59 protein-coding genes (2 of these 59 running past the window's edge) are annotated in these 54,676 nt (G+C 56.0%); 31 read left to right on the top strand and 28 right to left on the bottom strand.

Annotated elements, in window-relative coordinates:
- From AC2FIS_RS03135 to AC2FIS_RS03125, 3 genes are all read right to left on the bottom strand, one after another.
- Nucleotides 1-366, bottom strand: partial view of a LuxR family transcriptional regulator gene (locus AC2FIS_RS03135; RefSeq protein WP_496771924.1) — the 5' portion only. 390 nt of this gene lie to the left of the window's left edge; 366 of the gene's 756 nt are visible here — the first part of the coding sequence; its start codon is at nucleotides 364-366; the stop codon falls past the left edge of the window.
- Nucleotides 363-812 carry a type II 3-dehydroquinate dehydratase gene (aroQ, locus tag AC2FIS_RS03130; protein WP_496771923.1) on the bottom strand — a complete coding sequence of 150 codons (450 nt, stop codon included), beginning with the start codon at nucleotides 810-812 and terminating at the stop codon, nucleotides 363-365. Before aroQ ends, AC2FIS_RS03135 begins: the two co-directional genes overlap by 4 nt.
- 126 nt (nucleotides 813-938) lie before the next feature.
- Nucleotides 939-1,940, bottom strand: a complete 1,002-nt coding sequence (locus AC2FIS_RS03125; RefSeq protein ID WP_496771922.1) for an NADPH:quinone oxidoreductase family protein — start codon at nucleotides 1,938-1,940, stop codon at nucleotides 939-941.
- Between the two features lie 134 nt (nucleotides 1,941-2,074).
- Between AC2FIS_RS03125 and AC2FIS_RS03120 the strand changes: the two genes are divergently transcribed.
- Nucleotides 2,075-2,893, top strand: coding sequence for an SDR family oxidoreductase (locus tag AC2FIS_RS03120; protein WP_496771921.1), 819 nt, complete (start codon nucleotides 2,075-2,077; stop codon nucleotides 2,891-2,893).
- 23 nt (nucleotides 2,894-2,916) lie between these two features.
- On the top strand, nucleotides 2,917-3,942 hold the full coding sequence (locus AC2FIS_RS03115; protein WP_496771920.1) for a phosphotransferase family protein: 1,026 nt from the start codon (nucleotides 2,917-2,919) through the stop codon (nucleotides 3,940-3,942).
- An 8-nt stretch (nucleotides 3,943-3,950) separates the two neighbouring features.
- On the opposite strand, the gene AC2FIS_RS03110 is transcribed toward AC2FIS_RS03115, so the two are convergent.
- Nucleotides 3,951-4,559, bottom strand: coding sequence for a 2-hydroxychromene-2-carboxylate isomerase (locus AC2FIS_RS03110; RefSeq protein ID WP_496771919.1), 609 nt, complete (start codon nucleotides 4,557-4,559; stop codon nucleotides 3,951-3,953).
- A 196-nt stretch (nucleotides 4,560-4,755) separates the two neighbouring features.
- Between AC2FIS_RS03110 and AC2FIS_RS03105 the strand changes: the two genes are divergently transcribed.
- Nucleotides 4,756-5,985: a serine hydrolase domain-containing protein gene (locus AC2FIS_RS03105; protein ID WP_496771918.1), complete on the top strand. Its 1,230-nt coding sequence runs from the start codon at nucleotides 4,756-4,758 to the stop codon at nucleotides 5,983-5,985.
- A gap of 49 nt (nucleotides 5,986-6,034) precedes the next feature.
- Entirely contained in the window at nucleotides 6,035-6,904 is an 870-nt protein-coding gene (locus AC2FIS_RS03100) for an acyl-CoA thioesterase (protein ID WP_496771917.1), read from the top strand.
- On the opposite strand, the gene AC2FIS_RS03095 is transcribed toward AC2FIS_RS03100, so the two are convergent.
- The 12 genes from AC2FIS_RS03095 to AC2FIS_RS03040 all read right to left on the bottom strand — a co-directional run bounded on the left by AC2FIS_RS03095 (nucleotide 6,901) and on the right by AC2FIS_RS03040 (nucleotide 18,667).
- Complete coding sequence (locus AC2FIS_RS03095; RefSeq protein ID WP_496771916.1) at nucleotides 6,901-7,668, bottom strand: SDR family oxidoreductase; 768 nt, start codon at nucleotides 7,666-7,668, stop codon at nucleotides 6,901-6,903. The genes AC2FIS_RS03100 and AC2FIS_RS03095 overlap by 4 nt on opposite strands.
- Before the next feature lie 120 nt (nucleotides 7,669-7,788).
- Entirely contained in the window at nucleotides 7,789-9,018 is a 1,230-nt protein-coding gene (locus tag AC2FIS_RS03090) for an acyl-CoA dehydrogenase (protein WP_282168311.1), read from the bottom strand.
- 125 nt (nucleotides 9,019-9,143) lie between these two features.
- On the bottom strand, nucleotides 9,144-9,833 hold the full coding sequence (phoB, locus tag AC2FIS_RS03085; RefSeq protein ID WP_058277939.1) for a phosphate regulon transcriptional regulator PhoB: 690 nt from the start codon (nucleotides 9,831-9,833) through the stop codon (nucleotides 9,144-9,146).
- 12 nt (nucleotides 9,834-9,845) lie between these two features.
- On the bottom strand, nucleotides 9,846-10,547 hold the full coding sequence (gene phoU, locus AC2FIS_RS03080) for a phosphate signaling complex protein PhoU (protein ID WP_058271623.1): 702 nt from the start codon (nucleotides 10,545-10,547) through the stop codon (nucleotides 9,846-9,848).
- 16 nt (nucleotides 10,548-10,563) lie between these two features.
- Complete coding sequence (pstB, locus tag AC2FIS_RS03075) at nucleotides 10,564-11,361, bottom strand: phosphate ABC transporter ATP-binding protein PstB (protein WP_058271912.1); 798 nt, start codon at nucleotides 11,359-11,361, stop codon at nucleotides 10,564-10,566.
- Between the two features lie 12 nt (nucleotides 11,362-11,373).
- Nucleotides 11,374-12,735, bottom strand: coding sequence for a phosphate ABC transporter permease PstA (gene pstA / locus AC2FIS_RS03070; RefSeq protein WP_496771915.1), 1,362 nt, complete (start codon nucleotides 12,733-12,735; stop codon nucleotides 11,374-11,376).
- Complete coding sequence (pstC, locus tag AC2FIS_RS03065; RefSeq protein ID WP_496771914.1) at nucleotides 12,732-14,204, bottom strand: phosphate ABC transporter permease subunit PstC; 1,473 nt, start codon at nucleotides 14,202-14,204, stop codon at nucleotides 12,732-12,734. The genes pstA and pstC overlap by 4 nt, the downstream gene beginning before the upstream one ends.
- Nucleotides 14,205-14,286: 82 nt before the next feature.
- Nucleotides 14,287-15,327, bottom strand: a complete 1,041-nt coding sequence (locus AC2FIS_RS03060; protein WP_496721814.1) for a substrate-binding domain-containing protein — start codon at nucleotides 15,325-15,327, stop codon at nucleotides 14,287-14,289.
- Nucleotides 15,328-15,495: 168 nt separating this feature from the next.
- Nucleotides 15,496-16,566 (bottom strand): ATP-binding protein, encoded by a 1,071-nt coding sequence (locus AC2FIS_RS03055; protein WP_496771913.1) that lies wholly within the window; start codon nucleotides 16,564-16,566, stop codon nucleotides 15,496-15,498.
- 31 nt (nucleotides 16,567-16,597) lie between these two features.
- A complete protein-coding gene (locus AC2FIS_RS03050; RefSeq protein ID WP_496754046.1) occupies nucleotides 16,598-17,122 on the bottom strand; it encodes a gamma carbonic anhydrase family protein in 525 nt (174 codons plus the stop codon).
- On the bottom strand, nucleotides 17,119-17,760 hold the full coding sequence (gmk, locus tag AC2FIS_RS03045) for a guanylate kinase (RefSeq protein WP_496771912.1): 642 nt from the start codon (nucleotides 17,758-17,760) through the stop codon (nucleotides 17,119-17,121). The genes AC2FIS_RS03050 and gmk overlap by 4 nt, the downstream gene beginning before the upstream one ends.
- 16 nt (nucleotides 17,761-17,776) lie before the next feature.
- Nucleotides 17,777-18,667, bottom strand: coding sequence for a YicC/YloC family endoribonuclease (locus AC2FIS_RS03040; protein WP_496771911.1), 891 nt, complete (start codon nucleotides 18,665-18,667; stop codon nucleotides 17,777-17,779).
- A gap of 244 nt (nucleotides 18,668-18,911) precedes the next feature.
- Between AC2FIS_RS03040 and AC2FIS_RS03035 the strand changes: the two genes are divergently transcribed.
- On the top strand, nucleotides 18,912-19,586 hold the full coding sequence (locus tag AC2FIS_RS03035; protein ID WP_108859075.1) for a PAS domain-containing protein: 675 nt from the start codon (nucleotides 18,912-18,914) through the stop codon (nucleotides 19,584-19,586).
- 61 nt (nucleotides 19,587-19,647) lie between these two features.
- On the opposite strand, the gene AC2FIS_RS03030 is transcribed toward AC2FIS_RS03035, so the two are convergent.
- Nucleotides 19,648-21,018, bottom strand: a complete 1,371-nt coding sequence (locus tag AC2FIS_RS03030; protein ID WP_496771910.1) for a class II 3-deoxy-7-phosphoheptulonate synthase — start codon at nucleotides 21,016-21,018, stop codon at nucleotides 19,648-19,650.
- A 169-nt stretch (nucleotides 21,019-21,187) separates the two neighbouring features.
- Here AC2FIS_RS03030 and AC2FIS_RS03025 point away from each other — a divergent pair, with 169 nt between their 5' ends.
- Nucleotides 21,188-22,192, top strand: a complete 1,005-nt coding sequence (locus AC2FIS_RS03025; RefSeq protein ID WP_496771909.1) for a GlxA family transcriptional regulator — start codon at nucleotides 21,188-21,190, stop codon at nucleotides 22,190-22,192.
- A gap of 7 nt (nucleotides 22,193-22,199) precedes the next feature.
- Here the strand turns inward: AC2FIS_RS03025 and AC2FIS_RS03020 are convergent, their stop codons facing one another.
- A complete protein-coding gene (locus AC2FIS_RS03020) occupies nucleotides 22,200-23,294 on the bottom strand; it encodes a PQQ-dependent sugar dehydrogenase (RefSeq protein WP_496771908.1) in 1,095 nt (364 codons plus the stop codon).
- A gap of 153 nt (nucleotides 23,295-23,447) precedes the next feature.
- Here AC2FIS_RS03020 and AC2FIS_RS03015 point away from each other — a divergent pair, with 153 nt between their 5' ends.
- From AC2FIS_RS03015 to AC2FIS_RS02975, 9 genes are all read left to right on the top strand, one after another.
- On the top strand, nucleotides 23,448-24,629 hold the full coding sequence (locus AC2FIS_RS03015; protein WP_496771907.1) for an ABC transporter substrate-binding protein: 1,182 nt from the start codon (nucleotides 23,448-23,450) through the stop codon (nucleotides 24,627-24,629).
- Nucleotides 24,630-24,759: 130 nt separating this feature from the next.
- Nucleotides 24,760-25,548: an ABC transporter ATP-binding protein gene (locus AC2FIS_RS03010; protein ID WP_496771906.1), complete on the top strand. Its 789-nt coding sequence runs from the start codon at nucleotides 24,760-24,762 to the stop codon at nucleotides 25,546-25,548.
- 99 nt (nucleotides 25,549-25,647) lie between these two features.
- Complete coding sequence (locus AC2FIS_RS03005) at nucleotides 25,648-26,361, top strand: ABC transporter ATP-binding protein (RefSeq protein WP_496771905.1); 714 nt, start codon at nucleotides 25,648-25,650, stop codon at nucleotides 26,359-26,361.
- Entirely contained in the window at nucleotides 26,354-26,797 is a 444-nt protein-coding gene (locus AC2FIS_RS03000; protein ID WP_496771904.1) for a hypothetical protein, read from the top strand. The genes AC2FIS_RS03005 and AC2FIS_RS03000 overlap by 8 nt, the downstream gene beginning before the upstream one ends.
- Before the next feature lie 248 nt (nucleotides 26,798-27,045).
- Nucleotides 27,046-27,369 carry a hypothetical protein gene (locus AC2FIS_RS02995; protein WP_058271611.1) on the top strand — a complete coding sequence of 108 codons (324 nt, stop codon included), beginning with the start codon at nucleotides 27,046-27,048 and terminating at the stop codon, nucleotides 27,367-27,369.
- Between the two features lie 222 nt (nucleotides 27,370-27,591).
- The gene (locus AC2FIS_RS02990; protein WP_496771903.1) at nucleotides 27,592-27,945 is read left to right on the top strand and encodes a hypothetical protein; all 354 of its coding nucleotides are present in this window, start codon (nucleotides 27,592-27,594) and stop codon (nucleotides 27,943-27,945) included.
- Between the two features lie 116 nt (nucleotides 27,946-28,061).
- Nucleotides 28,062-29,072, top strand: coding sequence for a branched-chain amino acid ABC transporter permease (locus AC2FIS_RS02985; RefSeq protein ID WP_058271609.1), 1,011 nt, complete (start codon nucleotides 28,062-28,064; stop codon nucleotides 29,070-29,072).
- Entirely contained in the window at nucleotides 29,069-30,382 is a 1,314-nt protein-coding gene (locus AC2FIS_RS02980) for a branched-chain amino acid ABC transporter permease (protein WP_496771902.1), read from the top strand. The genes AC2FIS_RS02985 and AC2FIS_RS02980 overlap by 4 nt, the downstream gene beginning before the upstream one ends.
- 185 nt (nucleotides 30,383-30,567) lie before the next feature.
- Nucleotides 30,568-30,819 carry a hypothetical protein gene (locus AC2FIS_RS02975; protein WP_282118418.1) on the top strand — a complete coding sequence of 84 codons (252 nt, stop codon included), beginning with the start codon at nucleotides 30,568-30,570 and terminating at the stop codon, nucleotides 30,817-30,819.
- A gap of 42 nt (nucleotides 30,820-30,861) precedes the next feature.
- Here AC2FIS_RS02975 and AC2FIS_RS02970 read toward each other — a convergent pair whose 3' ends face one another.
- On the bottom strand, nucleotides 30,862-32,403 hold the full coding sequence (locus AC2FIS_RS02970; RefSeq protein ID WP_496771901.1) for a helicase HerA-like domain-containing protein: 1,542 nt from the start codon (nucleotides 32,401-32,403) through the stop codon (nucleotides 30,862-30,864).
- A 432-nt stretch (nucleotides 32,404-32,835) separates the two neighbouring features.
- Between AC2FIS_RS02970 and AC2FIS_RS02965 the strand changes: the two genes are divergently transcribed.
- Nucleotides 32,836-33,444 carry an invasion associated locus B family protein gene (locus AC2FIS_RS02965; RefSeq protein WP_496771900.1) on the top strand — a complete coding sequence of 203 codons (609 nt, stop codon included), beginning with the start codon at nucleotides 32,836-32,838 and terminating at the stop codon, nucleotides 33,442-33,444.
- Between the two features lie 62 nt (nucleotides 33,445-33,506).
- On the opposite strand, the gene AC2FIS_RS02960 is transcribed toward AC2FIS_RS02965, so the two are convergent.
- The 4 genes from AC2FIS_RS02960 to AC2FIS_RS02945 are packed head-to-tail and all read right to left on the bottom strand — an operon-like array spanning nucleotide 33,507 to nucleotide 37,747.
- Complete coding sequence (locus AC2FIS_RS02960; RefSeq protein ID WP_113790629.1) at nucleotides 33,507-34,715, bottom strand: beta-ketoacyl-[acyl-carrier-protein] synthase family protein; 1,209 nt, start codon at nucleotides 34,713-34,715, stop codon at nucleotides 33,507-33,509.
- 9 nt (nucleotides 34,716-34,724) lie between these two features.
- On the bottom strand, nucleotides 34,725-34,982 hold the full coding sequence (locus AC2FIS_RS02955) for an acyl carrier protein (protein WP_058271604.1): 258 nt from the start codon (nucleotides 34,980-34,982) through the stop codon (nucleotides 34,725-34,727).
- A gap of 32 nt (nucleotides 34,983-35,014) precedes the next feature.
- A complete protein-coding gene (gene lpxD / locus AC2FIS_RS02950) occupies nucleotides 35,015-36,106 on the bottom strand; it encodes a UDP-3-O-(3-hydroxymyristoyl)glucosamine N-acyltransferase (protein ID WP_496771899.1) in 1,092 nt (363 codons plus the stop codon).
- Between the two features lie 36 nt (nucleotides 36,107-36,142).
- Nucleotides 36,143-37,747: a L,D-transpeptidase family protein gene (locus AC2FIS_RS02945; RefSeq protein ID WP_496771898.1), complete on the bottom strand. Its 1,605-nt coding sequence runs from the start codon at nucleotides 37,745-37,747 to the stop codon at nucleotides 36,143-36,145.
- A gap of 354 nt (nucleotides 37,748-38,101) precedes the next feature.
- Here AC2FIS_RS02945 and mepK point away from each other — a divergent pair, with 354 nt between their 5' ends.
- Both mepK and AC2FIS_RS02935 read left to right on the top strand, forming a co-directional pair.
- A complete protein-coding gene (gene mepK, locus AC2FIS_RS02940) occupies nucleotides 38,102-38,671 on the top strand; it encodes a peptidoglycan L,D-endopeptidase MepK (protein WP_113790634.1) in 570 nt (189 codons plus the stop codon).
- A gap of 285 nt (nucleotides 38,672-38,956) precedes the next feature.
- Nucleotides 38,957-39,133, top strand: coding sequence for a hypothetical protein (locus AC2FIS_RS02935; RefSeq protein WP_496771897.1), 177 nt, complete (start codon nucleotides 38,957-38,959; stop codon nucleotides 39,131-39,133).
- Between the two features lie 93 nt (nucleotides 39,134-39,226).
- Here the strand turns inward: AC2FIS_RS02935 and AC2FIS_RS02930 are convergent, their stop codons facing one another.
- Complete coding sequence (locus tag AC2FIS_RS02930) at nucleotides 39,227-39,562, bottom strand: winged helix-turn-helix transcriptional regulator (protein ID WP_496771896.1); 336 nt, start codon at nucleotides 39,560-39,562, stop codon at nucleotides 39,227-39,229.
- 74 nt (nucleotides 39,563-39,636) lie between these two features.
- Here AC2FIS_RS02930 and AC2FIS_RS02925 point away from each other — a divergent pair, with 74 nt between their 5' ends.
- The 10 genes from AC2FIS_RS02925 (at nucleotide 39,637) to AC2FIS_RS02880 (ending at nucleotide 50,474) form a co-directional block, all read left to right on the top strand.
- Nucleotides 39,637-40,731 (top strand): NAD(P)/FAD-dependent oxidoreductase, encoded by a 1,095-nt coding sequence (locus AC2FIS_RS02925; RefSeq protein ID WP_496771895.1) that lies wholly within the window; start codon nucleotides 39,637-39,639, stop codon nucleotides 40,729-40,731.
- A gap of 129 nt (nucleotides 40,732-40,860) precedes the next feature.
- Nucleotides 40,861-41,571 (top strand): globin domain-containing protein, encoded by a 711-nt coding sequence (locus AC2FIS_RS02920; RefSeq protein ID WP_496771894.1) that lies wholly within the window; start codon nucleotides 40,861-40,863, stop codon nucleotides 41,569-41,571.
- A 530-nt stretch (nucleotides 41,572-42,101) separates the two neighbouring features.
- Nucleotides 42,102-42,596: a hypothetical protein gene (locus AC2FIS_RS02915; protein ID WP_109311528.1), complete on the top strand. Its 495-nt coding sequence runs from the start codon at nucleotides 42,102-42,104 to the stop codon at nucleotides 42,594-42,596.
- 183 nt (nucleotides 42,597-42,779) lie between these two features.
- A complete protein-coding gene (locus tag AC2FIS_RS02910; protein ID WP_496771893.1) occupies nucleotides 42,780-43,808 on the top strand; it encodes an alcohol dehydrogenase catalytic domain-containing protein in 1,029 nt (342 codons plus the stop codon).
- Nucleotides 43,809-43,883: 75 nt separating this feature from the next.
- Nucleotides 43,884-44,759, top strand: coding sequence for a branched-chain amino acid ABC transporter permease (locus tag AC2FIS_RS02905; RefSeq protein ID WP_058277918.1), 876 nt, complete (start codon nucleotides 43,884-43,886; stop codon nucleotides 44,757-44,759).
- 3 nt (nucleotides 44,760-44,762) lie between these two features.
- Nucleotides 44,763-45,860: a branched-chain amino acid ABC transporter permease gene (locus AC2FIS_RS02900; protein ID WP_496771892.1), complete on the top strand. Its 1,098-nt coding sequence runs from the start codon at nucleotides 44,763-44,765 to the stop codon at nucleotides 45,858-45,860.
- Nucleotides 45,857-46,621 (top strand): ABC transporter ATP-binding protein, encoded by a 765-nt coding sequence (locus AC2FIS_RS02895; protein WP_496771891.1) that lies wholly within the window; start codon nucleotides 45,857-45,859, stop codon nucleotides 46,619-46,621. The genes AC2FIS_RS02900 and AC2FIS_RS02895 overlap by 4 nt, the downstream gene beginning before the upstream one ends.
- Complete coding sequence (locus AC2FIS_RS02890; RefSeq protein ID WP_496771890.1) at nucleotides 46,618-47,391, top strand: ABC transporter ATP-binding protein; 774 nt, start codon at nucleotides 46,618-46,620, stop codon at nucleotides 47,389-47,391. Before AC2FIS_RS02895 ends, AC2FIS_RS02890 begins: the two co-directional genes overlap by 4 nt.
- A gap of 5 nt (nucleotides 47,392-47,396) precedes the next feature.
- Nucleotides 47,397-49,283, top strand: coding sequence for an AMP-dependent synthetase/ligase (locus AC2FIS_RS02885; protein ID WP_496771889.1), 1,887 nt, complete (start codon nucleotides 47,397-47,399; stop codon nucleotides 49,281-49,283).
- 30 nt (nucleotides 49,284-49,313) lie between these two features.
- A complete protein-coding gene (locus AC2FIS_RS02880; RefSeq protein WP_496771888.1) occupies nucleotides 49,314-50,474 on the top strand; it encodes an ABC transporter substrate-binding protein in 1,161 nt (386 codons plus the stop codon).
- A gap of 74 nt (nucleotides 50,475-50,548) precedes the next feature.
- Here AC2FIS_RS02880 and rpsI read toward each other — a convergent pair whose 3' ends face one another.
- Entirely contained in the window at nucleotides 50,549-51,034 is a 486-nt protein-coding gene (gene rpsI, locus AC2FIS_RS02875) for a 30S ribosomal protein S9 (protein WP_109311665.1), read from the bottom strand.
- A gap of 5 nt (nucleotides 51,035-51,039) precedes the next feature.
- Entirely contained in the window at nucleotides 51,040-51,498 is a 459-nt protein-coding gene (gene rplM / locus AC2FIS_RS02870) for a 50S ribosomal protein L13 (RefSeq protein WP_281994631.1), read from the bottom strand.
- Between the two features lie 243 nt (nucleotides 51,499-51,741).
- Here rplM and AC2FIS_RS02865 point away from each other — a divergent pair, with 243 nt between their 5' ends.
- A complete protein-coding gene (locus AC2FIS_RS02865) occupies nucleotides 51,742-52,104 on the top strand; it encodes a nuclear transport factor 2 family protein (protein WP_496771887.1) in 363 nt (120 codons plus the stop codon).
- Nucleotides 52,105-52,107: 3 nt separating this feature from the next.
- On the opposite strand, the gene AC2FIS_RS02860 is transcribed toward AC2FIS_RS02865, so the two are convergent.
- The gene (locus AC2FIS_RS02860) at nucleotides 52,108-53,511 is read right to left on the bottom strand and encodes an aminotransferase-like domain-containing protein (protein WP_496771886.1); all 1,404 of its coding nucleotides are present in this window, start codon (nucleotides 53,509-53,511) and stop codon (nucleotides 52,108-52,110) included.
- A gap of 99 nt (nucleotides 53,512-53,610) precedes the next feature.
- Between AC2FIS_RS02860 and AC2FIS_RS02855 the strand changes: the two genes are divergently transcribed.
- Nucleotides 53,611-53,838, top strand: coding sequence for a DUF1127 domain-containing protein (locus AC2FIS_RS02855; protein WP_058271589.1), 228 nt, complete (start codon nucleotides 53,611-53,613; stop codon nucleotides 53,836-53,838).
- Nucleotides 53,839-53,896: 58 nt separating this feature from the next.
- Here the strand turns inward: AC2FIS_RS02855 and AC2FIS_RS02850 are convergent, their stop codons facing one another.
- Nucleotides 53,897-54,340 carry a PaaI family thioesterase gene (locus tag AC2FIS_RS02850; protein WP_496771885.1) on the bottom strand — a complete coding sequence of 148 codons (444 nt, stop codon included), beginning with the start codon at nucleotides 54,338-54,340 and terminating at the stop codon, nucleotides 53,897-53,899.
- Between the two features lie 58 nt (nucleotides 54,341-54,398).
- Between AC2FIS_RS02850 and AC2FIS_RS02845 the strand changes: the two genes are divergently transcribed.
- Nucleotides 54,399-54,676, top strand: partial view of an enoyl-CoA hydratase gene (locus AC2FIS_RS02845; RefSeq protein ID WP_282168336.1) — the 5' end (the start) only. 508 nt of this gene lie beyond the right edge of the window; only the first 278 of its 786 coding nucleotides appear in the window; the start codon lies at nucleotides 54,399-54,401; its stop codon lies off the right edge, out of view.

Raw genomic sequence — 54,676 nt, 5'->3', positions numbered from 1 at the left:
CGCCACAACGCCTTTTGACCGGTTGAACTCGTAAACCTGGCGTTCCTGGGCGGTCATCGTGCCGTCGGAATTCATATCCTGAATCATTCTCCAACTGGCCGCGCCTTCATTGTGCAGCGCCCATTTCAGCATTGGAGCATGAAAGTACAGCCCGTCGCGCACGAAACCATCGATGTACTCTTTGCCGTGGTTTGTAAGGATGGTGAAGTCTTCGGGGTCACCCAAAGACGTCTCGGTCCTGTAACGCGTATAGCCGTATAGCAGACGGTTGAAACCGAAAATTGCCATCTGGCGGCAATGAGCGTCCCAAAGCTCTTCCAGAGTTTTGACGTAGCTGAGGAAATTCAGATACTCGCCCAGCTTCATACGGACCCCTCGTTTTGCAAATGTGCCGACAGCGCATCCAACGCCATCACATAGCTCTGAAGCCCAAAGCCACAGATCTGTCCCAGCGCAACCGGTGCCACATAGGACTTGTCTCGGAAGGGTTCGCGCGCGTGTATGTTCGACAGGTGAACCTCAACAACCGGCAGTTCGACCGAAGCGATCGCATCCATCAAAGCGACCGATGTGTGTGTATACGCCCCGGCGTTCAGTACGATCCCGTCCTGATTGCCTTTGGCCGCGTGGATCGCGTCGATCAGCACACCTTCGTGATTGGATTGCAGGTGTGATATGTCCAACCCGATTGACGCGCCGTGGCTCACACAGGTTTCTTCGACCATTTTCAGCGTTGTACGGCCATAAACCTCGGGTTGTCGTGTGCCCAGCAAGTTCAGGTTCGGACCGTTCAAAATCAGAACTTTATGCATTCATTCTCCGTCCCATTACTGGTTGATAAACGTGATTAGGCATGGATGTCCACCAACCTGCGCACTCATCAGGCGAGTGTCGCGCATCGGACACCATCAAATCTTGAACTGAGCGTCGAATACCAGTCAGGTTTCGGGCATCGTTATCACAACTTTACCAAGAACGGTGCGGTCGTTCAGTAAAGTCAGTGCCTCGCTTGCATCCGCTAATGGAAACCGCCGACTGATTTGCGGCATTATCTGAGATTTGGCGTATAAGTCGAACAAGTCCCTTATATTTTCGGAGTTTCCTTTGGGGTCACGATAAACCGAAGCCCCCCAGAACACGCCAACGACCTGGCAGCCCTTCAACAATGGTAGATTGAGTGGGATTTTGGGAATACCGGCCGGAAACCCGACAACAAGGAAGCGGCCATTCCACGCCATGCTGCGCAGCGCTGGTTCGGCATAATCTCCACCAACGGCATCATAGACGACGTCCACGCCATTTGCGCCCGCTATAGCCTTGATTTCACCAGAGAATTCCTTTTGCGCATCGCGGTGCATCTTGCGGGAATATACGATTGTGTCGTCCGCCCCGATTTGACGGCAAAAATCCGCCTTTTCCTGAGAAGATACGGCCGCTATGACACGCGCCCCCATCGCCTTGCCCAGCTCAATGGCCGCGCTACCGACACCACCTGCGGCACCCAGCACCAAAAGCGTTTCACCGGGCTGCAACGCGGCTCGATCCTTCAGCGCGTGGTAGGACGTGCCGTAAGTGAAAATGAAACATGCGGCATCTTCGAACGGCATCGACGTTGGAAATTTGACCGCCGAGGCTGCTTTGACCGTCAATTGCGTCGCAAAACCGCCATATCCGGTCAGCGCCAGAACCCTGTCCCCAACCTCGAATCCGGTTACGCCTTCGCCAACGCCCAATACCTCACCTGCGATTTCCCCACCCGGGGCAAATGGTCTGGGTGGCTTAATCTGATACAGGTCCTGGATCATCAACGTATCGGGGAAATTGACGCCGGCTGCTTTGACCCCGACCAGCAACTCTCCCTTTCCTGGCACCGGGTCGGGCAGGGTCGTAAGTTCCAAAGTATCCGGTCCGCCCGGCGCGACGCTGAGTAACGCTTGCATAATGACTGTCTTGTCCTTGTTATTCGGTTGAGAGGAACTTTGGCGCAGCGGTGAATGTTGTCAAGAATTCCGCTGGGTGCAAATCTCGCCGAAAATCGCCACCTGTGCCACAATTCAAAACCGAGGAGCAGACCATGACCCCTGAAACCCTATTTTCGCTGCAGGGAAAAACCGCACTGGTGACAGGTGGTGCCACCGGCATTGGCCGGATGGCTGCGGAATCGCTTGTAAGGGCAGGGGCACGCGTGCTGATCGCATCGCGTAAGGGGGAAGCCTGTGAAGCTGTCGCGGCCGAGCTGAATGCTCTGGACGCGCCCGGCAGCGCCGAAGGTTTCAGCGGCGATGTCGGGACGGAAGAAGGTGTTCTGGCCATGGTCGATGAGGTCAAGAATCGCACGGATAGCCTTGATATCCTGATGAATAATGCTGGCATCTCTTGGGGTTCGCCGCTGGGACAGTTTCCCCATCACGCGTGGGAAAAGGTCAATTCCGTCAACGTCGCTGGTCTGTTCGAACTGACGCAGCGCTTGCTGCCGATGTTGATGAAGTCCGGAACACCTGACGATCCGGCGCGCGTCGTGAACGTTGGATCGGTAATGGGTGAGGTACCGATGGGCGACGGCGCTTACAGCTATTCTGCATCCAAAGCTGCCGTGCTGCACTTGACCAAGATTCTGGCCAAGGAATTGTCGCCCTATCACGTCACTGTGAACGCGCTTGCGCCGGGGCCATTTGTGTCACGGATGACAGCCTTTGCGACGGCAGACGAAGGGACGCGCGAAAAGGTTGGCAAGACGGTACCGCTGGGCCGTGTGGGTCGCGACGAAGATATCGCCGGGTGTATGTTGTTCCTGTGCGGGCGTGGCGGCAGCTATGTGACCGGAGCCGTCATCCCGGTTTCTGGGGGCCTAAACGTGGTGACTGCCGGCAACCTCTTCGCCGAAGCACTATAAGACCGGGGGCATAACTGTTGGAAATGCAAGATAAATCACAACTCGACCTGACGGCTCTTGATGCATATCTAAGCGCAAATCTGGACGGCTATCAGGGCCCGCTGGACGCAACAAAATTCGCCATTGGTCAATCCAACCCAACTTTCGAACTGCGCACACCGTCCAAGACTTATGTGCTGCGTCGTAAGCCGCCGGGCGTTTTGCTGAAATCAGCCCATGCTGTGGAACGCGAGTTTCGCGTTCAAAGTGCACTGGTCGACAGCGCGGTGCCGGTCCCCCGGATGATGCATTTATGTGAGGATGACAACGTCATCGGTTCGGCGTTTTACGTCATGGAGCGGCTGCAGGGGCGTGTATTCTTTGAGCCGACGGTGGATGAGGCTGACAACGCAACTCGCAGTGGTGTTTTCGACGAAATGAACCGCGTTCTGGCCGATTTGCATGAGGTCGATGTGGACGCGGTAGGCCTGTCCGACTATGGCCCGCCGGGCAACTACTTTGAGCGCCAAATTGCCCGATGGACCAAACAATATCGCGCATCCGAGACCACGACCGTCCCCGAGATGGATTCGCTTATCTCCGCGCTTGAAGGGTCTGTTCCGGACGATGACGGGCAGCGAACTTTGGTGCATGGTGATTACCGCATCGACAATCTGATGTTCGAACAGAACGGTTCGCTATGCATTGGCGTTCTGGATTGGGAGTTGTCGACGATCGGGCACCCATACGCGGATCTGGCAGCGGTCATCATGCAGTGGCAACTGCCCCCTGGAAATGAGGGGCGCGGATTGGCAGGCGTCGACCGTCAAGCCCTGGGAATACCGTCGGATCAAGAGTTTATCGGGCGATATTGCCAGCGTCGCGGTTTGCCTGGGATTGAGAATTTCGGGTTCTACCTGGCGTTCAATTTCTTCCGAATGGCCGGAATTCTACAGGGGGTGTATAAGCGCGCTTTGGACGGGAACGCATCTGATCCCAAACGCGCGCAGGTGTTTGGGGCTTATGTATCGGTGTTTGCAAAACACGGGCTTGCCGCGCTGGATTCGTAGTTCGGGTGTCAGCCCGGCGCTTTGGAAAGCTCTAGCTTCAGATTGCCCAGGCTATTCTTGCCAAAAAACATCTCGGTGCCCACAAACATTGTGGGCACTCCGAATACGCCTCGTTTTACGGCGGCCTTGGATTGCTCTTTGAGCCGCTGCTTTACCTCAGCACCCGTCATGGCCTCGCGGATCTTGCGCGCGGGAAGATTGTTTTCCTGCATGATATCCATCAGCACACCCAGTTCATCAACTTTCTGGCCATGGACCCAAATCGCATCAAATATCGCGTTTATGTATTTGGATTCCCAGGATTTACCGGAGGCAAATACAGCACCGCGCATGGCAAATTTTGTGTTCACCGGGAAATGCGGACTCATATGAAAGCTCAATCCGCGTCTGCGAGCAAAGCGATGAAGATCATGGGTCAAATAGGCTGTTTTCTGGCGGTTTTCCGAAAATGCCTCGAACGGGTTCTGATTATGCGTCGCCTTGAATATCGTGGGCAGTAACACGGGCACATAGCTTACCCGCATGCCATTTCGGTCCGCCAGTTTGGGCAAGACCTTATGGGCTAGAAATGCGTTTGGGCTGCAAAAATCGAAAATGAAATCTATGGTCTGTGTCATTGTCTAAACTCCGATACGACGATCTGTGAAATGAACTCTGAACCACCAGACGAATCTGTAACGCGTCCAGTGTACAGGCGGGAAGGCCGGCGCGCACTGGCCGTTGGTCACGATGTGGGAAATCAGGAATTCCTCTATTAATTCAGTGCGTCACCGGCCAAGATCAACAAAACCGCCGAGGAGGTTCGAGAAACCCATGCGCAACCAGACCACCCTTGATCCCGCCCGCCTGAATCGCATACGGGACTGGATGCAGCGCTATGTCGATGAGCGCAAATACGCGGGCAGTTCATTACTATTGACCCACCACGGGTCCGAGGCGTTTTTTCACGCCTGTGGCCTCAGAAATGTCGAGAAGGACCTGCCGTTTCAGCGCGATACGCTCGTTCGGATCTATTCTATGACGAAACCCATCACCTCGGTCGCGGTGATGATGCTGGCCGAGCGTGGGTTGTTCCACCTCGACGCGCCACTCTCTGAATTCCTGCCTGAATTTGCTTCCGTGCTGGCTCTTGTGCCCGGGGCGGAGAGGCTGGATCAAACCGAAGATGCTCCATCCCCGACACTGCATCAGCTTCTGACCCATACAAGCGGATTCAGTTATCCGTTCAATCCCGGTGTTCTCCCGGCAGCAATGGATGCACGGAAGCTAATTTTTAGCCCAAATCAAGGGCCTTTGAAGGACAGGATCAGCGCACTGGCACAACTGCCATTGGCATTCCAGCCCGGAACCCGTTGGGAATATTCAGTTTCCACTGATGTGTTGGGCCGCGTGGTCGAGGTTGTGTCCGGCAAATCCTTGGATCAGTTCTTCGAGCAAGAGATCTTTGAGCCGCTTGGGCTGGCCGAGACCGGATTTTCTGTACCCAAAGGGGCAGGGGATCGGTTCGCGTCTCTCTATACGCCGCTGGCCGGGGACGCGATGGCGCTGAATTCAGCCGAGACCGGCGAGGACACCCTGCGATTGACAGACGAGGCAGGCGCATCCCCTTTTGAAATGGCGACGACCTTTTCGGGCGGTGGCGGTTTGGTCAGCACGATCGACGACTACGTCAAATTCACCGAGATGATGCGAAATCGGGGGCAGGGCAACGGCCACCGCTTGCTGGGTTCAAAGACAGTCGATTTCATGCTGCAAAACCACTTGCCGGGCGATATCGCCTCGATGGGCCCGCAAAGCTTTGCCGAGCAACCGATGGAAGGCATGGGATTTGGTCTGGCCGGGTCTGTCATCATCAACCCTGGCAGAACCCGAACACCTGGGTCATTAGGTGATTTTAGTTGGGGCGGTATGGCTTCGACATTCTTCTGGATTGACCGCAGCGACGATCTGTCGGCCGTATTCTTCACCCAATTGTCGCCGTCCAGTTCTTACCCGTCCCGATCCGAGCTAAAGGCGCTGGTAATGGGCGCGTTGGTTGATTGACCCGGATGGCGCTGATACGCCTTTTTCATAGCCAACCGGAGAGTCGCCAATGACCGAAGCAGAACGTGTCCTTCTTGACCTTTTGAACCTCGAGAGGCTCGAAGTTGGCCTGTTCCGAGGCACCGGGTCAGGCGGTGAGACTCCTACGCGTATCTTTGGCGGGCAGGTGGTGTCGCAGGCTCTGGCGGCGGCGTACCGTACTGTGGATGATCGGCTGTGCCATTCGCTGCATGCGTATTTTATTCGCCCGGGAGATCCATCTATTCCTGTTATTTATCAAGTTGATAGAGCCCGGGATGGAGGTTCATTTACCACACGGCGCGTGGTCGCGATCCAGCATGGCAAACAGATCTTGAACGTATCGGCCTCGTTCCACATTCAGGATGAAGGCTGGGATCATCACCATGAGATGCCCCAGATGGAGGACCCGGAAAGTTATCCGTCGCGCACTGAACTGCGCAAGAAATACGTGGATTTGGTACCCAAACACATGCGTGGTGAGCTGACACGCGAACGGCCGATCGAGGTCCGTGAGGCCAGCCATCTTGATCCGTTCCATCCTGAAAAATCGGACGATCGAAATCAGGTCTGGTTCCGCATGCCCGGCGCAGCGGGGGCGGATTCTGCCACACAGCAATTGCTGCTGACTTACGCGTCAGACATGTATCTGATGGGATCAGGTATGCGACCGCATGGCCTCAGCTGGTTTACGGGGCAGGTCAATGGGGCCAGCCTGGATCACGCCATGTGGTTCCACGCGCCGATCCATTTTGAAAACTGGCATCTGTATTCGATGGATTCGCCCTGGAGCGGGCGAGGGCGTAACTTCAACCGAGGATCGATCTATGCACAAGACGGCACTTTGGTTGCGTCGGTCACGCAGGAAGGCCTGATGCGCAAAGCCCAGAAGAAATTTTAATCATCGTCCGTAAACTGTTGATTTAACTTGTTCATGCCCCTGAGCCAGCTGTCGTAATCGCTGGATTTGTGCCGAATGTAGTCCAACACTTTCGAATGCGGAAGCACCAGAAACTGTTCGAGCTCAATGGCTTCGACACAGGCCTGGGCCACGTCTTCAGGCTCTAGCATACCATCGATTGACGCTACCGAATCCTCAAAGCCGCGTGTCATTTCGGACCGAACCGCTTGCGGACATAGAACGGACACGCGCAAGCCTTTGTGGCTGTATGTCAGCGACAGCCATTCTGCAAAGCCCACGGCGGCGTGTTTAGAAACACCGTATGGCGCAGCGCCAGGCTGGTTCAAAAGTCCGGCCGCCGAGGCCGTTGTAATGATGTAGCCACCGCCGCGCGCGATCATACGCGGAACCAGATGACGTGCGGTCCAGACATGCGACATGACGTTGATCTTCCAGATCCGGTCCCAGTCTTCGTCCGGAACGTCCAGGCCACCAAGGGTCAGGATACCAGCATTTGCACAGAACAGGTCAATCGGGCCAAACTCATCTTCGACGTGATCGATCAACGCTTTGATACTGGCTTCGTCTGAAACATCGCATGTAACCGCGCGTCCGTTGATATCCGTGGCCACGGTATGCGCGGCTTTGGTGTCTATGTCTGCGCATACGACCGTTGCACCTTCGCGCGCGAACCGGGTTGCCAGACCTTTACCGATACCGTTGGCTGCACCGGTGACCACCACAGTCTTGCCATTCAAGTTCATCAGGGGCTCCGAATTGGACGATTTGAAAGGCATCGTAAGGCATTGGCAATTTTGGGAAAACCGGAAATTGCCAATGCTGTGATTTTACCATAATACCGATTATGCGGTATTTAGAATATCCTAGTAGAAGGCCTGAAGTCCGGTCTGTGCCCGTCCCAAAATCAACGCATGAACGTCGTGCGTGCCCTCATAGGTGTTCACAGTTTCCAGATTGACCATGTGGCGGATAACCTGGAATTCCAGTGAGATGCCATTGCCACCGTGCATGTCGCGGGCCATCCGTGCGATGTCCAACGCTTTGCCGCAGTTGTTTCGCTTAACGATCGAGATCATTTCGGGCGCTGCTTCGGCCTGATCCATCAAACGGCCTACGCGCAGGCTGGCTTGCAGGCCCAGGGCGATCTCGGTTTGCATATCAGCCAGTTTGCGTTGGAACAGTTGCGTCTGCGCCAGCGGCTTGTTGAATTGTTTGCGGTCCAGACCATATTGACGAGCACCGTGCCAACAGCTTTCAGCGGCGCCCATGACGCCCCAGCTGATCCCGTAGCGCGCACGGTTCAAACAGCCAAACGGACCTTTCAAACCCTGAACATGCGGCAGCAAGGCGCCCTCGTCCACTTCGACGCCGTCTAGAACGATCTCACCCGTAATCGATGCCCGCAGGCTCATCTTGTTCTGAATTTTGGGCGCGCTCAAACCTTTGAGACCCTTGTCCAAAACAAAGCCACGGATCTTGCCGTCATGAGCATCGGACTTGGCCCACACCACAAAGACGTCTGCGATGGGTGAATTTGAGATCCACATCTTGCTGCCGGTCAGCCGATAACCACTGTCGATCTTTTCAGCGCGGGTTTTCATGCCGGCCGGGTCCGAGCCGGCATCAGGTTCTGTCAGACCAAAGCAACCGATCCATTCGCCACTGGCCAGTTTTGGAAGGTACTTCCGGCGCTGTTCTTCGCTGCCATAGGCATAGATCGGGTACATCACCAATGAGCTTTGTACCGACATCATCGAGCGATAGCCGGAATCCACACGCTCAACCTCGCGCGCGACCAGGCCGTAAGACACATAGCCGCCACCAAGACCGCCATATTCTTCGGGGATCGTGGTGCCCAAAAGGCCCATTTCACCCATTTCGCGGAAGATTTCCGGGTCCGTTTCCTCGTTCTGGAAGGCTTCCAGAACCCGTGGTTGCAGCTTTTCCTGACAATATGCCTGCGCACTCGCGGCGATCATGCGCTCATCTTCTGTTAGCTGATCCGCCAGACGAAATGGATCGTCCCACGAGAACGCCCCCATGTCAGGTGCATCTTTGGCGCGCAATGTCGGTTTGGTGTTCGGGGCGTTCATTTTGGTTCTCCGCTAGTCGGCTTTGTCGCAAAATACCCTGCCGTAACCGCAAATAACAGCTACAGTTTTGCAACGAACCATGAGTAAACCGCATAGAATAGGGCAGTGCGCCCTGCCCCGTGTTTTTACCCCAGCGCATACCCTGCGCCGCGAACCGTACGCACGGGATCTTCACCACCATGCTGTGTCAGCGCCTTGCGCAAGCGGCCGATGTGAACGTCAACCGTTCTGGTATCGACGTAGATATCGCGCCCCCAGACCCGGTCCAACAACTGTTCGCGGCTCCAGACACGACCCGGTTTTTCCATGAACGTGCTCAACAGACGAAACTCGGTCGGGCCCAGTTTCAGCGGCTTGCTGTTGCGGCTGACCTTATGTGTCTCGGAATCCAGAATGATATCCGCAAATTCAAGCTTGATACCGACCGTCGCCGGGCGAACACGGCGCAACTGTGTGCGCACGCGCGCCATAAGCTCGACAACCGAATACGGCTTGACCACATAGTCATCCGCCCCGGTTTCCAGCCCGCGCACCTTGTCGACCTCTTCCGACCGGGCTGAAAGCATGATGATGGGGATCGATCGTGTATCCGGGCGCGTTTTAAGGCGGCGGCACACTTCGATCCCGCTGAGGTTGGGCATCATCCAGTCCAGAACGATGATGTCAGGGTTGTCTTCATCAACTAGCAGCAATGCCTCGTCGCCATTGGCTGCTTTGGATACACGAAACCCTTCTGCTTCGAGGTTGTAAGCCAGCACTTCACGCTGGGCCAGTTCATCCTCAACAACCAGTACCGTAGGCTGATCAGCGGACATAATCGTTGCCTCCTAGGCGGTTTGCGAGGTGGTATCGGCTTTGGGACGTGCTTCCGACGGCCGTTCCCCAGTCACCAGATAAACCACCTGTTCAGCGATGGCTGTAACGTGATCGCCCATCCGTTCAATGTTCTTTGCGATGAAATGCAGGTGCATGCACGACGAGATGTTGCGGGGATCTTCAGCCATGAAGGTCAGAAACTCGCGGAATAGGCCGTTATACATCTGGTCTACTTCTTCATCCCGCTGGATCACGTCAGCGGCCAATTCGGCGTCACGTTGAATATAAGCGTCCAACGCGTCGCGCAGCATCCGCTCAACCTCGCGCGCCATACGGCGCAGGGCCGCGGCACTGCCGTTGATCTCGCCGGCGTCGACAAGAACCGTGGTACGTTTGGCAATGTTTTTGGAATAGTCGCCGATACGTTCCAGGTTGGCCGAGACCTTCAGAACAGACAGAACCAGACGCAGGTCGCTCGCTGTGGGTGCCCGCAGCGCAATCACCCGCGCGGTTTCTTCGTTGATCAGATCCTCAAGCGCATCAATGGCTTTGTCGCCCTGACGCACCTCTTGGGCCAATTCGACATCCCGGGTTTCAAGCGAGCGCGCGGCGTTCATGATCGCGGCCTCGACCAGACCGCCCATCTTCATGATATGGGCCTGAACCGCTTCAAGGTCGCGGTCGAATGCGGATGCAATATGTTGTTCGGTCATGTTCAAATACCTGTCCTCAGCCGATACGGCCGGTGATGTAGCTTTCCGTGCGGGGGTCTTCGGGGTTGGTAAATATCTGGCCGGTTTCGCCGAATTCAACCAGATTACCCAAATGGAAGAACGCCGTTTTCTGGCTGACCCGCGCGGCCTGTTGCATTGAGTGTGTCACGATTACCACCGAATAGCGCGAGCGCAGTTCGTCAATCAGTTCCTCGACCTGGGCTGTGGCAATCGGGTCCAACGCCGAGCAAGGCTCATCCATTAGCAAAACCTCAGGTTCCGTTGCCACGGCACGGGCAATGCACAGTCGCTGCTGCTGACCACCGGACAGGCCTGTACCGGGGGCGTCCAGGCGGTCTTTGACTTCATCCCAGATCGCAGCGCGACGCAGAGATTTCTCAACGATATCATCCAGTTCTGATTTGTTCTTTGCGAGGCCATGGATGCGCGGGCCATAGGCCACGTTGTCATAGATCGATTTGGGGAACGGGTTGGGTTTTTGAAACACCATTCCGACCTTGGCACGCAGCTGCACCGGGTCGACGCGCTTGTCGTAAATGTCTTCGCCGTCCAGCAGGATATCGCCCTCGACCCGGCAGATGTCGATGGTGTCGTTCATCCGGTTGAGGCAGCGCAGAAATGTGGACTTGCCGCAGCCCGATGGGCCGATAAAGGCCGTTACGGTCTTGTCCTCGATTTGGACATCCACGTCTTTGATGGCGTGCGTGTCGCCGTAATAAACCTGAACGTTGTTGGCGGCGATCTTGATGGCTTTGGAGTCCACGGTTCTCTCCACTCGTGTCATATCATTCATAATAGCCCCCATTTACCAGCGGCGTTCAAAGCGGCGGCGCAGAAGTACCGCAATGGTGTTCATTGTAACGAGGAAGATCAACAGGATGATGATGCCCCCCCATGCACGTTCATAAAAGGCCGGGTCGGCGCGCTTGGACCATTCATAGATCTGCGCCGGCATGGCCGAGTTGGGCGACAGGAAACCCGCAACAATTCCGTCGGGCGGGTTTGAGGCGATAAAGCCCACCATACCGATCAGCAGCAGCGGTGCGGTTTCCCCCAACGCCTGCGCCAGACCAATGATGGTACCGGTCAGAATACCGGGTGCGGCCAGCGGCAGAACATGGTGGAACACCGCCTGCATTTTCGAGGCCCCTACCCCAAGCGCCGCATCACGGATCGACGGCGGAACCGCCTTCAACGATGCGCGGGTCGAGATGATGATCGTCGGCAGCGTCATCAGTGTCAGCACCAGACCACCCACCAGCGGGGCTGACGTCGGGAGGTGCATGTAGTTGATGAACACAGCCAGACCCAAAATACCGAACACGATCGATGGCACCGCGGCCAGGTTCGAGATGTTGACCTCGATGATGTCGGTCAGCCGGTTCTGTGGCGCGAATTCTTCAAGATAAATCGAAGCCGCCACACCGATGGGCAAGGCAAGCGCCAGAACCACCAACATCATGAACAATGAACCCAACATGGAGACACCGATCCCAGCCGCTTCGGGCCGTTGGTCAGAGGCATCTGCACCGAGAATGAAATCGGGGTTAAACGCCTTATACAGCACGCCCGCATCGCGCAGCTGATCAACGAAATCCAACTGCTCGACCGAAATGCTCTTGTCGTTGGCAATCGACTCGCGGGTCACGCGGCCTTTCATGTATCCATCGACACGGCTGTTGACCAAAAAGCGGAAGCTGACGGTATTGCCGATCTCATCTGGGTTGGCGATCACATAGTTCCGCAACTCGGCCTGTGCTGCTTTAGACAGGATCTTACCCATTGCCTTGGGTTTCAGGTCTGTTTGGATGCCCAGCTTTTCGACTTCGCTTTCCAACGCAGACGCGATGAGAGGGGCATAGCCAAAGGTCGAAACCTTCTTGATATCCTCGATATTGCGGTTGCCCTTCTTGTCCAGCTTGTCAGCCTTCAGTTCGACATTCAGTTCAAGAAAGCTTTGCTGAAATGCGCCGGTTCCGGCAGTGACGATATTGGTCACCAGCACAATCAGCATCAGCAAGCCGATCCCAATGGCGGCGATGCCGTACATTTTGAACCGGCTTTCAGCCGCATTGCGCCGTTTCGTGCGCGCATCCTTTTCGAACAGCGAACCACCCTTGGGCTTCGCGGTCGGAGCAGCGTCAGGCGTTTGGGAAATATCGGTCATTCGTACTGCTCCCGGTATTTGCGTACGATGTAGAGGGCGAAGATGTTCAGCCCCAGTGTGATGATGAACAAGGTCAGACCCAGCGCAAAGGCCACCAGCGTTTCGGGGCTGGCAAAATCGGTATCGCCGGTCAGCTGGCTGACAATCCGCGTGGTGATGGTTGTCATCGCCTCGAACGGGTTGCCCGAGAATTTGGCGATCGCACCGGCGGCCATCACAACGATCATCGTTTCACCAATGGCGCGGCTTGCGGCAAGAAGGATCGCGCCGACAATACCGGGCAGCGCGGCCGGTAGGACCACGTTGCGCACGGTTTCCGAATGCGTCGCACCCAGACCCAGCGAGCCGTCGCGCATGGTTTGTGGCACCGCGTTGATAATGTCGTCCGACAGTGACGAGACAAACGGGATCAGCATGATCCCCATAACCAACCCGGCAGTCAGAACCGCATTTGAGCTGGCCATCCAACCCACACCCAGCATGCCACCGTCGCCGAACATCGACACCAACGCCGGACCCACAGTCAGCAGAGCAAACAGACCGTAAACGATGGTCGGAATACCGGCGAGGATTTCCAGCAGTGGTTTGGCAATGGACCGCGTCACACCCGAGGCATACTCGGACAGATAGATCGCGGCAAACAGCCCAATCGGGACCGCCACAAGCAGCGCGATCACTGAAATGTACAGCGTGCCCCACAACAACGGCAGGATCGACAGCTCACTGCCACCGCGGAAGTTCGGTGCCCATGTGCTGCCGAAGAAGAAGTCCTTCCACGAATGCAGCTGAAAGAAGTTCATCGTCTCAAACAGCATCGACAGAACAATGCCGATGGTTGTCAGGATCGCGATTGACGCGGCCAGCAATAGCAGGGCCAGAACCCCCTGCTCTACCACGTTTCGGGCCCTAAATTCCTTGTGCGTACGCACATAGGCAAAAGCAGCACCAAGCAGCGCCAACGCCAACACCACGACCTGCATCGCAACGGTCCCTGTGGACGTCATGCTGCGGAACTTCTGTGCTGCGATCAAAATCGGCTGCGTGACGTCCTGCGTCAGAACCTGGCCTGCGTCTTTCAGCGTTTTAGTCAGCGCTTCAATATCCGCATTGCCGTTTCGGGCTTGAGTTTCGGTCATCGCACCGCTGGCGACAGCGCCGTCCAGGCCGTAGGCGACACGGCGCACTTCGCTCATGATCAGGCCGCGATCCGACCCTTCGGGCACTGCCTGATCGGGAATAAGGCCGGATACCGTGCTGTTTACGATCATCGGTTGGGCAAGAAGCCAGACGATCAACACCCCAACTGCGGGGACCAGAGCCGTCAACGCAACGTTGTAACCGTAGTAAGACGGTAAAGAATGCAAATCGCGGACGTTACCACCCGCACTTGCCAAAGCGCGGGACCGACCCGCAAAAAATCCGATCACTGCCAGCGCAAGCAGGATAAGCAACAGCCAGGATAACGCCATGAGAACTCCGTGGGGATGGCAGAGATGGAGTCAAAAAGAACCGGGGCGTGGAAAACCGCCCCGGTTCCGTTCGTATGTGTGATTAGGAACCGCTGCCCAGCGTGGTTTCGTTGGCAACCGCTTCCTGTACATTGACCAGTTCAGGGTCGGATACCAGGCCGTATTCTGCCAGCGGACCGTCAGGACCTGCGATCTCGTCAGCGACGAAGAACTCAGCGTATTCTTTCAGGCCGGGGATCACGCCGATATGGGCTTTCTTCACGTAGAAGAACAGCGGACGCGAAACCGGATATTCGCCGGTTGCAATCGACTCGGTCGAAGGAACAACGTCAGACATGGTTGCGACTTGCAGCTTGTCGGTGTTGTTCTCGTAGAACGCCAGACCAAAGACGCCGATGCCGTCTTTGTTGCTGTCGATGCGCGCCAGAGTTTCAGTGTAGTCACCGTCAATGTCGACCGAAACGCCGTCTGTACGCAGAGCGATACAGGCTTTCTCGGCAGCTTTCTTGTCGTCGCCATTGGCCGCCTTGTAGACGTCGAAGTCGCCCAGATGCTCACAACCCGCCAGGATCACTTTGTCCTCGAACACTTCACGTGTGCCGTGCTTGGTGCCCGGGATGAAGGCTGCGATAGGCTGCGCCGGGAACGCGGGGTTCACGTCGGCCCAGGTTTTGTTCGGGTTGTTGACCAGCTCACCGTCGACAACGATCTGTGCGGACAGGGCTTTGTACCAGTCTTCCGGCGTGAACTCGAACGAGTTGCCGTTGATGTCGGATGCGAAGACGATGCCGTCATAACCGATCTGAACTTCGATGATGTCGGTCACGCCGTTTTCAGCGCAGGCTTTGATTTCTTTTTCACGGATCTGGCGCGATGCGTTCGCAACGTCGATGGTGTTTTCGCCAACACCTTCACAGAAACGTTTCAGACCTGCCGAGGAACCACCCGATTCAACAACCGGTGTCGGGAAGTCAAAATTCTCACCGAAGGCTTCTGCTACAATCGAGGCGTATGGCAACACGGTTGAAGAACCCGCAACCTGAACCTGATCACGAGCGGCGGCCGCGGTGGCCGATACAGCAGCAATGGTAAGCGCCGAAGCCGACAGTTTTACAAAGGACATTTCAGTCTCCCTGAAAAGATAAATTGTGATCACCCCATGATGATCTGCGCGAACTCCTAAAAGCCGTGCGTAAGCCTTTTGTGACAAGTACGTAACGGTTTTATGACACGTAACGATTTTCTTAAGTTTTCTTAACTGGTCGGCGCGGAATACCGCGCGCGTCTGAAATCAACCTGCGTCAGAGGTAGAATATTGGCGCGGCAAAATCACTGTAAATACAGAGCCTTTGCCCAGGTCGCTTTCGACCCGCAACCGCCCCCTGTGGCGGTTTACAATATGTTTTACAATCGCAAGGCCCAGCCCCGTACCGCCCAGCTCGCGGGATCTGTGACTATCGGCGCGATAGAATCGCTCAGTCAGGCGCGGCAGATGCACAGCATCAATTCCCGGGCCCTTGTCTGCGATCTGTACCCGAACCGCAGGGCCGCGCATGGCGGTGTCGCGCTCGGATGCCTGAATGCGCACATCAACACTACCGCCGCTGCCACCATATTTGATGGCGTTCTCGATCAGGTTCGTGAACACTTGGCGCAGTTGGTCGCTGTCTCCCGTCACCGAGATTGGCCCCGAAGACGTATCCAGTGTCAGGTCCACATTTGCAGCCTCGGCCAGAGGACGCAGCGTTGTCAGCGTAGATTGCAGCAGGCCCGTCAGATCAAGCTGCTCCCTGGGGCGAACCCGCTCTTCGCTCTCGACCCGGTTCAAAGATAGCAGATCGCCGACCAGCCGGTTCATCCGATTGGCTTCGTCGGTCATGATCTGCAGAAACCGCTCACGGGCGGCTGCATCGTCTCGCGCTGGACCACGCAAAGTTTCTATGAATCCCATCAGAGCGGTCAGAGGCGTACGCAGTTCGTGGCTGACATTTGCCACGAAGTCGCGTCTCATTTGTCCGGCCTGTTCCAGATGCGTGACGTCCTGGAAAACGACCATCACGGCACCACCATCCACCGCGCCCACACCGTTCATGTAACGGCATTGCACTTCGAAAGTGGTGTCTTGAGCACCATCATTGGACAAATGACGCGTTTTGGACGAGCCCTTGCTGCGCAGGCTCTGCTCTATCGCGTCGATAACTTGTGGTTGCCGAAGGATCGTCGCGAAATGACGGCCTTCAATGTTTTGACCCAGCATTGTTCTGGCTTCGGTGTTGGCCGTTATGATGCGCTCGGTCTGATCAACCATAAGCGTGGGCATCGGAATGGCCGACACAATTTCAGCAAGCAGGTCGTTTGGCATTTCCGTCACTCTTGATGCGTTTGGAATCAACCTAGGACACAGGTTTCAAAGTTTTGCGAAACTGGCGCATGTTCTGCTGATAATGCAGCGCACTGAAGGTGATTTTTTGCGCCGCAGCCTCATCCAGTTCCCGCACAACTTTGCCCGGCGACCCCATGACCAGAGAGTTATCGGGTATCTCCTTGCCTTCCGTAATCAGGGCGCCGGCACCGATCAGGCAGTTTTTTCCAATCTTCGCCCCATTCAGGACAATCGCGCCCATCCCGATCAGCGTGTTTTCCCCGATCGTGCAGCCATGCAGCATGACCTTGTGTCCGATGGTGCAGTTCTTACCAATGGTCAGCGGATACCCGGCGTCGATATGCATGACGCAGTTTTCCTGGACGTTGCTGCCCTCGCCCACCCTGATCTCTTCGTGGTCGGCGCGGATGGTGCAGCCGAACCAGACCGAGGCACCCTGTTCCAGAACGACTTTCCCAATCAGGTTTGCGTCCGGCGCAACCCAGGTGTCTTCATGGATTTGCGGCACGTGGTCACCCAAAGCGTAAATGGTCATGCCAAGCCCTCAAATTCGTTTTGCAGCGTGCGGACATGGTTCTGTAGGCTGGGCTGCTGGATGCGGCGCATGCGTTCGGCGCTGACGATGGTTTTCAGCTTCTCTTCGGTAGCATCCAGATCGTCATTGATCAGAACATAGTCATAATAGCCCCAGTGGCTGATCTCATCCCAACTTTTCAGCATTCGTTTTGCGATCACGTCTTCACTGTCCTGACCGCGGCTTTCCAGCCTGCGGCGCAGCTCGGGGATAGACGGCGGCAGGATAAAGATAGACAAAGCGTGCTTGCCCAAATCCGAATTGCGGATTTGAACCTCGCCCTGCCAGTCCACGTCAAACAGAACGTCTTTGCCATTGTTAATGGACTCGCGCACCGGACCCGCAGGTGAGCCATAGAAATTCCCGAACACGTGCGCATGTTCCAGCATTTGCCCCTCAGACACTTGCTGCCGGAACCCATCCTCACTCAGGAAGTAATACTCGCGCCCTTCTTGCTCCCCCGAACGTGGCGCGCGGGTGGTGGCCGAGACCGAAAACTCCAGCTCAGAATCCCACTGCATCAGCCGTTTCGCCAAGGTCGATTTACCGGCCCCCGAAGGCGAGGACAGAATAATTAATAGGCCGCGTCGATCCGCCATTTGGGCGCTCCTGTGGTTATTCTACGTTCTGCACTTGCTCGCGCATCTGATCTATTACGGCCTTCAACTCAAGACCCACAGCAGTCAGATCCGCGCTTTGCGCCTTTGAGCACAGAGTATTAGCCTCACGGTTGAACTCCTGCATTAGGAAATCCAGCTTGCGCCCGACCGCCGCATCCTGCGCCAGCAGATCGCGGGCTGCCACGACATGTGCTTTCAGGCGATCAATCTCTTCGGTGATGTCCGCCTTGACGGCAATCAGCGCCAGTTCCTGAGCAACGCGGTCCGGATCAGCCCCCTGCGCGTTGTCCATTACCCGCGCCAGATTATCCCGCAGCGCCTCGGCCATCTTGTCCTTGCGCTGCTCTGCCAGCTCTGCCGCCTGGACCGTCAATGAAGCAACCTGGCCTAGTTGATCATCCAGAACAGTTGCCAGCGCCCGCCCCTCAGACTGGCGCATTTCTATGAATTCACTCAAAAGGTCACTGAACTCTGTCGTCAATTGGCCAACCAACGGGCCTGGGTCATCCCCATCACTGCCCGCATCCAACATACCCTTGAGCGAGACCAGATCAGCGGCCGTCGAGGGCCCAAGGGTTACGTCCCGCGCAATGGCCATTTCCTGCGTTCGCACCACAGCCTCAAGAACGGCAACCATCGCAGCTTCGTTCAGGACCAGGTCTGCCTGCGTCTCATCTCGGCTGAGGCGCAAGGACAATGTCACATTGCCCCGGCTTAGTTTTTTTGACAGGGCGGCGCGCAACGCAGCCTCAAGCCCGGTCAACCAATCAGGAACACGCAGGCGCATGTCCAGCCCCTTGCCGTTCACGCTGCGCAACTCCCACGTCCAGCTATGCGGCCCAAACGCCCCTTTGCCCGAGGCGAAACCCGTCATGGATTTAATCATGCCTGCCCTTTCCATAGCTGCCTGTTTTCAGTTTGCTGGGCGCACCTAATGCGAACTGCGCGCACAGGGCAAGAGTTTGCTGACTCTGCCTTTGTCCGCCAGTCGTTAACCATTCGTTAAAGTTTTACTCCAAAATTGAATCAACCTGCGTCAGTCTTACACCTGCGAACACCGGTCTCGGATAGAGGCCCCAGTAGTTCGCATTTTAAGAAAATGACGGTCGATAGGCGCCAGGGTGATAATGATGAAGACCTTTTTCGGGAACGGTTTCGGGTCAAGTTTTGGAAAGATCGTCGCTATGGATCGTTTTGACAGCGGGCGCAGCCTTTCGCCCATCCGGCAGGCCGAGGCGTATTGGACGGCACTTTTGACAGGTGACGGGGTCCCCATGCGGTCGCACATCGACCCGCGCGGGCTTGAGAACATTTTGGAATACACTTTCGTTCTGGAACGCATCGCCCCCGGGCTTACCCGGTTCCGTCTGGCCGGGAGGCATCTGAACCAACTGGCCGGGATGGAAGTGCGCGGCATGCCGCTGACCTCTTTCTTTGAGCCCGGCGCGCGAGACCAGATCAAAACCGTGTCGGAGCAGGTATTTGCACAGCCAGCTATTGCCAATCTGACCCTGGGTTCATCGGGCCGGTTGGGGCGTGTTCAATTACATGCCCGCATGCTTCTATTGCCGCTGAAAAGTGATCTGGGTGATGTCAGCCGCATTCTGGGCGTAATGGTCAGCGACGGCGTAATCGGTGCAACACCCCGACGGTTCACAATCTCTGAAACCAGCTTGCGCCCGGTGTCGGATGTGCAGGTTCCTCAACAACCGTCGGAAACGGTTGAGGCGGGCTTCGCTGAAGATCAGCAAAGGTTTGATCGTCCCGGCGCCCATCTGAGGCTGGTTGTGTCGCGCGACGACTAAGTCGCAAACAAAAAAAAGGCGGGCCCTTGCAGCCCGCCTTTTCCGTTGATTTTCAATAACCTTAACCGGCTGCGCGGTTCTTGCGGTCGCGGCGCAGGTTGGTCAGTTCTTCTGCGACCAGGAATGCCAGTTCCAAGGACTGCGATGCGTTCAGGCGTGGATCGCACGCTGTGTGGTAACGATCTGACAGGTCCTCTTCGGTCACCGCGCGCACGCCACCAGTGCATTCGGTGACGTCCAGACCGGTCATCTCGAAATGCACACCGCCGGGAACCGTGCCTTCGGCCTGATGAACGCCAAAGAAGTCACGTACCTCACGCAGGACCGAGTCGAACGGACGGGTTTTGTACCCGGTTGCCGACTTGATGGTATTGCCATGCATCGGGTCGCAAACCCAGGTGACGTTGGCACCCTCTTCCTTCACGGCCTTGACCAGACGCGGCAGGTGCTCACCTACGTTGCCAGCTCCAAATCGGGCGATCAGGGTCAGACGGCCCTCTTCGTTTTGCGGGTTCAGCTTGGCCATCAGAACCTTGAGGTCCTCGGCTGTCGTGGTCGGGCCACATTTCAGACCAATCGGGTTCAATACACCGCTGCAGAATTCGACATGCGCACCGTCTGGCTGACGCGTGCGATCGCCGATCCAGATCATGTGGCCGGACCCTGCCAACCAGTTGCCAGACGTCGAATCGAGACGGGTCAGCGATTCTTCATATTCAAGCAACAGGCCTTCATGACTTGTGTAGAATTCCACGGTCGAAAACTCATGCGAAGTCTCCGCTGTGAATCCAGCCGCATTCATAAAATCTATCGTGTCCTGAATACGGTCGGCGAGTTCCGAGTATTTCTGAACGTCCTGTTCATCCGTGAAACCCAGTGTCCACGAATGCACCATGCTCATATCGGCGAATCCGCCGGTCGAAAATGCGCGCAACAGGTTCAGAGTAGCGGCAGCCTGCGTGTAGGCCTGCAGCATTTTTCCAGGATTCGGGATGCGGGCTTCGGGGGTGAATGCCAGTTCGTTGATGATGTCACCGCGATAGCTGGGCAGCTCAACACCTCCCAAAACCTCAGTCGGCGCGCTGCGCGGCTTGGCAAACTGGCCCGCCATGCGGCCCACTTTGACCACGGGCACTTTGGCACCATAGGTCAGTACCATCGCCATCTGCAGCATCACCTTAAAGGTGTCACGAATTGCATCCGCGCTGAATTGTTCAAAGCTTTCAGCACAATCCCCGCCCTGCAACAGGAAAGCCTCGCCGCGACCGGCCGCACCCAGATGTTGCTTGAGACGCCGTGCTTCGCCGGCAAAGACCAATGGGGGATACTGCGAAAGCTGAGCCTCGACTTTGGCCAACGCGGCCGCATCGATATAGTCTGGCATCTGAACCCGGGGCTTGTTGCGCCAGTTCGTTTTTTGCCATTCGGTCATAGCTTTGATCTCCGCTGAAGTAGTCAGGTCGTCTCTATACAAAATGCATTGAAGACTGACCATATCCCTTTTGCGCCTCTTGACGGGGGAAACAACCTTTGATCATGGTGGCTGGCAACAACGACGCCGGACGCGACGTAACAACGCGCCGAATCAAGGACACCAAGCCATGCAAGAGCAACGCCAAGTTGTCACAGTGGAAGGCGCTGAGGCCAATCCTCGGCATTTCGTATTTGTCCTTTTGGACAAGTTTTCCCTGCTGTCTTTTGCCTCGGCACTGGACAGCCTGCGGATTGCCAACCGCATGGCAGACAAAGAACTCTACACATGGACCCTGGCTGGTGAAGGTGGTGATACGGTCAGCTGTTCTGCCGGAACCACCTTTAGCGTTGAAACCGACTTGGTCGAACTGCAACGCGATGACGTGGTCTTGATCTGCGGCGGCGTCGACGTGCAACTGGCGACAACAAAGAAAGTGCTGAACTGGGTCCGCCGTGAAGCGCGGCGCGGTTTGCGCATCGGCGGTCTGTGTACAGCAGCCTTTACGTTGGCCAAAGCCGGGTTGCTGGACGGCAAACGCGCCACGATCCACTGGGAGAATTCGGACAGTTTTATCGAAGAGTTCGACGTGGTCGAGCTTACCAAATCGGTTTTCCAGATCGACGGTAATCGGATGACGACTGCGGGCGGCACGTCTTCTATTGACCTGATGCTCAAGATCATTGCGGATGATTATGGTGAGGATCTTGCGAACGCCGTGGCGGATCAGATGATCTATTCCTCGATCCGCACCGACCAGGATACGCAGCGCCTGTCGACGCCAACCCGAATTGGTGTGCGTCATCCAAAGTTGAGCCAGGTCATCCTGATGATGGAAAAGAACATCGAAGAGCCGATCTCACCCTCGATTCTGGCCAAGGATGTCGGCATGTCCACGCGCCAGCTGGAACGCCTGTTCCGTCGTTACCTCAGCCGCTCGCCCAAGCGATACTATATGGAACTGCGCCTACACAAAGCGCGCAACCTGCTGATGCAGACAGATATGAGCGTGATCAACGTGGCTCTGGCTTGCGGCTTTGCCTCGCCAAGCCATTTCTCAAAATGCTACCGGGCCCATTACAACACTACGCCTTACCGTGAGCGTGGTGCTCAAAGCGGGCGGCTTTCGGTCTGATCCGCGCCTATTTGGGGGTCATGCGATAGATGGCTCCCTGTCCCACCGAAATGAACCAGATCGCCCCATCCGGGGCTTCGACGATGTCCCGAACACGCTCGGTTTCCGGCCCTTTGATCTGTTCGACCTCGCGCAGCGGTGTTCCTTCAAGGCGCAAGATGTAGTCAAACTTGAGCGAACCGACAAAGATATCGCCCCGCCACTCTGGCCATAGCTTGCCGGAATAGACCAGCAAACCGGACGGGGCGATGGACGGATCCCAATAGAGTTCAGGCTGTTCCATACCGGGTTTCGAAGTGCCCTCACCGATCTTCTGCCCCGAATAATGGACGCCATAGGATATCACCGGCCAGCCGAAATTCCGCCCCGGTTGGATCAGGTTCACTTCATCCCCGCCCTGCGCGCCATGCTCTGAAATCCACAAGCGTCCTTGCCTGTCCAACCCAGCGCCCTGCGGGTTGCGATGACCAAATGACCAAATCTCGGGTCGAATACCGGCTTGCCCGACAAAAGGATTGTCGGCGGGCACCGAACCATCCCGATTGATACGAATGACGGTCCCCATGTGGTTTGACCTGTCCTGCGCTGACGGGCGGTCGCCGCGATCGCCTATTGTCACGAACAGCGTTCCGTCCTGCGCCTCGACCACGCGCGAGCCAAAGTGTCGGCTGGTCGAACCTCCGGGAACCGCTTCGAAAACGATCCGCACGTTGTCCAAACGGCCCCCGTTTTCCGACAGGCGCGCCACGGCCACGGCCGTTCCCGCCCCGCCGCTTTGGGGCTTGGAGAAGGTGAGAAACACTTCGCGGGTCTGTGCAAAATCCCGTGCCACGGTGATATCGAGCAACCCGCCCTGCCCGTTCGCAGCCACCTTGGGCACCCCGGCAATGCGTTTGACCTCGCCTTGCGAGACAAACAAAAGCTCGCCGTCCCGTTCGGTCACCAATGTGCCGCCCCCGGGCAGTAATCCGATGGCCCAAGGTGCATCCAACCCGGTGACCATCGCCGTGACCTGAACCGTCCCGGCTGAGGTTTGAAGGGTATCGGCGCTGATGGGGCCGGCAAAAACCGACAGAACCAGAATCGCGGCAGCCCTAATCATGAGAATCTCCAACTCTGGCAAAACGTGACAAACTCATCAAAACAAATAGGTTTATTCTTGGTAAAAACACATTTGCGTTAGGACTTTTCTTTTCCAGACAGCTTGCCTAGGGTCTTGCCCAGAACGAATACGTTCCAATTAGGGAGTAACCATATGAAAAAGCTGCTTACTGCAACTGCAGCATCCGCTTTGCTGGCCGGTCCGGCCCTGGCCGAAGACGTCACTTTGGGCGTTCTGTTCGGCTTTACCGGCCCGATTGAATCGCTGGCACCGGCAATGGGTTCAGGCGCCGAAATGGCGATGGCCGAAGTCACCGAATCCGGCAAACTGCTGGACGGCTCAAAAGTCACCGCTTCGCGCGCTGACACCGGCTGTATCGACAACGGTCTGGCGACATCGAACGGCGAACGCATGATCGCGGACGGCGTTGCCGGTATTGTCGGCGGCGACTGCTCGGGCGTGACCGGCGCGATCCTGCAAAACGTTGCGATCCCGAATGGCATGGTCATGATCTCGCCGTCGGCGACGTCTCCGGGCCTTTCGACCATGGAAGACAATGGTCTGTTCTTCCGCACCGCCCCGTCGGATGCGCGTGAAGGTCAGATCATGGCCGATATCCTGAAAGACCGGGGTATCAACTCGATCGCTCTGACCTATACCAACAACGATTTTGGTAAAGGTCTGGCCGACGCGATCCAGTCGTCGTTCGAAGCTGCCGGTGGCGAAATCACCATCGTAGCCGCCCACGAAGATGGCAAGGCTGACTATTCGGCTGAAGTTGGCGCGCTGGCCTCGGCTGGCGGGGACATTCTGGTCGTTGCCGGCTATCTGGACCAGGGCGGTCTGGGCATCATCCAGTCCTCGCTGGACAGCGGCGCGTTTGACACGTTCGGTCTGCCAGGTGGCATGATCGGCGACTCGCTGCCTGAAAACGTGGGCCCGGATCTGAACGGTTCGTTCGGTCAGATCGCAGGTTCCGGCGGCGAAGGGGCTGAAAAGTACTTTGCCATGGCCGAAGCCGCGGGATTTGACGGATCTTCGCCCTACTCGCCTGAATCCTATGATGCAGCCGCGCTGTTCATGCTGGCGATGCAGGCGGCAGGCTCGACCAACCCAGCTGAATACGGCGCCAAGATCATGGACGTCGCCAACGCTCCGGGTGAGAAAATCTATCCCGGTGAGCTGGCCAAAGGTCTGGAACTGCTGGCCGCAGGTCAGGAGATCGACTATGTCGGCGCATCGGGCGTTGAGCTGATCGGCCCCGGTGAAAGCGCGGGTTCGTATCGCGAAATCGAGGTAATCGACGGGAAGAACGAGACCGTCAAGTTCCGTTGATCTTGCCTCAATCGTCATAAAATCAAGCAGCCCGGGCCTTGTGTCCGGGCTGTTTCAATGAAAAAAGGCCGCACCTCTTCTTTGAAGGACGGGGAAGCAGAAACACCGACAACGGTGGCTGGGGGAAAACATGATCGTCGTCGAGGACGTGCACAAGCATTTCGGCGGGTTTCACGCGGTGGATGGGGCGTCGCTGGAAATCCAAAAGGGTTCGATTACCGGCCTGATCGGGCCAAACGGGGCGGGAAAGACCACCCTGTTCAACGTGATCGCGGGCGTTTTGCCGCCGACCAGCGGCAGGGTGTACATGGACGGCGAAGAAATCACCGGCCTGCCTCCGCATGACCTGTTTCACAAAGGTTTGCTGCGCACCTTCCAGATCGCGCATGAGTTCTCTTCGATGTCCTGCCGCGAGAATCTGATGATGGTGCCCGGCGCGCAATCAGGTGAATCGCTGTGGAACACCTGGTTTGGTCGCAAGCGCATCGCCGACGAAGAACGTGCCTTAAAGGCTAAAGCGGATGAGGTTCTGGAGTTTCTGACCATCGAACATCTGGCCGACCACAAGGCGGGTCAGGTCTCGGGCGGTCAGAAGAAACTGATGGAACTCGGCCGCACCATGATGGTTGACGCAAAGATCGTGTTTCTGGACGAGGTCGGCGCAGGTGTGAACCGCACCCTGCTGATGACCATCGCCGACACGATCCTGCGCCTGAACAGAGAACGCGGTTATACTTTTGTCGTTATCGAACACGACATGGATTTCATCGGCAAGATCTGTGACCCGGTCATCTGTATGGCCGAGGGGAAAGTGCTGGCCGAGGGTACACTGGACGAGATCAAGGCCAATGAGCACGTGATCGAGGCCTATCTGGGTACTGGCCTGAAGAACAAAGACAAGCTGGAGGCCGGGGCATGAGCGATGTGATGAGAGTGAGTGCACTCAGTTTGCGCGAATGGGGGCTCTGCCCCCAAACCCCCGGGATATTTTTAGGCCAGATGAAGAAGGATCCTGTGAATGGCTGAGCCGTTTCTGATCGGTGACACCATGACCGGTGGTTATGGCAAAGGGCCGGACATTTTGCATGAGTGCACCATCGCTGTGGATAAAGGTCAGATCGCGGTGATCGTTGGCCCCAATGGCGCAGGTAAATCTACTGCGATGAAGGCCGTTTTCGGAATGTTGGATGTCCGGTCGGGATCTGTCCGGCTTGATGGCGAAGATATCACCAATCTCACCCCGCAGGACCGTGTGATCCGCGGGATGGGGTTTGTGCCGCAAACCTCAAACATCTTCACCTCGATGACAGTTGAAGAAAACCTTGAGATGGGCGCCTTCATCCGCCGCGACGACATCAGCCAGACGATGGAACAGGTCTATGACCTCTTTCCCATCTTGCGCGACAAGCGAAATCAAGCGGCCGGAGAGCTGTCGGGCGGCCAACGTCAGCAGGTCGCTGTTGGCCGAGCCCTGATGACACAGCCCAAAGTGCTAATGTTGGACGAGCCGACCGCTGGTGTGTCGCCCATCGTGATGGACGAGCTGTTCGACCGGATCATCGAGGTTTCCCGCACTGGTTTGCCAATCCTGATGGTGGAGCAGAATGCTCGTCAGGCCCTGGAGATTGCCGACAAGGGTTACGTTCTGGTTCAAGGTCGAAATGCTTATACCGGTACAGGCAAGGAACTGTTGGCCGATCCTGAGGTGCGAAAGAGTTTCTTGGGTGGGTGAGTTGAAGGCCGTGGCGACGCTCGCGTTTACCGCAATTGGCAGTACAGCGCTTTCAATTCCCTGCGCCTTGCAAGAAACCTGCGCGTATGTGGAGGACTGCGAGGGCGCTGAACTCACGCTCGAACTTTTGGGTACTCCACCAGAGCTTGTTCAAAGCAATTTTGGTGACTTTTCTGTGGATCAGATAGCAAGGGCAGGTGAAATCACTTCGAAAATCCGTTTATCAAATGGACAAGAGTGGACCGCCACCGCGAAAAACGACTATCTGACCGCATCTCGGACACAGGACGACAAACACATAAACATGTATGTGACGAAGACCTCAGACACCGAAGTGGCAGTGACACTTCTTACTCTGCCAATGCGCTATGTCGATTATGCGCAAGCAGGCCAAGCAAGACGCGCATTCTCCGGAAAATGCGGACTGGAGTTTTAATGGAGTTCCTCAATGCCATTATGGCGCTCTCCAACGTCATCCTTGTTCCCGAAATTGTCTGAAATCAATACCCGAAGTTTCCCGAAATTCTCCGACCATCCCAAGATTTCCACGCCTCGGCTGCAATCCGGTCACATTGTGCGTTTAGCGCCGGGCTTTGTGAAGGAAACGGTTTCCCGGTCAACCAAAGTTAGCTCCGTGAAATCAAGCGAACCTTCTGAATGAAAAACTCTATTCAGGACCCATAAATGAAAAAATGGATGTGCGTGGCCGTCGCCACCTTGTGCGCAACTGCCGCAACGGCGGAAGAGCGCCACTTTGTCTGCGTCTCAGACCGCGACGGTAGCGAAGTGCGCCTCAACAGGGCACCGGAAGGAGACAAGGGCAACATCGAAACTGCGAACATTTCCGGCGATGCCATGGTGCTTAAAGGCGTTGGCAACATGACGTTTGTCTATATCGAAGGCGAAGATGTCATGACCTTTGTCGTCCACTATGACGACATGTCTTATGATCTTTCAGTCAAAGGCCCACATGCCGGCACCGATCACGGGACATGTAAAGAAGTCTAAGTGCTCTCTCAGAGAGCCCCGAAACAAATCGGGGCTATCAAGGTTAATATCTCAAGAAATATCAAGAGGATGTGAGCACATGCTCACTCCTCTTTTTTTCCGAATGATATTGTCTAGGTCAGATGAGGGCGTCGCGGATCTCCGTTCGCTCTTCATTCTCAACCACCCGCATTCCAGCAGAAACCCCAATCTGGAAGGCGGAGCAAACCACTAAGGGACACCATGAAAAATCTGACTGCACTGACACTCGCCCTTCTCGCCCCCTCATTTGGTTTGGCAGCTGGTTCCGGACCGCTAGACGGCGCTGATTTTGTCGTGACCTGCGTCTCGGACACCGATGGTAGTAGCGTTACCCTGGCCCGTTCGGGTGCGACTGATACCGGCTTCATCGTAACGGACACAATTCGGGGTGAAGCCAAGATTCTACCGGGTGTTGACTCGCTGACGTTTCTCCACATCATGGACAAAGACGTGGTCACTTTTGTCGTCGATTTCGACGACCTAAACTATGACATGTCCATCAAGGGGCAGCACACTGCGAACGACCGTGGCATTTGCGATGACCCCGTAAGCTGACAAAGCGATAACTCTCTCACATTCCGGCCCTTTCAGCCCAAAAAAGGGAGCGCAAATTGTTGTGTCTGACATAAGCGTCGTGCCATAAAGCCGCACCCGGACAGTGAGAAGAATTGATGGACTTACTAAACGCGCTTGTTGCGCTTTCGAACTTTGTGATCGTGCCTGCGGTTGCTTACGGCAGCCAGTTGGCTCTGGGGGCGCTGGGGGTCACGCTCATCTACGGAATCCTGCGGTTTTCGAATTTTGCCCATGGCGACACGATGGCCTTCGGCGCGATGATTGCCGTGCTGGTCACCTGGGGCCTGCAAGCCGCCGGAGTGAGTTTCGGACCGCTACCCACCGCACTGTTGGCCCTGCCCTTCGCGATCCTGGGCTGTATCGTTCTTGTTCTGATAACCGACCGGTTGGTCTATCGGTTCTATCGGGAGCAAAAGGCCAAACCGGTGATCCTTGTGATCGTCTCGATGGGTGTCATGTTCATCATGAACGGGCTTGTTCGCTTTATCATCGGGCCGGATGACCAAAGGTTTTCAGACGGCGCGCGCTTCATTATATCCGCCCGTGATTTTAAGGCGATGACCGGATTGCGTGAAGGGCTTGCGATCAAGACCTCTCAGGGCATCACTCTGGTAGTTGCCGTTATTGCGGTGGCGCTGCTGTTCTGGTTCCTCAACAAGACCCGCACGGGCAAATCGATGCGGGCCTATTCGGATAACGAGGATCTGGCGCTGCTTTCAGGCATCAACCCCGAGCGTGTTGTGATGATCACCTGGATTATCGTGGCAGCATTGGCGACCACGGCTGGTGTTCTTTATGGTTTGGACAAAAGCTTTAAGCCTTTTGTCTATTTCCAACTTCTGCTTCCGATCTTCGCTTCGGCCATTGTCGGCGGTCTCGGCAACCCGCTGGGCGCCATCGCGGGCGGGTTCATTATCGCTTTCTCTGAGGTCACCGTAACTTATGCGTGGAAAAAGGTGCTGACTTACGTCGCGCCAGAAAGTCTGGCGCCTTCGGGATTGGTGCAGTTCCTTTCCACCGATTACAAATTCGCCGTCAGCTTTGCCATCCTGCTGATCGTGCTTCTGTTCAAGCCTACCGGCCTGTTTAAGGGGAAAGCGGTATGACCGAGTCCGTCAAAAACACGCTGCTTTTCATTGTCGTTGGTGGTTTGATCCTGCTGACTGGTTTCACACAAAGCTGGAACGCGGCAATCCTGATCCTGAACATGGGGTTGATCTCGGCCATCATGGCGATTGGGGTGAACCTGCAATGGGGATTTGCCGGCCTCTTTAACGTCGGCGTCATGGGCTTTGTCGCACTGGGTGGTCTGGCTGTTGTGCTGGTATCGACCCCGCCGACCCCCGGAGCATGGTCCTCGGGTGGTTATGGCATTTTTCTGGCATTGCTTTTGGGGGCAGCAACCGTTGTGGCGGCCGTGTTGGTGGCGACTCGGATGCCCAAGGGACGTGCACAAACCTTGACGACTATTGCCATTCTCCTTGTTGGGTTCTTTGTCTACCGCGCGGTATTCGATCCAAGCGTTGCAGGGGTCGAAGCAATCGAACCCGCAGTTGCCGGCAACCTCGGCGGTTTGAACCTGCCGGTCCTTGTGGCCTGGCCTGCGGGCGGTTTGTTGGCTGCTGGTGCGGCGTGGCTGATCGGAAAGACGGCGCTTGGATTGCGCTCTGACTATCTGGCGATCGCGACGCTGGGCATTGCCGAGATCATCATTGCGATCATGAAGAACGAGGATTGGCTGGCTCGGGGCGTCAAGAATGTCTACGGCATCCCGCGCCCTGCCCCCGTGGTGGGTTACGAGGTCGATCTGCAGAACGATCCCAGCTTTGTCGCGCGCGCCGATTGGTTCGGGTTGGACCCCGTCATCGCATCGACGCTGTCGGTCAAACTGGGCTATTCGCTGCTGTTCATGATCGTTCTGCTTGCTTTGCTGTGGATGGCGCAAATGGCGTTGAAAAGCCCGTGGGGCCGCATGATGCGCGCCATCCGCGACAATGAGGTCGCGGCAGAGGCTATGGGCAAAGATGTCACCCGCCGCCACCTCCAGATCTTCGTGCTCGGCTCGGCCATCTGCGGCATCGCCGGTGCGATGATGACAACTCTGGACGGGCAACTTACGCCGGGCACATACAATCCGCTGCGGTTTACGTTCCTTGTCTGGGTGATGGTCATTGTGGGCGGTTCAGGCAACAATTTCGGTGCTGTTCTGGGCGCATTCCTGATCTGGTTCCTGTGGGTTCAGGTCGAACCAATGGGGTTGTGGTTCATGAGCCTGATCACATCCAGCATGCCGGATGGCAGCGCGCTCAAATCTCATTTGATCGACAGCGCTGCGCATATGCGGCTGTTCACCATGGGCCTTATCCTGCTGATTGTTCTCAGGTTCAGTCCAAGGGGTCTGATTCCGGAAAAGTAAGATCACAATCCATCAATTCTTGAAACACCCAACTGACTGGTGCGGTTTCTTGATTTTGTGGGGTATACGGATTAGACGAATCCCAGTACCGCCTTGATGCAGCCGTCTTTTTGGCCATTATTTACGCTAAATTGACGCTTGACCCGCGATCAATCGGGAAACATACGAGTATAAGAAGAGTGCACATGAATACTTCCTTCACTAAAATAGCCCTAATCGTCCCGCTGTTCGTAACGCTGGCCGGTTGTATTCCCTCACCCGAAGATCTGGAATCCACCCCGGTCAAGGTGCAGACGCCCAAGGGCGAAGTCACCTGCCAGCTATATCGTCAGGACCGTGTGACCTGGGATCGGGCGATCAACTTCCCGGCAACCAAGATGTCGGTTCCCGAGGCGGATGCTTACTGCCGCCAAGAAGGTCAGCGCCGTCTGAAGTAACAGAACGCGCGCCGGGTAGAAGGTTTCTGCCCGGCACAACCCTTATCTGGCTTTGAACAAACCGCCCAGAATGCCGCGAACAATGCGGCGTCCGGTTGTTCCTTTCAGTTCCTTGATCACGGCCTCGCTCATCGCGGTTGCGAACGTGTCTTTCTTACGCATTACGCGAGAGGATGACCGCCCGACCCGGCTGCCGGAATAGCGTCTTGCTGTCGCAAATTCACGCTCGGCCGTGGATTGGGTTTCCAACTGTTCCTCGGCCTCTGCCGCTGCTTGCGCTGCTGCATCTGCGCGGGATTGAAGGATTTCAAAGGCAGATTTCCGGTCCTTCAACTGCCCGTATTTCACTTTCATCGCTGACGCATCCATAAGCGCTTTCCGCTCGGCCTTGGTGATTGGACCCAGTTGCGTTCCAGGCGGGCGGATCAGAGTGCGTTCTACGATCCCTGGCACGCCTTTTTTCTGCAACATCGAGGTCACGGCCTCACCGACACCAACTTCACGGATCGCCTCTTCGGTATCGAAGGCCGGGTTTTCACGATAGGTTTCTGCTGCAAGTCGCAGGTTCTTGCGATCCCGCGCCGTGAATGCGCGCAAGGCATGCTGCACCCGGTTGCCCAGCTGGCCAAGAATGTCTTCCGGAACGTCCGCCGGATTCTGCGAGACGAAATAGACACCCACCCCCTTGGAGCGAATGAGGCGGGCGACCTGTTCGACCTTGTCCACCAGAACCTTGGGCGCATCATCGAACAGCAAATGCGCTTCGTCGAAGAAGAACACCAGTTTGGGTTTGTCCGGGTCGCCAACTTCGGGCAGTTCTTCGAACAGCTCGCTTAGCAGCCACAGCAGGAATGTTGCGTACAGACGCGGTGACCCCATCAGCTTGTCGGCAGCAAGGATGTTCACGACGCCCTGCCCGTTTTCATCAACGCGCATAAGATCGGCCAATTCCAGCGCGGGTTCACCAAACAGTTTGGTGCCGCCCTGGTTTTCCAGTACCAGCAGGCGGCGTTGAATGGCCCCGATCGAAGCGGTTGAGACATTGCCATAGCGCAAAGACAACTGAGCCCTATTTTCCCCAATCCAGACCAGCAAGGACTGAAGGTCTTTGAGGTCTAGTAGCGGTAAGCCTTCTTCGTCTGCCACCCGGAACGCGATGTTCAGAATGCCCTCTTGTGCTTCGCTCAGATCCATCAGGCGCGACAGCAGCAGAGGTCCCATCTCGGTTACTGTTGTACGAACGGGATGTCCCTGTTGCCCGAACAGATCCCAGAACGTAACCGGGCACGCGCCATACGTATAATCGGCAAATCCGATCCGCTGGGCGCGATCCTGAAATGCCTGGTGAAGCTTGTTGCCTTCGCTCCCCGCCTTGGCCAGACCGGACAGGTCCCCTTTGACGTCAGACAGGAATACCGGAACACCGGCCTGGGAAAACCCCTCGGCCAGAATTTGCAGTGTCACCGTTTTACCTGTTCCCGTCGCCCCTGCGATCATGCCGTGGCGGTTGGCATATTTCAGCGTCAGCGACTGCGGCTGGCCGTAGTCGTTGCCACCGCCGCCCAAGAATATGTTTTGGTCCATGAATGTAAGGCCTTATTTCCACCGATCTGCGGCCAGCATACAAAGTTAACCTTTAACTGCGAAAGTCTAATTGCTGCACTCGTGGCTAAGGTTACGGGGCGGCATATTTCCTCCCTGTCGACTGACCGCGCCCTCGGGCGCGGTTTTTTTCACAAATCATGGCCGTTACATTAAAATTTCAGGTTTTCAGTTGACCGATGCCCCTGCCTTTCGTAACGTCTGCGCATAAATAAGTCGGCCAGTCCGACGGGGAGAAAATTATTAGAAGGGAGCCGCTCCACCGGCTCCCTTTGTTCTTTTTGTCGTCGCGTCAGATTTCCGATAACCCGGCGAAAAACCGTTCACATGTTGTAATGACCCACCTTAGCCCCTGACAGTGTCCGGCAAGGGTGATAGACGAATGAAAAAGTCCAACATACGACCGAGGCAATCATGATCAAGAACACCCTATCCGTCAGCCTGGTGACCGCTGCCTTATGGTGCGGGGCCGCGTACGCACAGGAAACGACGCAGGAAACCGAACAGCAACCCCAGACCTCGCAAACCGAGGTCGGCAGCGATCTGGACCTGGGTGAAACCGGTCCGCGTAACGGCGAACAATACGTCAAGGAAGAAAAAGGCGACTGGGCGATCCTGTGCATCAAGACCGATGCCGACGAGGACCCCTGCGCGATGCGTCAGATTCTGACCGGCGAGCAAGGCCAGCCGATCGCGGAAATCACTTTGGAAAAACTGCCCGAAGGCGTGGCTGCGGTTGCCGGAGCAACTGTGGTTGTCCCGCTGGAAACGATGCTACAGGCGCAGCTGGCGTTTTCGATCGATGGTGCTCCGGGCAAGCGCTACGACTACCACCACTGTAACCCCGTTGGTTGTGTCGCGCAGATGGGCTTTACCGAGGGCGACGTGGACGCAATGAAGGTCGGAACCAAAGCGACTTTGTCGCTTGTGTCGGTTCTCGCACCAAACCAACTGCTGCAACTGGAAGTATCGCTATCGGGCTTCACAGCAGGTTTTGAAGGCTTGAAAGTTCTTCAGAACTGAGGTTTCGCTCAACAAAGAAGCCGCCGGGATTTACCGGCGGCTTCTTTGTTTGATATCAGAAGTTAAATACGTTTCAGGGCAATAACGGCATTCAGCCCGCCAAAAGCAAAGGCGTTGCTCAGTGCTACGTCCACTTTCGCCTCGCGGGCTTCGTTTGGCACAACATCCAGCGCGCATTCGGGGTCCGGCTCTTCATAGCCGATGGTCGGAGCGATCACGCCATCCCGCAGTGCCATGATACAGGCCAGCAGTTCGACCGCGCCGGTGCCACCGATAAGATGGCCGTGCATCGACTTGGTCGAAGAAATCATCAGCTCGTCCGCATGAGGACCAAAGACACCGGCCACGGCCGCGCATTCTGTCTTGTCATTGGCCGCGGTTCCGGTCCCATGTGCGTTGATATATCCGACGCTGTCCGCGCTTAACCCTGCATCCGCAAGCGCGCCCGACATAGCGCGTGCGGCGCCCTGTTTGCTGGGCATGACAATGTCCGACGCATCTGACGACATCGCAAAACCCACGACCTCACACAGGATATCAGCCCCACGGGCGCGGGCGTGCTCGTATTCTTCGAACACGAAGACACCTGCGCCTTCGCCCTGCACCATGCCATTGCGATTCGCGCTGAACGGGCGACAGGCGTCCTTGGACATGACGCGCAGCCCTTCCCAGGCTTTGACGCCACCAAAACACAACATCGACTCCGACCCACCGGTCAGCATCGCCGGAGCAGCACCGCTGCGTACCATCTGGAATGCCAGCGCCATTGCGTGGTTGGACGAGGCACAGGCCGTCGACACCGTAAAGCTGGGGCCCTTAAGGTTATGCTCCATCGAAACGTGACTGGCCGCCGCGTTGTTCATCAGTTTTGGCACGACAAACGGGTGCACCCGGTTTTTGCCGTCCTCATAAACAGAGCGGTAATTGTCATCCCATGTAGAAACACCGCCACCAGCCGTGCCGAGAACCACACCCGAACGGGCGGCAAGATCTCCGTGAAATTCGATCCCGGACTGATCAATCGCCTCTTTCGCAGCCGTCAGCGTGAATTGGGTGAACCGGTCATACAGGGTCATTTGCTGGCGGTTAAACCGCCCTTCGGCCTCGAACCCACGGACCTGACCGCCGATCTGAATGGCCAGCCTTTCAACATCGCGAAATTCAAGCGCAGAGATACCGCAGCGCCCTTCGCGCATGGCCTCTAACGTATCCGGCACCGAATGGCCCAGTGAATTGATTGTACCGGCCCCGGTGATAACGACGCGTTTCATAGGATTATGTCAGACCTTTTCCGACACCAGCTTTTGGATGCCGGTGATGATGGCCGCGACGTTCGAGATGTCAAAGTCGCTGGCGCTCGGTTCGTTGGCATTGAACGGAATTGAGATATCGAACTCTTCCTCGATGGCGAATATGCTCTCGACCAGTCCAAGGCTGTCGATACCCAGATCTTCGAGCGTGCTTTCGGGTGTCACATCCGACGGCTCCAGCACGGCCTGCTCTGCAATGATTGCGATGACGCGGTCGCTGATGCTCATTTCGATCCTCTATTTATCATGTTGTGGTTGATTTAATCGCTCGGAGGCTGTTTGGAAACAGCCTTTTTTAGCGCCTCAACGTCACGTGCCAATCTCGGCAGCCGGCGCTGTGCTTTGTAAATGTCTGTATGCGTTTCCATTTTGATGGCCGGATACCCCATAACCACACGCCCTTTGGGAACGTTGGACAGGATTTTTGTGCCCCCGCCCGCAATCACACCATCGCCGATAAAGATATTGTCCGACACGCCGGTCTGTCCGCCCAAAACAACGTTATTTCCAATGTCGACTGACCCGGAAACACCGGATTGCCCGCATAGCAAGCAATCCTGCCCAACACGTGTGTTGTGCCCGATATGAACCTGGTTATCGAGCTTTGAGCCATCGCCGATGCGTGTGTTCCTGATGGTCCCATTGTCTACGGTGCAATTCGCACCAACTTCGACATCATCGCCAATCTCGACGGCACCCAAAGAATGAATGCGGAGCCAGCTTTGCGCCCGGGCTTCACCCTGATCGCCCATGGATTTGCGGGCGTTTTCCACGCCTGATACCTCGGGCGTCACAAAGCTGAAACCGTCACTGCCTATTCTAGCGCCGGGTTGGGCAATGAAACGGTTACCGATTTGAGCGCGGGCACCGATGCTCACCATCTCGCGCAGAAACGTGTCGTCGCCCAGAACGGCATCCAAACCGATCACGCAATGTGGACCGATGACCGCATTTCTACCGATACGCGCACCGGCACCAACAACTGCCAATGGACCGATCGAGGCACCCTCGCCTATCTCCGCCGTTGGGTCGATTACGGCCGACGGGTGAATGCCCGGCTGAACTCCTTGCCCGCGATCCAGCATTGCCGTGATACCTGCCATCGCCATCCGTGGACGTGGCACAAAAATAGCGGCCTCCAGCCCCAAAGCCTGCCAATCCGCGCCTTCCCACAAGACGGCGGCGCGGGCGGCACCCGTGCTAATCGCGTCCGCGTATTTCGGCGACATCGCCATTGCCAGATCAGACGGCCCGGCATCGACCGGTTCTGCGGCGCGCTCTATGACAAGGCCAAGATCACCCTGACAGTCCGCGCCCAAGGCTTCGGCGATTTGCTGAATAGTGTACTGCATGACGGGCTTCCCGAATTAAGGACCTGCCCCCGGTGATTACCCCTGAACGTCCGGCAGGGCTACCCCTGCTTTCTGCAGAGCGTCCCAGATTTTCCGGTCCCGGTCATAGACATCGCGGCGATACTGAACCTCACCTTTCGGACCGATATAGGCGGTGCGATAGATCAGATGAACCGGAACATGCTGTTCCAGCGGGACGGTCGTTTCCTTGCCGGACGCCAATACCCGGTGGAAAAACGCCTTTGGGTCCTCTTCCTGTTTGGCCAAAAGCGCATAGGCAAACTCAAAAGGTTGCGCCAAACGGATACATCCGTGCGAGAACGCCCGCGTCTCACGTGCAAACAGAGATTTCTGTGGCGTATCATGCAGATAGATGTTGTACTTATTGGGGAACATGAACTTCACTAACCCCAGTGCGTTGCTTTTGCTGGGAGGTTGACGCATGGCAAACGGGAAGTTTCTGGTGTTGAACTGGGTGAAATCAACCGCGCCCCGATTAACCAGACGACCGCTGCGATCCGTGATCTGGATGTGGCCTACGGCGTTTGGATTTGACTGCAGTTTTGGCAGATATTCCTTGGTGATGATCGAGCGCGGCACATACCAACTGGGGTTGATGACCATATGCTCCATCTCGTCCGAGAACTCCGGGCTGCGACGGTCATGCACGTTCTTGCCAATCACGGCGCGGGTCTCAAAGGTAACGCGACCATCGTCCACGATCTTGGCCGAAAAGTCGGCCTGGTTGACCAGAATGTGCCGCTCACCCCGTTCACGCGGCAACCAGCGTTCGCGTTCTAGTGCAACATAAACGGCCTTCAAACGCTCGGACGCGGTGCGGTTAAGTTCGGTGATCGTGCCCTCACCGGCGACACCATCGGTGGCCAGGCCATGCGCCTGCTGGAAATCTTTGACAGCAGCCAGCATTGCTTCATCGAATTCGGGGCTTGCAGTTGGGCTGAGATACCCCATTGTAATCAGACGGTTACGCAGCTTAATTACATTAGGTCCGGTGTCTCCATATTCCAGTTTATCCACAGGCACGCCAGCACCCCAACCGCCTTGGTTGACCAATGCCTCAAGCGCGATCTTCTGCTTCATCAATGCGCGGTATTGAGTGGATTGCGGTGCAAGCAGATCGAAATACGCGTCACCCGCCGCAGTAAGCAGGCCCTGCAAATGGTCATTGGCCGACCGACGCGACACTTTGCGGACTAGCCCGTCGTCAATCTGCGCAGGACGCAATGCGCCCGAAAACAGATCACTTGCGTAGCTGACAAACGCCTTGCTCAGTTCGACTTCAACCGAACCCAAATCCCGCAGCGATCTGGCGTCCTGCATTTTTGATACGATCGACTGTACGTCATAGGCCCCTTCCGGCAGGCCATGCAGGTTTGTGGAAGATAACGCCTTGATCAACCGTGCCCTGCGCGCTTCATGCTCAGGCGTGTCGCCGACCCAGATTGGTGCAAACGCGTTGGCGCGATAAAACTCTGCCAGACCTGAACCTGCAGGCGCAAACTCGGCCACAGCCATTTGAAATGCCGTTCCGGGTGCAGACTGGGCACTTGCCACAGAGGCTGACGCCGTAATGCAAGCGGCGAAGATAAGACTTTTAGGCAACCGATAAAGTGCTCGCATGGGATGACCTTGATTATTCAATACTTTGCGCGTTCTGAGGCGCGTTCCGAACGAATATGGTTTTCAGCTGGACGTTTTGTCCATTCACAAATACATCAATCCAAAGCATCCATCCGAGCCTGATGCGCGTTTGCATCGGCTGCGTTGCGCCAACGCCTAATTGCCTCAATACTATACCGATTTGCATCACCTGCGCAAAAAGTCGCCGAAAATTCCCCCTTGAAAAGGTGAATGTGAAAGATTTCTTGGCTGGCTTTTCGTACTGTGTCATAAATCCCGCATCTGGGATGGGAAAAAATTAAGATCGCGCGCGTAACATCGTGTGCAGGCAGGAACAGTACGGGACGAAATGAAATGACCACGAGCAGTACATCGGGCTTGACCCGGCGTGCCCTATTGGGCGCATTCGCTGCAACAGCAGTTGTAGCAGCACCGACTTATTCCAATGCAGCAGGTTTTTTGCGCGGTGGCGGCGATATCCGTCGTATCCGTATGTATTCGGGCCGCACGGGCGAACGGCTTGATATGATCTATTGGGTCGACGGCAAATACATCAAGGACGCCGTCAAGGAAGTGAATCACTTCATGCGCGACTGGCGCACTGACCAGGCCAAATCCATGGATCTGCGCACCATCGACATCATGGCAGCCTCTCATAATCTTCTGGACGTGAATGAGCCCTACACTCTTTTGTCCGGCTACCGCTCCCCCCAAACCAATGCAATGCTGCGGTCTCGTTCGCGCCGTGTGGCCAAGAACTCGCTGCACATGAAAGGCCAGGCTGCTGACTTGCGCCTGTCGTCCCGTTCCGTGTCCCAAATGGCCAAAGCAGCCATGTCCTGCCGCGCTGGCGGTGTTGGCAAGTATCACCGCTCGAACTTCGTCCATATGGATTGCGGCGAGGTTCGAAGCTGGGGCGGCTAAAAGACACCCAAACTGTTTCTAAACGACGAGCGCCCTTGGGCGCTCTTTGTTTTTTGGACTCCCAACTCGCATGTTTTGCCCGGATACGGGATCGCCAATTGCTGCGCTTACAAGTCCGGAATTGGCGGCCCAAAAGGTATTCTCACGAACTTGGAAACATCATTCATTGGTGAGCCAGCACTCGTATCTACCCAACATGTACATAACATGATGAAAAATATCGCGATTTTATAAAGAGATTTTTTACGCGAAAGGAGTCATATTGCAACTTTAGAGGAAAGATTAATGATTTCGATTGTCGCAAAAGTAATAGCTTTGTTCCTGCTGGTTGCCGCGCTTTATCTGGCGTACTACGCCGGTTCGTTTCAGCAAGAACTCAAGGATACTGATAAACCACCACCCGTGGTTCTGTTCTCCATTGTAGTGGCCCTTGCCGCCTATCTGCTTTTGGTTCTGGTATAAGTCCCCCGTCTGGTATCGGGGTGCACGCGCCGCTTCATTCATTGCGCTGGCACCAGTACGCCTGCTATTGTGGCTCGGCTTACTGCAGTGCCATCATTTCGGATCGCGTAGCAGATCCGCGTTGCTCGCCGCCCAGTCATGCATGGCCTGCAGCAGAGGTATCAGGCTTTGCCCTAAAGGCGTCAGGCTGTATTCCACATGGGGCGGGATAGTTTTAAAGTCCTTGCGTGACACAAAGCCCGCTTCTTGCAGCTCGCTTAGCTGGCGGGTCAGTGTCCGGTGCGTTATGCTGCCAAGGTTTCGCTGAAGCTGATTGAACCGCGAGGTTTCCTGCGCCAGCCAATAGACAATCAAAAGTTTCCACTTACCCGAAATCGCTTCGATCAACGGCTCGATAAAGCAATTCTCTTTCGATTCGAGAGGTGTCATGACAGTATCCTAAATGACCGTACTTGTCGTTTTGATCATGTATTTCTAACTAATGCCCGGAACACAAAAATGCAATGAGGATCGGGATGACCAAGAAGAAGGTAGTGATTGTTGGTGGCGGATATGTCGGCTTTGAGGTTGCTAAAGAATTGGAACCGCATGCCGATGTCACATTGATCGAGCAGCGCGAAGCTTTTGTGCAGCCGCCGGCGACAATCCGGGCGCTTTTGGACCCTGCTTTGCTGGATCAGATCGTCCTGCCGTATGATCGCCTGCTAAAGACTGGGCGGGTCGTGCGTGGCCGCGCTGTATCGGTGTCTCAAACCGAAGTAATCCTGGAAGATGGCAACGTCTATCCGGCGGATTTTATCGTCGTGGCTACAGGTTCGTCCTATGCAGCACCGTTCAAACCATCGGGCGACAGCATTGATGATTTTCGCCAGGCCAGCGCGGACGTCAGCGCGCAATTGGCAGGCGCGAAATCAGTGGCAATCGTCGGGGCTGGTGCCGTTGGCACAGAACTGGCGGGTGAAATTGCTGCGGCACGACCGGACAAGGACATCACTTTAATTTCGTCGGACGATACCCTTTTCCCGATGTATCCCGCTAAGTTTGGCAACCAGATCAAACGCAAACTTGAACGCGCCGGGGTATCTGTCGTGCTTGGTCAAAGAGTTGAGGATCTACAGCGCATGGATATGCCCTACGCGGGATCAGTGAAACTGACCGATGGCTGGGTTGTCACCGCTGATCTGGTGTTTCCGGTCGTCGGATCACAGCCAAATACGGCCTTGATCCAGACTTTGCCTGGGGTGAACGCTGTACCATCCGGCCGGGTCAAAACCGACAAGTGGATGCGCCCGTCAGATTTTTCGAATGTCTTCATCGCGGGCGACATCGCCGAAATCGGTGACGGTATGACGATTGTCGCGATCTCAAGGCAGAACCCTTGGTTGATCAGGACATTGAAACAGGTGTTGAAGGGACAATCGGTCGAAGATCAAAAGCCCTATGCGCCTTGGAAGAAAGCACCGATCCTCGTTCCACTGGGGCCAAAGGTTGGCAACAGTTGGCTCTTTGCGACTGTTGGTGACTGGATCACCCGCAAGATGAAGGGAAAAGAGCTCTTTATCCCAAAGTACCGCAAAGCATTTGGCCTTTCGCGATAGCAGCTGACCTGCCCCAGCACATTGCTGACCTGTAGGCACAATTCCCATGAAGCAACCGACAAGACGCCTCAAGGAGCTCATCCAATGACCTGTGTTGACCACCCCAAATACCCAACGCGCCACGGCTACATGAGCGAGAAAATACAGAACACCTATATCAAATCGGCGATCGAAAACGGAGTACTGCCACCTGACGCGCATCGGATGCCAGAGGTGGTCTCGCTGACCGCACCCGGAGACATCACGAAGCCCATCCAATTTTGGCAACTCTACTCGGTCCTCGGACAGGACCACATTGTCGACATCGTACGCAGGTTCTACGAACGGGTCTTTGCGGATGAGCCCTGGTTTACATCTGTCTTTGAACGGGTTGGCGGGCTAAGCCATCACGTAGCGACACAGGCGTCGATGTGGATCGATGTCATGGGTGGTGGTCCGTATTATCACGGCGCGGAATTCAGGTTAAGTTTTCATCACACGCACAATGCGATGGCGCTGATGAATGACAAAGGGGCGGAGCGATGGGTCGCCCTCATGCGTGAAACGCTTGATTCATCCTTGGATCTGATGGCCGCTGATCCGCGTGTACGGACCAGCATCAACACTTTCCTGGCCTACATCATGACCAAATATGCCGATGAATTCAGGTTTCAGGATCGCCACATCTTTGGTGAAACGAACGGTCCGTTCAAACGTCGGATCAACCTCATGAAAATGACAACCGAAGCGATAGAGGGCTTAAGTGAGAAGGAACTCAGCGATGCTTTGATCGCACGTGGCGTAGACGTCTCGCGATACCCGAACAAGCAAGCGCTGGTCAGCAAGGCGTTGATGATGTGAAGACCCGGCCTATTGCTTTGAACAACTCGAAAAAACGGCTTCCTCACACCCACAATGTGCACCAACCTGATCGTCGCCATGCGCACCTTCTGCGAAAGGTTCGGGTTGATCGTGAATAGTGTCCTTCCGTTTCTGGGTTTCATACTCGCAAGATCGTTTGGTGTGACCTTTTCCCCAGTTTATCGCTGGTGCTCCAAAAAAGTGCTGCAATTTATTGTCGATGATCGCCCATAGGAAGGCAATGTGGTTCTCTAAGGTTCAGTAACTCTTTCGAGGTGTAGTTACTTGCTCAGACGCATTGTTGCCCGTCTGACCTCAGCACTTAAGGGTTCAAATCCACCTCGGTTTTAGGCAAGTAATCAAGCTCATGGGTCATGCTGTCCTCATGACGGCGTGTTATTGCCACCTGGTTCCATCAAATCGGCGCAGGCTGGCTCAAACCCCCGAATTGAAATGAATTTCTGGGAATTCCCCTTTGATCACCGATAATTTACCCTCATCTAAGCGACACATATTTCAAGGAGAACCCCATGTCGCGCACTCTCATATTAGCTGTTATCGTCGCCGGACTTGGCGCCGGAGCTTACTATTACCTCAACCAACCCGAACCCACGCCCGCCGAAAGCCTGCAATCGGCAGCCCAGGACGCTGGCGCGGCCGTAAATGATGCCGTAGATGCCGCCACCGAACAGGCGAGCGAAGCCGCATCTTCCATTGCTGACCAAGCCACCGAAGCGGCCGAACAAGCCGGACAAGCGGCCACCGATCTGGCCGACCAGGCCGGAGATCAGGTCGCGTCCCTAGCCAATCAAGGGCAAGACTTGCTGAATTCCTGGATCGAAGAAGGTACGCTTTCCGTCCAGAATTTTGACTATGACGCCATGGTAGCTTCGGTTCAGGATAGCCAGTTGTCACAGGACCTGAAAACAAAAGCTTTGGGTATCCTGGATGAAATCAAGGCATCCCCTCAGTTGATTGCTCAGAAGATCGAAGAGCTGCGCACGCTTTTGACTGGACAACAATAATTTCTGGGGGCCGTTCTATTTTGAGCGGCCCTTTTTCTTTACCGGGCGCGCATTCCCGTTACGTCAGACGCAACTCTGATTGACGTCCCAGCACCCGTTTGATTGGCTGCCCCTAAATCCAACGCAACACCACTTGCAACAGACCCGTTCTGTGCTGTGTCCGCACAGGAGATAGGAGACATAATGACTACCCTGCCCCCAAACATGTTCGCCGTCATTCAAACCCATGACGGCTATTCCGGATCGGCCACCGGTCCGTTTATCGAGGATGCCGCCGATTGGCTGGCCGAGGCCGAGCTTCCCGTGCCCGAACCCGGCCCCGGTCAGGTGCTGATCAAATTACGGACGGCGTCGGTGAATCCATCCGACCTCCACTTTATCAAAGGAGAATACGGACAGCCGCGTGTCAAAGGCACGCCCGCCGGGTTCGAAGGCTGTGGTGACGTGGTGGCCACCGGCACCGGTGCCGAAGCGTTGCAGGGTCAACGGGTTGCCTTTGTGGCGGCTGGTTCCGGTGCGTGGGCGGAGTATATCGTGACGCAGGCGTTGATGTGTATCCCACTGCGACCCGAAATCTCGGACGAAGATGGTTCCGCCCAGGTCATCAATCCCATGACTGCGATGGCCATGGTGGATATCGCGCGGGGTGCGGGCGATGCCTTTGTCGTTTCGGCGGCCACCAGCCAGTTGGGCAAACTCATGTGCTCATTGGGTCGCGATTTGGGACTGAAACCAATCGCAATCGTGCGTCGGGCCGAGGCAGTGGAATCCTTGAAGGAACTTGGCGCTCATGAGGTCTTGGTCACGTCCGACCCGGACATGATGCAGAAATTCGCAGCGCTCAGCATGGAACTGAAACCACGTGTCTTTCTGGATGCCGTGACGGATCAGATGTCCGAGCAGATTTTCTGTTCGATGCCCAACGGTGCGCGGTGGGTCATCTACGGCAAGCTCAGCCCCGAATTGCCAAAGCTGACACAGACCGGTCAGTTGATCTTTATGGGCAAGCGGATCGAGGGGTTCTGGTTGACCAAGTGGATGACGTCAACGCCTCCGGCGGACCAGATGAGAGTCGTTGGTGAGGTACAGGCCCGGTTTGCTGACGGACGCTGGAAAACGGATGTTTCTGAACGGCTTGGCTTGCGTGATATGGTGGCAAATCTGGCGAATGCTCTGAAAAAGAGTGACGGGAAGGTGATTATCACGCCATAGTAGAACAAAGCCCCGGACGAAGGAGGATGTCTGGGGCGTAAGGAACGCCGGGCCAACCGGCATGGGAGGACAAACTTGGATAACGCGCAGCTGCTGATCAGCGGGCTGGCGAATGGCTGTGTCTACGGCCTGATCGCGCTTGGCTTTGTGCTGATTTACAAGGCCACCGAGGCGGTGAATTTCGCGCAGGGCGACTTCATGATGTTGGGCGCCTTCGTGACGATCGGGCTTACGAATACGGAGTATATGGGGCTGCCTTTCTGGATGGCCTTGCCGATTTCACTGGGAATCATGGGGGCCTTGGGCTACTTGCTTGATCGCCTGATTATCCGGCGTTTGTTCGGAGAAAGCCAAACGGCAGTTGTTATCCTGACCATCGCTTTGGGTTTCGTAATCCGGTTCGCAGCCGGATTGATCTGGGGGCACGAGCCGCAGACGCTTCAAAACCCGTTGGCCGGCAAAGAGGTCCGCTTTGGCGGGCTGGTGCTGGGGATGGAGGACGTCGCCGTCATCGTCGTTACCATCCTGTTGACCTGGGGGCTGTATGTTTTCTTCAGTCGGACCAAGCTGGGCCTCGCGATGCAAGGCGCGTCGCAGAACCAGTTGGCGGCATATTACATGGGAATACCCGTAAAGCGTGTGCAGGGCTTTATCTGGGCTCTGGCGGGCGTTGTCGCGGGGATTGCAGGCATCTTGTTCGCGGCCAAGGGGTCTGTCGATCCGACCACCGGTTTGCTCGGCATCAAGGCCTTCGCCGCAGCCGTAATCGGTGGTTTTGGCAGCCTTCCGGGGGCATTGGCTGGCGGGCTGATCGTTGGTGTGATCGAGCCCTTTGCCAGCCGCTACATCGCGGCAGGGTACAGTCAGATCGCGCCTTATGCGCTGCTGCTGGCGGTGCTGATCTTTCGCCCGAATGGGCTGTTCAGTCAAGTTCGGGTGAAGAAGGTCTAAGCCATGCGGATTGTGTTCAAAACCAACTACATGCAGGATATCCGACCCTGGAAGGACGCATATCAGCTTTGCCTGTACCTAATCTTGCTGGCGGTTGTCGCAACCGCTCCGTCGTGGCTGGACGACTTCTACCTGGGTGAGCTGACAAACGTGCTGATCTGGGCCATCGCGGGCCTGGGGTTGATGATCCTGACGGGTCACACAGGGCAAGTCAGTCTGGGTCATGCCGCGTTTTTGGCCTTTGGTTGCTACGCCAACGTCATTCTTCTTGAAGCTGGCGTGCCGTTCCTGATTGCCTTTCCCTTGGCTGGTATTCTGACCGGATTGGCCGGAGTGACGGTTGCCATCCCTGCCCTGCGACTGCACGGGATATATCTCGCGATCTTCACAATGGCCCTGTCCATCCTGATGGATGACGTCATAGTTCTGGCCGAACCGATAACGGGGGGCGTCGCTGGGAAATATCTGGGCGGTGTCGAAATATTCGGGTTTCTGGTCGACCGCTGGGGTACTCCGGTTCAATTTTTTTGGCTAGTCCTAAGCGTGGCGGTGTTGGTCACACTTGGCTACATCAACTTGTTGCGCGCGCCCTTGGGGCGCAGCTTTATCGCTGTTCGGGATTCTGAAGTGTCGGCACAGGCCATGGGCGTGGACATTGCACGGACCAAGATGATCTCGTTCGCACTGTCCTGCGCTGTCAGCGGATGGGCAGGCGCGTTGATGGGTATGTTCTCGGGCGCATTCAACAATGAGACGTTCAGCGTCCTGATCTCAATCCAGCTGCTGATGATGATCGTGATCGGTGGTCTGGGATCCATCCATGGCGCATTCCTTGGTGCCATTGTGATCGGATTTCTGCCCCAGTTCCTGTCGATATCAAAGGAGTATGTGGGCGCAGTGTTTGGTGGCAATACCGTCGCCATCCCGGGATTGGAATTCGGTATCTTCGGTATGATCCTGATCGCCTTCATCCTGTTTGAGCCGATGGGCCTGTACGGGCGCTGGCTGAAAATCCGGACGTGGTTCGAGCTGTTTCCCTTCTATCGCAAGGACATGTTCAAGCGTCAGAAATCCTACCTCAAGACGGAGCGCCTGAGATGAGCTTGCTTGAGTTCGAAAACGTCACCCTGAAATTCGGTGGGCTGACGGCGGTCAACGATCTGTCCTTTGAGGTCGAGGAAGGCGAGGTTTTCGCCATCGTTGGACCAAATGGAGCAGGAAAATCCACGGTCTTCAATCTGATTTCGCGTTTCTACGACCCTTATGCCGGGTCGATCCGGTATAACGGTCACGACTTGCTTAAGGCCAAACCGTCCGGCGTCGCCGCATATGGTGTGGCGCGGACCTTTCAGAACATTGAACTGTTCGAACACGCGACCGTCCTGCAGAACCTGCTTGTCGGACGACACCGTCACCGCAAAACCAACATGCTGTCCGAGGTGTTGTTTCTGCCCTCCGCACGACGACAGGAACTGGAGAACCGCGAAAAGGTCGAAGAGATTATCGACTTCCTCGACCTGCAGGCGTTCCGCGACAAAATGATCTCGGGCTTGCCCTACGGCGTGCGCAAAGTGGTCGAGGTGGCGCGCGCACTGGCCACCGATCCCAAGCTGCTGTTGCTGGATGAACCTGCATCCGGGCTTTCGGTTGAAGAAACAACCGACATGCGCTGGTGGATCGACGACATCCGGCGGCAAATGGGGATCACGGTTCTGATGGTCGAGCATGATATGGGGCTGGTTTCCGGCGTCTCGGATCGCGTTCTGGCAATGGCGGACGGCGCAAAACTGGCGCTGGGAACACCAGCTGAGGTTCAGTCGCACCCGGCGGTGGTCGAGGCCTATTTGGGGAAAGACTCATGAGCGAGCCGATCCTGACAATCCGAAACATCGAAAGTTTCTATGGTCCGATCATGGCGATCCGCGGCGTTTCTCTGGATGTTCATCCGGGCCAAATTGTCTCGATCCTTGGCGCCAATGGCTCGGGCAAGACCACGCTGATGAAAACCGTTTCTGGCGTGATGGATCCGGAAAAGGGCAAGATCACGTTTGAAGGCGTCGAAATTCAGGGGTCCGAGCCACACAAGGTCGTGCAGAAAGGCATCGTTCACGTGCCCGAAGGGCGTGAAGTGTTTCCACTGCTGACGGTCGACGAAAACCTCAGCCTCGGGGCCTATACCCTGAAGGACAAGGGTCAGATCGATCACGATCGGGATCTGGTGTTCTCATACTTTCCGATCCTCAAGGAACGTCGCAATCAAGAGGCAGGAACCTTGTCCGGCGGACAGCAGCAGATGTTGGCGATTGGCCGTGGGTTGATGGCCAGCCCAAAGATCATGCTGTTGGATGAACCGTCGCTTGGTCTGTCGCCGCTGCTGGTTCAGGAAATCTTCGGCATCCTCAAGCGACTGAATGACGAACAGAGCATGACCATGATGCTGGTCGAGCAGAACGCCAACGCCGCCCTGGAACTGGCCCACCATGGCTATGTAATGGAGGTCGGACGCATCGTCATGGACGGCGCAGCGGATGTTCTGATGCAATCCGAGGACATCCAGAATTTCTATCTGGGCGTACAGGAAGAAGGCGCGCGGGAAAACCGCCGTTGGAAGCGGAAAAAGACGTGGAGGTGAGACCGTTGAACATCAGCACCCTGCCCCCTCAGATCACAGTCAACGGCGTTCGCCTGAACGCAAACCCCGGCCAGCGCCCGGTCTGTGTCGATGAGTGCACGACAATCTGCGAGCTATTTCGGAAACGCTGCGCTGAGCTTGGCGATCGTACGGCGCACCGCGAAAAAGACCTTGGCATCTGGAGGTCGTATTCCTGGGTTGACTATTGGCAGCACGCCAAATGGATCGGTCTTGCCCTACGCAAACTGGGGTTGCAGCGCGGCGAGGTTGTGTCGATCCTGTCAGAGGACCGCAAGGAATGGGCTTGGTTCGATATGGGCATTCAGGCCGTTGGTGGCATCGCGTCTGGTGTCTACACCACCGACTCGGCCAACCAGCTGAAATATCTGATTAATGACAGCGACAGCCGCTTTCTGATCGTCGAGAATGAAGAGCAGTTGGACAAATTTCTGCAGGTCGAAGACGAGGTTCCCGGGCTGCTGAATGTCATCATTCTTGACGATGAGGGGCTGCACGATCTGGATCACGCGCGCTGCATGATGATCGACGGGCTGTATACGTTGGGCCAACAAGCCGAAGCTGAAGAACCCGATCGTTTCGAGGCCGAAATCTCGCTGGCGTCGCCACAGGATACAGCACTTCTGATCTACACCTCGGGCACCACGGGAATGCCGAAGGGCGCGATGCTGAGCCATGAGAACATCCTTGCGGCAATAGAATGTGGGGCACATGCGTTGCCTGCCTTAGAGACGGACGAACAGCTATGCTTTCTACCGCTGTGCCATATTCTAGAGCGTGACGTATCCATCTATTTCCCGCTTGCCGCCAAATGCGTCGTCAATTTTGCCGAAAGCCCCGAGACGGTGTTTGCGAACCTGCAAGAGATCTCACCCTCGACCTTTACGGCCGTTCCGCGAGTTTGGGAAAAGATCTATTCCTACGTTCAGATCATGACGCAGGATGCAACGCCCACGGGTCGCGCAGCCTTTGGCATGGCCCTGAAGGCAGGGCTTGCGCGGGCCGAGTACATTCTATCCGGCAAACCCGTCCCAGTCGGCGTCGCCGCGCAATTCTGGCTGTGGGACCGGCTGGTTCTGCGCAACCTGCGTCGCATGCTGGGTATGGACAAAATGCGGCGCGGCGGTTCTGGCGCGGCCCCGATTTCGACCGATCTGCTGAAATGGTACTGGGCCATTGGCGTGCCGTTGGTCGAGGGGTTCGGGATGACCGAAACCTCGGGTCTCGCGACGCTAAACACCATTGAAAGCAATAAGGTCGGAACCATCGGACGCGCTGTTCCAGGCAACGACATCCGCATTTCCGAAGACGGTGAAATTCAGCTGAAAGGCCTTAATATCTTTCAGGGATATTGGCGCAATAATGCCAAGACTGCCGAGACGTTCACCGCCGATGGCTGGCTGCGAACCGGCGATCTGGGGCATATTGATGACGACGGCTACGTCACTATTTCGGGACGCATGAAAGACATCATCATCACTGCCGGTGGCAAGAATATCACCCCTGCCGAGATCGAAAGCCGAATGAAATTCAGCCACTATATCGCGGATGCGGTGATCATCGGCGACAAGCGTAAGTATCTGACCGCGCTAATCATGATTGATCAGGAAAACGTTGAGAAATTTGCACAAGACCGGAAGGTTCCATTCTCGAATTTTGCGTCCTTATGTGCCGCATCCGAAGTCAAAGATCAGATTCAGGCGGAAATCGATGCCGTGAACAAGGATTTCGCGCGGGTCGAACAGATCAAGGACTTTCGCCTGATTGATGTACTTCTGACCGCAGATGACGATGAACTGACCGCAACAATGAAGCTGAAACGCAGTTTTGTCGAAAAGAAACACGGCCATCTTATTGAAGACATGTACAATTAAAAAAAGAGATAACCCAAAGGGAGGAGAAAGATGAAGAATGTGATCATGCGGCTGGCGGCGGCCACCGCCTTGACGGCTTCGGCGACCCTTGCCAATGCACAGACACAGGGTGTCACGGATGATGAGATCGTCATCGGTTCGGTCAACGATCTGAGCGGTATCTTCGCGGCCGTCGGTGTTCCGGCCACCAAAGGTGCGAATGTGGTGTTCGATCGCGTGAACGCCAATGGCGGCGTGCATGGGCGCACGATCCGCTATGTGGTCGAGGACAACGGATATCAGATGCCGCGTGCGATGCAGGGCTATAACAAGCTGCTGAACCGCGACAAGGTGTTCGCGATGCTACAGTCGCTGGGAACGCCGATGAATGTCGCGGGGTTCAAGTTGTTGGATCCAAAAGGTATTCCTAATGTCGCCCCACTGTCCGCCGCACGGCAAATGCTGCAGGAACCGATGGACAACAAGTTCACGGCCTTTTCGACCTACTTTGACCAAAGCCGTGTTGGCGTGAAGTATCTGGCGGGCGAGTTCGGCGGGCAGTCTGTATGTTCGATGTACTTGCCAACCGATTTTGGTGCCGAAATCGTCGAAGGTACCAAGGCCGGTGCCGAAGAAGCCGGGATCGCTTTCGTCGCCGAGACCACGCACAAACCCGATGAAACGGATTTCGTGGGCTCGCTGAGCAAGCTCAAGGAAGAGGGATGCGATATCGTCACAATCGCTTTGGGTGTGCGTCAGGCAATTACCGTTGTCGGCACGGCCAAAAAGATGGGCCTGACGGATATGAAATTCCTTGGCACCTCGGCCAGCTTCCTGACCGTCGTTGCGCAGGTGCCGGGCGGAGTGACAGACGGGTTTTACGCCGCCGCATCTTGGCAAGATCTGTGGTCCCGCGCCGAAGATTCTGCTCCTGCCGCGTTCATCGACGAATACCGGACGGCAACCGGTGAAGATCCTGTCGGGTTTGCCATGCTGGGATATTCTGCGGCCGAAACGATGGTCAAAGCGCTTGAGGCTGCCGGCCCCGATCTGACGCATGAAAGCTTTATTGCCGCGATGGAAACGCTGGATTATCAGGATGAACTGGTGGGCAACCACATGACTTTTGGGCCTGATGATCACCAGGGGGCCGACTCGGTCTATGTGAATGTTGTGGAAAGCGGTGCCTGGAAGATGGTGTACGAAGAATAACGCCCAACACGCATCTCAAACGAAAAAGGGCTCGCACATGCGAGCCCTTTTGATTTTGTGTACTCGGTGGCGAATTAACGCTTCGAGAACTGGAACGAACGACGCGCTTTGCGCTTACCGTATTTCTTACGTTCAACAACACGGCTGTCGCGGGTCAGGAAGCCAGCGGCTTTCAGCGCGCCACGCAGGGACGGATCGTACAGCTGCAGCGCTTTCGAGATGCCGTGCTTGACCGCACCGGCCTGACCGGTCAGGCCACCGCCTTTGACGGTTGCAACAACGTCGAACTCACCTTCAACGCCAGCAACCTGGAACGGCTGGCGCAGGATCAGCTGCAGAACGGGGCGTGCGAAATACACGTCCTGGTCTTTACCGTTCACGGTGACCTTGCCGGAACCCGGCTTGATCCAAACGCGGGCAACAGCGTCTTTACGCTTGCCGGTGGCATAAGAGCGACCCAGTTCGTCACGTACGGGTTCACGCACGATGACTTCTTCGGCCACAACCTCAACGCCTGCGACGGCGCTCAGCTCTTCGAGAGTATTGATCTGATCAGCCATGGTCATTAGCTCCGGGTGTTTTTCTTGTTCATGGATGCAACATCCAGAACTTCGGGCGCTTGCGCCTCATGGGGATGCTCGGCACCGGCATAGACGCGCAGGTTGGTCATAACCTGACGCGACAGGCGGTTGCCCGGCAGCATGCGCTTGACCGCTTGGGTCACAACACGCTCGGGGTGCTTGCCTTCAAGAATCTGCTGCTTGGTGCGCGACTTGATGCCGCCCGGGTGGCCAGTGTGCCAGTAGAAGTTTTCTTCGCGCTTCTTGCCGGTCATCTGGATTTTGTCAGCGTTAATCACGATGACATTGTCGCCCATGTCCATGTTCGGGGTGAACGACGCTTTGTGCTTGCCACGCAGACGCATGGCGACGATCGAAGCAAGACGACCCAGAACAACGCCCTCGGCGTCGATCAGGATCCATTTCTTGTCGATGTCTGCAGGTGTTGCAGAAAAGGTTTTCATGGCAGGATAGTCCTGTTTGATGTGAAAGACCGCTCACATGCGGAGCGGCCCGAATTCGATGTTGCGTATTTAGATGTACCCTTGTGGCGCGTCAAGAACATGAAATCAAAAATAATCTAGCAATTACAGCATATTATGAAATCGGTATTATTTTACCCCATGAAATCGCCATCAATTTCCGCAAATATCCCCGCCCAGATATACTGTCGTAGACCAGCGATCAAAAAAGGGAGTGGCCAGAGAATGGATTGGCAGCAAACCATCGCCGATTACGGGGCGGCCTGGCAACAGGCGGACCAAGGTCAACGCCTTGACCTATTAACCAAGTGTTTCGCCACGGATGGCGTCTATGTAGACCCGACGGCAGAAGTGAACGGACGGTCAAACCTGTGCGATCATATCGGGGAAGTCCTCCAAAGCTCTGGTGGGCGGGTTGAGCTGACCAGCACCCCTAACAATCATCACGATGTCGTCCACTTTACCTGGCATATGGTTGGACCCGACGACACCGTAATGGTGACTGGCCACGATTTCGTGCGATTGGATGAACAAGGCAAAATTTCACATCTGGCCGGGTTCTTTGGCGACCCCGCCCCATTGAGCTAGGGCTTAGACGCTGATCTGTTCCGGCGGATTATCCAGAAGTGCACGCAGGCGCTGCATCGCGGCCTCGAACCGCTCCAATGAAACGTGCCCATTCATCGCAATGCGTACGGCGTTGGGGGCACGCCCGTCCCGCAGCGCGAACTCGTCTGCGGATCTAAGTTGAATACCTTCCCGCTCGGCTGCTCGGCTGAATGCCGCGGCACGCCAACCCGACGGTAAGTTCAGCCAAACAAACGGAACATCCGGCGCCCAGTTCAGATCAAAACCGCCTAATGCGTTGACCGTCACCCGGACATAATCGCCCATCCGGGCGCGGACGTCCCTGGCGATCTGCCGTGTCCGTGGATCAGACAGCAACAGCCGGGTCAGCTCTGCAAGCGGTTGTGCCAAACCGAAATAGCCGTATTCGGCTGAGCGCCGAAGTTCGACGCTGCGTTCGCGCGGGGCGATGGCGAACCCGACGCGCAAGGCTGGCGTCAGGATCTTTGAGATCGACGAGACATGCCACCCCCGTTCAGGTGCCAAGGCGCGATAACTGGGCTCGCGCGCGTCCCCCATTCGATAGCAATCGTCTTCAATGATCTGCAAATCATGGCGGCGGGCGATTTCCACAACCTCTTTTCGACGTTCCAGCGGCGTATGTGTACCGGTTGGGTTTTGCACCTCGGGCGAGACGCAAACCGCTTGCGCCTGGGTCTGACGCAAAATGTGATCCATGGCCTGAGGGTCAATGCCCCACTTGTCCATCTTCACGCCGACAACCTCGGCCCGCATCAACTCACCTGCCCGACGGAAACCGGCATATGACAGATCCTCAACCAGAACGACCGGCTTGGGGCCGCGCAGGATCGTCTGAAACACAAGGCAAAGACCATTTTGCCCACCATGCGTCAGAACCACATCATCATGGGTCACTGCGCCAAGCGGCAGATCTGAGAGCCATTCAACGACCGCCTGCCGCATGGGTTGGTACGCATCGCGCGTCGGGTAATTCATCAGCAAACGCGGATCGGCTTGGGACACTTTCTTAAGACATTCCCTGATCAATGCCACCTGCCCCACATCCGGTAATCTGGGGCTGAACAGGCTGACATCGGCGTTGTACTTGTCGTCGCGCAGGTGGAGTTGTCTTGCCCACACATCGTCCAGCAAAGGTGATTTCGGAGGGGCGACAAATGTACCACGCCCGACCTCGGCTTGTAGCAAGCCTTCCTCCGTTAGAATCGTATATGCCCGGGCAACCGTGCCAGGCGTGATTTGTAACCGATACGCAAGTTCTCGGACCGGAGGCAGCTTGGATCCTACCTCCAGCGCTTTGTTCTCAATCGCTTTTCGTATTGTGTCGGCGACCAGTGTGTACTTGGGACCTTTGGATTTTGGTAACGCCTCTGGCCAAATTGTATCCATTACAATTCTTCCTTTGCTTTTGACACAATCCCGAATGTATCACACACATGTACCGAACATTAGTACTTTGTGTCAATACAATTTGAAAGGATACCCAAGATGACACGCCATATGCACAACCCCGCCCTCATGCTGCTGAACGATAGCCCTCGGCTGCCGATGATCGCCGCGCTGGCCGTGCGGTTTGCGGCGACTGTCACACAGTGGGAACGACAGCGCCGCAGCAGAATTAACCTGTCAAAGCTGGATGATCGCATGCTTAAAGATGTCGGCCTGACCCGCCCCGCGGCCGACCGCGAGATCAAACGCTATTTTTGGCAGTATTAAATATCCCCAGTCCCTATCGGGACCTTTTCCTAGGCCGGGTTTCATACCCGGCCCTTTTTCATCCAAACGCCGCTGCTGCAGACCCTGCAGGTGGCAATGAATAGGTCATCGTTGCCCGCGCCACGGGTTTGACAGAGCCTTCCGAGAACATCAGTACATCGCCCACCGCAAGCGTCTTGCCCAATTTCAGCAAGCTGCACCGCGCGATCATGTCATTGGTTCCGTCAGGTTTTCGCATGAAATCCATCGAACACCCTGTCGTTACAGCCAGCGACTGACGTCCTTTCAATGCAAGGATCATTGCATAGACGCTGACATCGGCCAGACCGAACATCGACGGGCCTGAAACCGTCCCCCCTGGACGCAGATGTCTGTCCCCAACCTTTAGCCGCATGGTGATTGAGTTTTCATCCAGGCTGTCGATGACAAAATCCTTCTCGACCTGTGGAAAAACCTCGACCAGATAATCTGACAGTTGTTCGCGGTTCAAAACCAACGACATACTTCCCCTCCTCGAATTGCCGTCCTAGAGTTGGCCCGACATCAGATCGGAGAGCAAGATGGGAATTCTGGAACGTAACGACATGAATGGTGTTGCCCGGTTGAAAATGAACGCACCAGAGCGCCTGAATGCCCTGAGCGAGGAGATGCTGGCCGCACTTCAGGCTGAATTCGACGCCTTAAGCAACGACTCGAGCATTCGCGCCGTAATCCTGTCCGGCGAAGGTAAAGCGTTTTGCGCAGGTCACGATCTGAAACAGATGACTGCCGGACGTCAGAGCGAGGACGGGGGAAAAGCCTATTTCCAAGACCTGTTTGCGCAGTGTGCCAAGATGAT

The sequence above is a fragment of the Ruegeria sp. CDSB113 genome (assembly GCF_059611045.1).
This window is presented reverse-complemented; position numbering and strand designations above follow the sequence as displayed.

Excerpts from the sequence above, each read along its gene's own strand:
- aroQ (WP_496771923.1), bottom strand. The coding sequence starts at position 812 with ATGCATAAAGTTCTGATTTTGAACGGTCCGAACCTGAACTTGCTGGGC.
- AC2FIS_RS03125 (WP_496771922.1), bottom strand. The coding sequence starts at position 1,940 with ATGCAAGCGTTACTCAGCGTCGCGCCGGGCGGACCGGATACTTTGGAA.
- AC2FIS_RS03120 (WP_496771921.1), top strand. The coding sequence starts at position 2,075 with ATGACCCCTGAAACCCTATTTTCGCTGCAGGGAAAAACCGCACTGGTG.
- AC2FIS_RS03115 (WP_496771920.1), top strand. The coding sequence starts at position 2,917 with ATGCAAGATAAATCACAACTCGACCTGACGGCTCTTGATGCATATCTA.
- AC2FIS_RS03110 (WP_496771919.1), bottom strand. The coding sequence starts at position 4,559 with ATGACACAGACCATAGATTTCATTTTCGATTTTTGCAGCCCAAACGCA.
- AC2FIS_RS03105 (WP_496771918.1), top strand. The coding sequence starts at position 4,756 with ATGCGCAACCAGACCACCCTTGATCCCGCCCGCCTGAATCGCATACGG.
- AC2FIS_RS03100 (WP_496771917.1), top strand. The coding sequence starts at position 6,035 with ATGACCGAAGCAGAACGTGTCCTTCTTGACCTTTTGAACCTCGAGAGG.
- AC2FIS_RS03095 (WP_496771916.1), bottom strand. The coding sequence starts at position 7,668 with ATGAACTTGAATGGCAAGACTGTGGTGGTCACCGGTGCAGCCAACGGT.
- AC2FIS_RS03090 (WP_282168311.1), bottom strand. The coding sequence starts at position 9,018 with ATGAACGCCCCGAACACCAAACCGACATTGCGCGCCAAAGATGCACCT.
- phoB (WP_058277939.1), bottom strand. The coding sequence starts at position 9,833 with ATGTCCGCTGATCAGCCTACGGTACTGGTTGTTGAGGATGAACTGGCC.
- phoU (WP_058271623.1), bottom strand. The coding sequence starts at position 10,547 with ATGACCGAACAACATATTGCATCCGCATTCGACCGCGACCTTGAAGCG.
- pstB (WP_058271912.1), bottom strand. The coding sequence starts at position 11,361 with ATGAATGATATGACACGAGTGGAGAGAACCGTGGACTCCAAAGCCATC.
- pstA (WP_496771915.1), bottom strand. The coding sequence starts at position 12,735 with ATGACCGATATTTCCCAAACGCCTGACGCTGCTCCGACCGCGAAGCCC.
- pstC (WP_496771914.1), bottom strand. The coding sequence starts at position 14,204 with ATGGCGTTATCCTGGCTGTTGCTTATCCTGCTTGCGCTGGCAGTGATC.
- AC2FIS_RS03060 (WP_496721814.1), bottom strand. The coding sequence starts at position 15,327 with ATGTCCTTTGTAAAACTGTCGGCTTCGGCGCTTACCATTGCTGCTGTA.
- AC2FIS_RS03055 (WP_496771913.1), bottom strand. The coding sequence starts at position 16,566 with ATGCCAAACGACCTGCTTGCTGAAATTGTGTCGGCCATTCCGATGCCC.
- AC2FIS_RS03050 (WP_496754046.1), bottom strand. The coding sequence starts at position 17,122 with ATGACCATTTACGCTTTGGGTGACCACGTGCCGCAAATCCATGAAGAC.
- gmk (WP_496771912.1), bottom strand. The coding sequence starts at position 17,760 with ATGGCGGATCGACGCGGCCTATTAATTATTCTGTCCTCGCCTTCGGGG.
- AC2FIS_RS03040 (WP_496771911.1), bottom strand. The coding sequence starts at position 18,667 with ATGATTAAATCCATGACGGGTTTCGCCTCGGGCAAAGGGGCGTTTGGG.
- AC2FIS_RS03035 (WP_108859075.1), top strand. The coding sequence starts at position 18,912 with ATGAAGACCTTTTTCGGGAACGGTTTCGGGTCAAGTTTTGGAAAGATC.
- AC2FIS_RS03030 (WP_496771910.1), bottom strand. The coding sequence starts at position 21,018 with ATGACCGAATGGCAAAAAACGAACTGGCGCAACAAGCCCCGGGTTCAG.
- AC2FIS_RS03025 (WP_496771909.1), top strand. The coding sequence starts at position 21,188 with ATGCAAGAGCAACGCCAAGTTGTCACAGTGGAAGGCGCTGAGGCCAAT.
- AC2FIS_RS03020 (WP_496771908.1), bottom strand. The coding sequence starts at position 23,294 with ATGATTAGGGCTGCCGCGATTCTGGTTCTGTCGGTTTTTGCCGGCCCC.
- AC2FIS_RS03015 (WP_496771907.1), top strand. The coding sequence starts at position 23,448 with ATGAAAAAGCTGCTTACTGCAACTGCAGCATCCGCTTTGCTGGCCGGT.
- AC2FIS_RS03010 (WP_496771906.1), top strand. The coding sequence starts at position 24,760 with ATGATCGTCGTCGAGGACGTGCACAAGCATTTCGGCGGGTTTCACGCG.
- AC2FIS_RS03005 (WP_496771905.1), top strand. The coding sequence starts at position 25,648 with ATGGCTGAGCCGTTTCTGATCGGTGACACCATGACCGGTGGTTATGGC.
- AC2FIS_RS02995 (WP_058271611.1), top strand. The coding sequence starts at position 27,046 with ATGAAAAAATGGATGTGCGTGGCCGTCGCCACCTTGTGCGCAACTGCC.
- AC2FIS_RS02990 (WP_496771903.1), top strand. The coding sequence starts at position 27,592 with ATGAAAAATCTGACTGCACTGACACTCGCCCTTCTCGCCCCCTCATTT.
- AC2FIS_RS02985 (WP_058271609.1), top strand. The coding sequence starts at position 28,062 with ATGGACTTACTAAACGCGCTTGTTGCGCTTTCGAACTTTGTGATCGTG.
- AC2FIS_RS02980 (WP_496771902.1), top strand. The coding sequence starts at position 29,069 with ATGACCGAGTCCGTCAAAAACACGCTGCTTTTCATTGTCGTTGGTGGT.
- AC2FIS_RS02975 (WP_282118418.1), top strand. The coding sequence starts at position 30,568 with ATGAATACTTCCTTCACTAAAATAGCCCTAATCGTCCCGCTGTTCGTA.
- AC2FIS_RS02970 (WP_496771901.1), bottom strand. The coding sequence starts at position 32,403 with ATGGACCAAAACATATTCTTGGGCGGCGGTGGCAACGACTACGGCCAG.
- AC2FIS_RS02965 (WP_496771900.1), top strand. The coding sequence starts at position 32,836 with ATGATCAAGAACACCCTATCCGTCAGCCTGGTGACCGCTGCCTTATGG.
- AC2FIS_RS02960 (WP_113790629.1), bottom strand. The coding sequence starts at position 34,715 with ATGAAACGCGTCGTTATCACCGGGGCCGGTACAATCAATTCACTGGGC.
- AC2FIS_RS02955 (WP_058271604.1), bottom strand. The coding sequence starts at position 34,982 with ATGAGCATCAGCGACCGCGTCATCGCAATCATTGCAGAGCAGGCCGTG.
- lpxD (WP_496771899.1), bottom strand. The coding sequence starts at position 36,106 with ATGCAGTACACTATTCAGCAAATCGCCGAAGCCTTGGGCGCGGACTGT.
- AC2FIS_RS02945 (WP_496771898.1), bottom strand. The coding sequence starts at position 37,747 with ATGCGAGCACTTTATCGGTTGCCTAAAAGTCTTATCTTCGCCGCTTGC.
- mepK (WP_113790634.1), top strand. The coding sequence starts at position 38,102 with ATGACCACGAGCAGTACATCGGGCTTGACCCGGCGTGCCCTATTGGGC.
- AC2FIS_RS02935 (WP_496771897.1), top strand. The coding sequence starts at position 38,957 with ATGATTTCGATTGTCGCAAAAGTAATAGCTTTGTTCCTGCTGGTTGCC.
- AC2FIS_RS02930 (WP_496771896.1), bottom strand. The coding sequence starts at position 39,562 with ATGACACCTCTCGAATCGAAAGAGAATTGCTTTATCGAGCCGTTGATC.
- AC2FIS_RS02925 (WP_496771895.1), top strand. The coding sequence starts at position 39,637 with ATGAGGATCGGGATGACCAAGAAGAAGGTAGTGATTGTTGGTGGCGGA.
- AC2FIS_RS02920 (WP_496771894.1), top strand. The coding sequence starts at position 40,861 with ATGAGCGAGAAAATACAGAACACCTATATCAAATCGGCGATCGAAAAC.
- AC2FIS_RS02915 (WP_109311528.1), top strand. The coding sequence starts at position 42,102 with ATGTCGCGCACTCTCATATTAGCTGTTATCGTCGCCGGACTTGGCGCC.
- AC2FIS_RS02910 (WP_496771893.1), top strand. The coding sequence starts at position 42,780 with ATGACTACCCTGCCCCCAAACATGTTCGCCGTCATTCAAACCCATGAC.
- AC2FIS_RS02900 (WP_496771892.1), top strand. The coding sequence starts at position 44,763 with ATGCGGATTGTGTTCAAAACCAACTACATGCAGGATATCCGACCCTGG.
- AC2FIS_RS02895 (WP_496771891.1), top strand. The coding sequence starts at position 45,857 with ATGAGCTTGCTTGAGTTCGAAAACGTCACCCTGAAATTCGGTGGGCTG.
- AC2FIS_RS02890 (WP_496771890.1), top strand. The coding sequence starts at position 46,618 with ATGAGCGAGCCGATCCTGACAATCCGAAACATCGAAAGTTTCTATGGT.
- AC2FIS_RS02880 (WP_496771888.1), top strand. The coding sequence starts at position 49,314 with ATGAAGAATGTGATCATGCGGCTGGCGGCGGCCACCGCCTTGACGGCT.
- rpsI (WP_109311665.1), bottom strand. The coding sequence starts at position 51,034 with ATGGCTGATCAGATCAATACTCTCGAAGAGCTGAGCGCCGTCGCAGGC.
- rplM (WP_281994631.1), bottom strand. The coding sequence starts at position 51,498 with ATGAAAACCTTTTCTGCAACACCTGCAGACATCGACAAGAAATGGATC.
- AC2FIS_RS02865 (WP_496771887.1), top strand. The coding sequence starts at position 51,742 with ATGGATTGGCAGCAAACCATCGCCGATTACGGGGCGGCCTGGCAACAG.
- AC2FIS_RS02860 (WP_496771886.1), bottom strand. The coding sequence starts at position 53,511 with ATGGATACAATTTGGCCAGAGGCGTTACCAAAATCCAAAGGTCCCAAG.
- AC2FIS_RS02855 (WP_058271589.1), top strand. The coding sequence starts at position 53,611 with ATGACACGCCATATGCACAACCCCGCCCTCATGCTGCTGAACGATAGC.
- AC2FIS_RS02850 (WP_496771885.1), bottom strand. The coding sequence starts at position 54,340 with ATGTCGTTGGTTTTGAACCGCGAACAACTGTCAGATTATCTGGTCGAG.